Source organism: Streptomyces sp. NBC_00440, assembly GCF_036014215.1.
Classification (GTDB): Bacteria; Actinomycetota; Actinomycetes; order Streptomycetales; family Streptomycetaceae; genus Streptomyces.
This window is the reverse complement of record NZ_CP107921.1, coordinates 4,352,483-4,409,052: the sequence shown is the minus strand read 5'-3', so window position 1 is coordinate 4,409,052 and position 56,570 is coordinate 4,352,483. Positions and strand designations below refer to the sequence as shown.

The window sequence follows — 56,570 nt, the reverse complement described above, 5'->3', positions numbered from 1 at the left end:
CGCGAAGGCGGGGGCGAAGGTGGTCATCTTCGCCGCCTGCTCCTGGATCGCGGCGACGACCTTCGGGTGCTGGTAGCCGATGTTGGTGAAGACGAGACCGCTGGTGAAGTCGAGGTACCGGTTGCCCTCGTAATCCCAGAAGTACGAACCCTCGGCGCCGGCGACGGCGAGCGGGTCGATCAGGTCCTGGGCGGACCAGGAGTGGAAGACATGCGCACGGTCGGCGGCCTTGACGGCCGCACCTGCACGGGGATCGGGCTGCGGGATCTGAGGGGTCATGCATCCCAGCGTAGGGATCCGCAGGTCGGGACGGACATGGCCATCTTGTATGTACTCGGCGGGATTCGTCGGCAGAGTGTCACACTGCCCGGCGAGGTGGCCGCCGGCCGTTACGGAATGGCCGGCAGAACCGGTTCTCCTGGCCATACCGGGCCTCGCACGGGCGCACTATCCTCGCCTCCAGCGGGCCCGCGCGGTGGCGCGGCCACGGGGGAGGCGGCACAGCCATGAAGAAGCTCCAGCCGGGCGATCCACACCACACCGGCGCAGAGAGTGCCGCCGCCGGTACGGGCGACCCCGAACCGGGCCCGCCGTTGCCCGGGTACAGCTACTACACCCCCGCGCCGGCGCCCGGACCACCGGACCGCAGCCGTCGCTGGACGCTCGCGCTGATCCTGGTAGCCCTGATAGTGGCGGTGGGCGCGGGCGGATCGGTGTACGCGGTCATGAACACGGGCAGCGCATCGAAGACCCCGGCACCCCACACCACCACCGTCTCCCCGCACCCGGCCCCGGCCCATCGGGATACAACCAAACAGGGCTGACCGAGGCCGCCGGACGGGCCGGAGCAACTCCGTAGCGCGACGCATTACGCTGCAATACACTGAAGAGATGAAGACCATCACCCAACGGGAACTCGCCGCGCGTTCCAAGGCAGTGCTCGACGACGTCGAGGCAGGTGAGACGTACCACATCACTCGTAACGGCAACGAGATCGCCGAGGTGCGGCCGCTCGCCGCCCGACGCCGCTTCGTCCCGGTCGAGGAGCTCCAGCGGAAATGGCGCCATGCTCCGCAGGTCGACGCCGCTCGGATGCGTGCGGAGGCCGATGAGTTCTTCGGTACCGAGGAACGTGTCGGTGACGATGAGAATCCCTGGGAGCGCGCGTGACCCACAGGCGCCCGCGTGGGCTGCTGGACACGTGTGTGGTCATCGATCTGCCGGTGATCGATCCGGCCTTGCTGCCTGTGGAGGCGGCTGTCTCCTCGATCGTCCTCGCAGAATTGGCCCAGGGCGTGACGATGACCAAGGACCCGGTGGAGATGATGGCGCGGGCGCAGCGCCTTGCCGACGTCGAGGCAGAGTTCGCGGCCGTTCCCTTCGATCGGGAGGCGGCCCGCAGATTCGGCACGCTGGTCGCTCTCACCATCCGGGCGAAACGCGATGTCCGTCCCCGCCGGATGGACCTGATGGTCGCTGCCACAGCCGCAGCACAGGGGCTCCCGCTCTATACGCGGAACGCCGACGACTTCAAGGGGCTGGAAGAGGGCGTCGACGTCATCCCCGTGTGAACGCAGTCCGCACAGTCCGCACTCGCCGGGAAGACGGCCGCCTCGCGCGTACGGCCGTTTTATGTGGCCGACCCGTCGTTCCGTGTGGCCGATCAGTCTCCGGGTAGCCGGTCCCGTGAAGAACGAGCCCACGAACGAAGAGAGGCACGCATGTCGTCATCGCTGATCGAAACTGTGGACATCAACGCCCCGGTCGCCGTGAGCTGGGCCCTGTGGAGCGACGTCACCCGCTGGCCCGCCTTCCTGAGCCACGTACGCCTCGTCGAGCCGATCGACGAAAAGCGCTTCGCCTGGCAGCTCTCGCTGCCCGGCGCCGACAAGAACTTCGTCGCCGAGCTGACCGAGGTCGTACCGGAGGACCGGATCGCCTGGCGGACCATCGAGGGCGTCCACCATGCCGGTGTGGTCACCTTCCACCACCTCACCGACACGACGAGCCGGGTGACGCTCCAGATCGAGTACGACCCCAAGGGCTTCGTCGAGCACCTGGGCGCACTCACCAACCTCGATTCCACCCTGGCACATTACGACCTGGGCGAATTCCAGAAACTGGCCGAGAAGACGGTCGCCTCCTGAGGCGGCTAGCCTGGTCGGCAATGAACCATTTGCCGACGTCATCAGGCTCGCTCGCCCTCACCCGGTTCCCCGAGGACCCCCGCGACCAGCTGCGCGCCTGGGACGCCGCTGACGAATATCTCCTGCGCCATCTTGAGGAGAACGGGACCGCCGCCGCGGGGACCGTCCCGGGAACCACCGTCGTGGCCGGTGACCGGTGGGGCGCCCTCACCACCGCACTGGCCGGGGCGGCGGACACGGAGGGCGGGGCCGGCGAGGTCGCCCAGATCACCGACTCCTTCCTCGGGCAGGAGGCGACCCGCGCCAATCTGGAGCGGAACGGGACCGGCTCCGGCTCCGTGCGGCTGCTCTCCACGCAGGACGCGCCCCCGGAGCGCATCGATCTGCTGATCGTCCGGGTGCCGAAGAGTCTCGCGCTCCTTGAGGACCAGCTGCACCGGCTCGCGCCCGCCGTGCATGCCGGGACCGTCGTCGTCGGCACCGGCATGGTCAAGGAGATCCACACCTCGACCCTGAAGCTCTTCGAGCAGATCATCGGGCCCACGAAGACGTCCCTCGCGGTGAAGAAGGCCCGGCTGATCTTCTGCACCCCCGACCCGTCACTCACGCCGGGCCCCAGCCCCTGGCCGCGCAGTTACGAACTGCCGTCCGGCATCGGCGCCGCGTCGGGACGGACCGTCGTCAACCACGCCGGAGTCTTCTGCGCCGAACGCCTCGACATCGGCACCCGGTTCTTCCTGCCGCACCTGCCGCAGCACGAGGGCCCGCAGCGGGTGGTGGACCTGGGCTGCGGCAACGGCGTCGTCGGCACGGCCGTCGCGCTGGCGAACCCGCGGGCCGAAGTGGTCTTCACCGACGAGTCGTTCCAGGCGGTCGCATCGGCCGAGGCCACCTTCCGGAAGAACCTCGGCCCGGACGCCCCGGCCGAGTTCCGCATCGGCGACACCTTCGCGGGTGTCGAACCGGGCTCGGTCGACCTCGTGCTGAACAACCCGCCGTTCCACACCCACCAGGCGACCAGCGACCAGACGTCCCGGCGGATGTTCCGCGGCGCACGTGAGGCGCTGCGGACCGGGGGCGAACTGTGGGTCGTCGGCAACCGGCACCTCAGCTACCACGTCATGCTCCAGCGCACGTTCGGCAACTGCCGGGTCGTGACGAGCGACCCGAAGTTCGTGATCCTGCGGGCCGTGAAGCGGTAACCGACGCCCACCCGGAAGGCCACGGCCAACCGTGCCCCACAACTCCAGGGTGGGGCATGGGAATTGCTCCGGGCCGGTCCCGCCCGCCGGGACGTGCCGGGACGAATCAGTGTGCGTTCGGCTTGGCGAAGAAGTCGACCAGAGCCTTGGGCGCTTCCTCGTTGAACATCATGTCGAGCCCATACGCGGACTGGAGCGCCGATTCGGCACCGCGGGGGAACATGGTCCGCTCGTACGCGGCGACAGCCTGCTCCAGGTCGTCGTTCGCGATGATGGCGCGGGCCAGATCGGCGCCGTCGATGAGGGCGAGGTTGGCGCCCTCGCCGGCGAACGGGGACATGAGGTGGGCGGCGTCGCCCACGAGTGTGATCCCCGGGACGCGGTCCCAGGTGTGCCCGGTGGGGAGCGCGTGGATCGGCCGCGGGACGATCGTGTCGTCGCAGTGCCGGATCAGATCGGTCAGCGAGGGCGCCCAGTCCGCGTACATGCCGAGCAGTGCCTCTCGGGCGGCCGTGGGGTCCTCCGCCCGGTCGAGTCCGCTCGTGGCCGCCCAGTCCTCGGGGACCCGGACGCCCAGGCCGAGCCAGATGTGGTCACCGCCGTGTCCGCCGATGAACTTGTTGTCGGACACGGCGAAGAGCGAGCCGCGCCCGACCAGCGCCAGCGCATCCGGGTGCTTGGCCGGAGCGTCGTCGAGGTGGATCTCGACCATGGTGATGCCGGTGTAGAACGGCTTCACCGGGGTCAGTGCGGCACGGGCCTTCGACCACGCACCGTCCGCGCCGACGACCAGGTCCGCCTGCGCGGTGGTTCCGTCCGCGAACTCCAGGACGGGTCCCGATTCCGTGGGGCTGACGCCGACGACCTTGCTGCCCCAGCTGATCGCGCCGGGATCCAGTGAGTCCACGAGCATCTTCCGCAGCATCGAGCGGTCGATCTCCGGGCGTCCGCCCGAACCCGTGTCACGCTCGTCGATGAAGACCCGTGCCGACTTGTCCAGGACACGCATCGCTTCACCGCCCTCGTGGGTGTGGCGCAGGAATGTCTCGTAGAGGCCCGCCTCTTCGAGCGCGATCTGGCCGGTGTCGTGGTGGATGTCGAGCGAGCCGCCCTGCTGACGGGTCCCGGCATCCGCGTCGCGTTCGTAGACCGTGCACGGGATGCCGTGGAGCTGGAGGATACGGGCGCAGACGAGACCGCTGAGCCCGGCGCCGATGACGGCGATACGGGGTGTGGGCATGGTCAGTTCCTTCCGTCAGTGGTACGCGAAGTCGCGGCGACGAGGCCGTCGATGAGCACGTTGAGGGCCCACTCCGAGCGGGACTCCGGGGTGCCCGAGAAGAGCTGATCGGCGAGGGCGGCAATGTGCGGATACCTGTCCGGCGCCGCCGTAAGGCCCGGCGCTGCCGGCTGTTGGGCGCGGGCCGGGACTGCGGTATCCGGTGTGGCGCCCCCGTGCTCGGCCGCCACGGCGGCCGGATACTGCAGCAGGATGTCGACGCCCCACGCCGCGGCCTGCCCGGTCACGCCGCCCCGGTCCAGCTGTCGGAGCACCGCCTCGACGAGGGCCACGTAGTGCGGGCCGTCGGGGCGCGTCCGGATCGCCATCCGGGCGATCTCGGCATGCGAGAGCAGGACCCGGCCGTAGTCGAGGAGAAGCGCCACGAGACTTGCGCGCCATGGCCGGGAGTCATCGGGAAGGGCGACGGAGCCCAACTCGACGTCGAGCACCTGAGCGTGCAGGTCCTCGGTGTTCCGGACGTAGACGTACAACGACGCATGGCCGGTGTCCAAGGCCTTCGCCACGCTGCGCATGGTGACCTTGGCCAGGCCTTCCGAGCGGAAGATCGCCGCTGCGGTCGCCACGATCCCCTCACGGGTCAGGGCGGGCTTGGCGGGCCGCTCGCGGCGGCTCCTGCCGGTCTCGGGGGTTCCGATGTCCTCCATGCATTCACCGTAACACGACCATGGTCGTAACGACCATGGTCGTTACGGGGAAGCCGGAGCGCCCGCAGCGTCCTGGTCCGGCGGTATCCGGACGACCGCGGTCCCGCTCTCCAGGTCGATCATCGTCCGGTTCGGCGGCGCACCGTCGTCCTCGTCGTCCCGCATGACCAGCGACGACTGCCGCTCCTTCAGTTCGTTCTGCTTCCCCGCCGAGAGGGTCGCGTGCAGCTGCTCGAACCCGGTGGCCGATATCTGACCCTGCCGGGCCCAGTTGCGCCACGGCAGCACACCGGCCCGCCCGGCGCGCAACAGCAACTGATCGACGAAGGCCACTCCGGTCAGCAGGATGACCAGCCCGGGCAAGGTCATGAAGACGACGAATCCCATACCGGCAGTATGGCGAGACCGCGGAACGCCTGGCGTGCCCCCGTTCGAGATCATGCGGGCCTGCATCCCACTGCCGGCGTACGCCGAAGCAGCCCGGTGGCCGCTGAGGAGCAGTCCGTCCTCGCCAGGAGCTCAGGCCGAGGACAGCTGTTCCGCTATCTCCTTGACCCAAGCGGCGCTCTTCGTCGGGTCGTTGAGGGAATGTGCCCACTCGTCCGGGGTCAGCCGATGGTTGGCGGGGCCTGCTTTGAGAGCGATGAGAAGGGCTCTGGCCGAGTCCCGCATTTCGGCCGATGTGTCGCCGCTCCCGTTGATGTCCGCGCCCGCGGCGAGTCCGTACAGTTTGCGGGCCATGGCCTGGCGTTCACCGTTCTGCACCTTCTTCCAGAACTTCAGGGCCTCCTTCAGCGCGTCCTCGCGGGAGGCGGGCTCCGCCGGGGTCCCGTCGGCCGCCCAGCGTTCGGGGTGGCGGGCCCCCTCGTAGCGCTTCATCCCCGCGCGCCCTGCCTTGTAGGCGGTGACGCCGAGGACGAGACCGGCCGCACCCGCGGCGAGACCCCAGCCGACCGGGTTGCTCGCCAGTCCGGCTCCTCCCGCTGTGGCGGCGACCGCCGTCACGATGCCGCCCGCGGCCTTGGTGGACTCGCCCACGGCGGTGAGAGCCTGCTTGCCCATCTTGTTGCGCTGCTTGCCGAGCGCGTACGTGTGCACCGTGTCCATCGTGTTCCTGTCTTCGGCACGCCGGACGTCTCTGGCGGCGTCACGGGCTTCACCCATCGCCGCCCAGGCCGCGTCGATGGCCTCGGAGACACGCTCCAGCCGGTCATCGCCCTCGTGGTCCCAGTGGGCGTCCAGCGCGACGTATGCCTCGGCCGCTGCCCATTCGGCTGCCTGCCGGCTCTGGTTCAGCCGGGCCAGCGCATCGTCGTCGGTGCGGTCGGGCTTTGTGAGCGCCTTCAGGGCACGGTGTTTACGGGCCGTCATGCCGAGGCGGCCCGCCGCACGGGCGCCCTTCGCCGCGCCGAAAGCGCTGGAGCCGATACCGCTCGCCTCGGACGCTGTCATGGCGTGCGCCGCCAGCTGGGCTTTGGTCAGCTCCTTGGCGATACCGAGGGCGTAGTTTCCCGCGCCGGCGGCGCTGACGACCGCGTCCGCCGTTTTGGAGTTGGACTTCTTGTCCGCTCCGTGGAAGGCGGCCCCGCTCTTGTACTTCTGGGCGTCCTTCCTGGCTTTGGCCGCCTCCATGCCACTGAGCACGGCGCCGGCGGCCTCCGTGACGAGGTTCTCCGACGCGGCGGCGGCCCCCGATGAGCCGGCGGAGTGTTTGAGGCCGTCGTTGACCGTGGCGGAGGCCTGCTGGGAGAAGCCCGCGTTGGCGGGGACCTGGACGCCCTTGACGAAGGTGTCGATGAATTCGAGATTCTTCTTGAGCCTGTCGAGGACCGCGGCGATCCGGTCGCGGTAACTCTTCCGTCCGGTGGTCGCGTTGCCCTTCTCCGGCGCCTTCTCCGGTGCCTTCTCCTTCGCCTCGCCCCTGGCGCGCTGCACGGCCGCGGTCGCGGCCCGGTTGCCGGCGCTGGACTGGATCTGAAGGAGGGCGCGCTCCGCCGAACTCCGGGTCGGGCTCCCGGCCCGGCTCCGGTCCCGGCTCAGGTCCCGGCGCTGCGTCAGGGCAGCGACGGACTGCCGAGTTGAGGTGCGGTGGACGGGGGCGCTCATGAACGTGCCTCTCCTGTGCCGGGCCGGGGCGAGTGGAGAGTAGCCAGGCAGGGCGAACAGAAAGGGCACAGCGGGGAAATTCTTCACGGAGCGCACGAAACGGGTCGTGGTCGGTTCAATGGCGGCTCAACCGGGGGGACTCACGCGCGACGGCGGCCGACCCGTCACTACAGGTCGGCCGCCGTCCAGTGCCGCGGTGTCTCTCAGGCCCGTCAGACCTCTCGGGCCTCTCGGGCCTCTCGGGCCTCTCGGGCCTCTCGGGCCTCTCAGATGAACGAGTTGATCTCGATCGTCTCGGTCCGGCCCGGGCCCACGCCGATCGCCGAGATCGGTGCGCCGGACATCTCCTCCAGCGCCTTCACATACGCCTGCGCGTTCTTCGGCAGGTCGGAGAAGGTCTTCGCCTTGGTGATGTCCTCGGTCCAGCCGGGCAGGTACTCGTAGACCGGCTTCGCGTGGTGGAAGTCCGTCTGGCTGAACGGCAGCTCCTCGACGCGCTTGCCGTCGATCTCGTACGCCACGCACACCGGGATCTGCTCCCAGCCCGTGAGGATGTCGAGCTTGGTGAGGAAGAAGTCGGTCAGCCCGTTCACCCGCGTCGCATAGCGCGCGATGACCGCGTCGAACCAGCCGCAGCGGCGGTCGCGGCCGGTCGTGACGCCGTACTCGTGGCCGATCGAACGCAGCTTGTCGCCGTCCTCGTCGAAAAGCTCGGTCGGGAAGGGGCCCGCGCCCACCCGCGTGGTGTAGGCCTTGAGGATCCCGATGACCCGGGTGATCTTCGTCGGGCCCACGCCGGTACCGGTGCAGGCGCCGCCGGCGGTCGGGTTGGACGACGTGACGAAGGGGTACGTGCCGTGGTCGACGTCCAGGAGCGTGCCCTGTCCGCCCTCCATGAGGACGACCTTGTTCTCGTCCAGCGCCTTGTTCAGGACGAGCGCGGTGTCCGCGACGTACGGGCGGATCTGCTCGCCGTAGCCGAGCAGCTCCTCGACGATCTGGCCGGCCTCGATCGCGCGCCGGTTGTAGAGCTTGGCGAGGATCTGGTTCTTGCCGTCGAGCGCGGCCTCGACCTTCTGCTCCAGGATCGACTCGTCGTAGAGGTCCTGGATACGGATACCGACACGGTTGATCTTGTCGGCGTAGGCCGGGCCGATGCCCCGGCCGGTGGTGCCGATCTTCCGCTTGCCGAGGAACCGTTCCGTCACCTTGTCGACGGTGGTGTGATACGGCGTGATCAGATGCGCGTTACCGCTGACCAGCAGCTTGGACGTGTCCACGCCGCGGTCGTTCAGCCCGCTCAGCTCGGAGAGCAGGACCGCTGGGTCGACGACGACTCCGTTACCGATCACCGGAGTGCACTCCGGCGAGAGGATTCCGGAAGGGAGGAGGTGGAGCGCGTACTTCTGGTCGCCTACGACGACCGTGTGGCCGGCATTGTTGCCGCCCTGGTAGCGCACCACGTAATCCACGGATCCACCGAGGAGGTCGGTGGCCTTTCCCTTGCCCTCGTCACCCCACTGAGCACCGAGCAGCACAAGTGCGGGCACAGGCGTACACCCCTTCCGGGCGGGGCATGTCCAAGGTCAGGGGGCGCACGTCTGGCGTACGCCGATACCTGAACCGTCGAACCGGCTGCCCCGGAATAGACGAAGCCCCTGGCGCAATAGCGCAAGGGGCTCTTGCACAAAGATGCTACCCGAGGAAGGACCGAGGTGTCGGCTCCAGATCCCCCAGCGAGCACCGAGCATCAGCTGCTGGTGGTCATCGACCCGGTCGCCCGCCGCGCGGACGGCGAATCCGTACGGATCGCGAAGGACGTGCTGTGCGCCGGAGCGCACGCCAAGATCTGCCTGCCCGAGGGGCCGGAGGAGTTCGCGCGGGCGCTCGCGAGACGCGGCCACCGGCGCCTCGTGGTGGTCGGCGACGACCGGGCGCTGCTCAGAGCGGTGACCCTGCTGCACCGGGAGCGTGACCGGGCACGCGGCGCCCTGTCCCTGGTGCCGGTCGGTCCGGCGCCCGCGCTGGAGCTGGCGCGGTCGCTGGGTGTCCCGGTGGGCGCGGTGGCCGCGGCGCGGTCGGTGCTCGACGGCGCGGTGCGCTGGCTGGACCTGCTGGTGGACGACAGCGACGCGGTGGTGCTGGGCGATCTGCGGATCCCGGTGCCGGGCCCGCGCTCCGGGGCGCCGGGCGCGGACGGCGAAGGGCCGCAGTCGGTGTGGGGCACCTGCCGTTCGCTCGTACGGACGCTCGTCGGCCCGGTCCCCACGCCGGGGGCGCCCCGGGTGCAGCGGCTGCGGGTGGAGGCGGACGGCGTCCTGCTGGCCGATCTGGACCGGCCGGTGGCAGGGGTCCGGGTCTCGTCGCGGGGCGGCGCGGGGAAGGCAGAGGTGGCCATCGAGCTGCCGTCCGGTGACCGGCTGACGGCTGAGGCGCTGGCCGTGACGGTCTCCGGGGCGGATTTCCGGTACCGCAGGGACGGCCTGGTGGGCGGTCCGGTGCGGACCCGGACGTGGATGGTGCGGGCGGGGGTGTGGGGGCTGACGCTGCCGGCAGTCGCGGTGTAGGACGGTGCGGGGGCCGCCCGTGGTGCGTCAGCCGAAGCGCTTCTCGCGCTCCACATTCCAGCGCTCCATCAGCGCCGCCAGCTCCCCGTGCAGGAACTCGAAGAAGGCCAGCGTCTCCCCCAGCCGCTGCCCCTGCGGGGAGTCGGGCCCCAGGTTCGCGACGCCTTCGCGCAGGGCGTCCTCCCAGCGCTTGATGACCATGTCGCGGCTGGTCAGCGCCTCGTACCACTGGTCGCTGTGCACCCGGAAGCGGTCCCGGCGGGATCCCGGTTCGCGTTCGCGGGTGACCATGTTGACCTGCGCGAGGTAGCGGACGGCGCCGGAGATCGCCGCAGGGCTGACCTTGAGCTGTGCGCCCAGTTCGGCCGAGGTCAGCGCGCCGGACTCGGAGGCGAGCAGCGCGGCGAAGATACGGGCCGGCATCCGCTGCATCCCGGCGTCGGCGAGCTGCGCGGCGAACCGCTCGACGAAGCGGGAGACCGCCGCCCCGTCCACAGGCTGTGCGCCGCCCGTGCCGCTTCCGCTCTCCGGGCCGGTGTCTTTCGTCGTCATCCTTGGATCTTCTCCCCAGCGTTCCCGGTCCCTGCCACCCGTACGAGTTTATACGTTTCCTTAACTTCCTTAAGTTCACAACTTTGTGAAATCACTGTACTTTCAGAAGCATGACCAAGGCACGCACAGCCAAGGCACTCACAGCCGCCGGACTGCACAAGTCGTTCGGCCGGACACCTGCACTGGACGGCCTCGACCTCACCGTCGAGGCCGGCGAGGTCCACGGCTTCCTCGGGCCCAACGGCTCCGGCAAGTCCACGGCCATCCGGATCCTGCTCGGGCTGCTGCGCGCGGACTCGGGCGCCGCGCAGCTGCTGGGCCGCGACCCGTGGCGCGACGCGGTCGAGCTGCACCGGCGCATCGCCTATGTGCCGGGCGACGTCACCCTCTGGCGGAACCTGAGCGGCGGCGAGGTCATCGATCTGTACGGGCGGCTGCGCGGCGGCGGCCTCGACGCTGCGCGCCGGGCGGAACTGCTCGACCGGTTCGAGCTGGACCCGACGAAGAAGGGCCGTACGTACTCCAAGGGCAACCGGCAGAAGGTGGCCCTGGTCGCCGCGTTCGCGTCCGACGTGGATCTGCTGATCCTCGACGAGCCGACCTCCGGGCTCGACCCGCTGATGGAGGGGGTCTTCCAGCAGTGCGTGGCGGAGCAGCGCGACCGGGGGCGGACGGTGCTGCTCTCCAGCCACATCCTGAGCGAGGTCGAATCGCTCTGCGACCGGGTGAGCATCATCCGCGCCGGGCGCACGGTGGAGACCGGTTCGCTCGCCGAGCTGCGGCATCTGACCCGCACCAGCATCGTCGCCGAACTGGCCTCGGCACCGAGCGGCCTCGACCGGCTGCCCGGCGTGCACGGCCTCGACGTCCAGGGCACCCGGGTGAAGCTCCAGGTCGAGACGGACCGGCTGGACGCGGTGCTCGGATCGCTCGGCGCCTCCGGCGTGCGGTCGCTGACCAGCACACCGCCGACGCTGGAGGAACTCTTCCTGCGCCACTACGCGACACCGGACACGGCTCCGGACGGAACCCGCACGGCAGCGGCCGGACCGGCGCAGACCCCGGCGGTGCCCCGGTGACCGCCACCACGACCGGCCGCCCCGGCACCGGCGCCGGTCCCGCCGCCGGGCCGCCGCGTTCCGCACACCCGTGGGCGGGCACCGGCGTCCTGCTGCGGCTCGCCCTGCGCCGCGACCGGCTCATGATGCCGCTCTGGATCCTGCTGCTCGGCGGCTCGTTCGCGTCCGTCGCGCGGTCCTTCGCCGCGCTGTACGGCACGGCGGCCGGCCGCGCGGAGCTGGCCCGCTCGATGAACGGCAACAGCTCGCTGCGGGCGCTGTACGGGCCCGTGTTCAGCGACTCGGTCGGCGGGCTCACCGCCTGGCGCATGAGCGGCTTCGGTGCCGTACTCGCCGCCGTGATGAGCCTGGTCGTCGTCGTACGCCACACCCGCGAGGAGGAGGAGACCGGGCGTCAGGAGCTGCTCTCGTCGGCCGGGGTCGGCCGGCCGGCGCCGCTCACGGCCGCGCTGCTGGCAGCCGGGGCCGCCAACGCCGGGCTGGCCTGCGTGATCGCCGCCGGGCTCACCGCGTCCGGCGAGCCGGGCGGCGGTTCGGTGGCGCTCGCGCTGTCGGTGGCGGGCACCGGGATGCTCTTCGCGTGCACGGCGGCCGTCGCCGCCCAGCTCACCGAGAGCGCCCGCGCGGCGAAGGGGATCGGCGCGGCCGCGATCGGCGCCGCGTACGTCCTGAAAGCGGCGGGCGACGCGGTGTCGGGCGCCGGCTCGTCCGTGCTGACCTGGCTGTCCCCGGTCGGCTGGGCCGAGAACGTACGGCCCTACGCGGCCGAGCGCTGGTGGGTGCTGCTGCTCCTGGCGGCGGCTGTCGCCGCGCAGGCCCTCGTCGCGTACACCCTGGCCGGGCGCCGTGACCTCGGCATGAGCTTTCTGCCCGCCCGGCCGGGACCGGCGCGCGGCCGGATGGGCACGGCGGGCGCGCTCGCCGTGCGGCTCCAGCGGGGCAGCCTGTACGGGTGGATCGCCGGGTTCCTGGTCACCGGGGCGGTCTTCGGCAGCATCACGGACGGCGCGGGGGATCTGGTCGGCGACAACGCGGCCGCCCGGGAGATCTTCCAGCGGATGGGCGGCCACTCCGGCCTCACCGAGGCGTTCCTCGCGGCGATGACCGGGGTGCTCGGTACGGTCGCCGCGCTGTACGTGGTCGCATCGGTGCTGCGGCTGCACGGCGAGGAGACCGCCGGCCGCGCCGAACCCCTGCTGGCGGGCGCGGTCGGCCGGCTGCGCTGGGCGGCCGGTCATCTCACGGTCGCCTTCGCGGGATCGGCGGCTGTCGTACTGGCGGGCGGCGTCGGCCTGGCCCTGGGCTACGGCCACGAACCGGGCCCGGTCATCGGCGCCGCCCTGGCCCAGCTCCCGGCGGTCTGGGTGTTCGGCGGCCTCACGGTCCTGCTGTACGGGGCGGCCCCGAAGGCCGCACCGGCGGCCTGGGCCCTGGCCGGTCTCGCCCTGGCCCTGGGGTGGATCGGCCCGGCACTGAAACTCCCGCAGCCGGTCCTGGGCCTGTCACCCTTCGGCCATCTCGCCAAACTGCCGGGCGCAGAGATGGCCTGGACACCGGTGGTGATCCTGCTGCTGCTCACGGCGGCACTGGTGGCAGCGGGGCTGACGGCACTGCGGCGGAGGGACATGAACGGGTGAGGGGGTGAGCCCCCTGCCTCACCCGGGGGGGCTCAGCGCACGTAGTTCTGGAGCACCTCGGTGTCGAGCTCGATACCCACCGGGTCGGGCAGCATGAGCACTTCGCCGAACTTGACGGTGTGACTGTCGCGGTAGCCGCCGCCTTCCGGGTCCGGCGCACTGAACACCGTGACGGCACCGGCCTCGCGGTCGACCAGCAGATAGACCGGGATCCCGGCGCCGGCGTAGGCGACCGGCTTTCCTTTGCGGTCCCGGCGGTCGGTAACGCGGTCGTACGCCGTGATCTCGACGGTCATCAGCACGCCGTCCGGATCCGCCCACTCGCCCTGACCTGCGAAGTTTCCCCGCAGGGCGAGAGAACCGTCCGGACGCGCCCTGCCGTTGCGGTACGACTCGACCTTCAGGCCCTGATCACCGCCGTACAGACCGAGTTCGGGCCGGTGCTGCATACAGATTCCCTGCAGCCACATCCAGATCTCGTTGTGATCCCCGTCCGGCACTCCGCGGTCTCCGATCCGTCCGTCGATGAACTCGAACACGACGGCATCGGACTCAGCTGCGGCGAACGTGGCGATCTTCTCGAATTCCTCGACCGTCATCTGAGACGTGCGCTCTGCCCCATCCGTCATGGTGCCCCCCTCTGTGCGAGCACCAGTGTCGCCAGGCGGACGCCGATCCGGGCCCGAACCCGCGACGATCACCCGTCCGAGTGGTCGCTACCCCGGCCTGACCAGCCCCGTCTCGTACGCGAAGACCGCCGCCTGGGTCCGGTCCCGCAGGCCGAGTTTCACCAGGATCCGGCTCACGTGCGTCTTGATGGTGGACTCGGCGACGATCAGCCGGGAGGCGATCTCCGCGTTCGACAGGCCCTGCGCGATCAGTACGAGCACCTCGCTCTCGCGCTCCGTGAGTTCATCGACGCGGGCGAGCGCGGGCTGCCTCGGGGTGTCCGACAGCCGGGAGAACTCGACGATCAGCCGCTTGGTGATCGTGGGGGCGAGCAGTGCCTCGCCGGCCGCCACCACCCGTACTCCGTCGGCCAGTTGGCGAGCCGACGCGTCCTTCAGCAGGAAGCCCGACGCGCCCGCGCGCAGCGCCTGGTAGACGTACTCGTCCAGGTCGAAAGTGGTCAGGACCAGGACCTTCGCCGCCTCGTCCGCCGCGACGATCTCGCGGGTCGCCTCGATGCCGTTCAGCTCGGGCATCCGGATGTCCATCAGGACGACGTCCGGGCGCAGGGCCGCCACCTGGGCCACCGCCTCGACACCGTTGACCGCCTCGCCGATCACCTCGATGTCCGGCATGGCGTTGAGCAGGACCGAGAACCCCTCACGGACCATCATCTGGTCGTCGACGACCAGGACCCTGATCACCGGTGCGGCCGTCATTCGGACTCCTCCGCGGAACGCGGCACCGGGATGAACGCCGCGATCTCGTAACCGCCGTCCTCCGTGCTGTCCGTGGTGATCTCACCGTTCAGCATGGTGACCCGCTCCCGCATCCCGGTGATGCCGTGCCCGGCACCCGGAATGGGGTATCCCCTGCTCGAACTCGGTTGAGAGCTTGGGGAAGGCTTGGCCAGGCCCTGCGGCGGTCCGTTGACCACGCGCAGACCGAGCCCGCCCAGGACGTAGCTGATCTCCACCCGGGCCTGTGAACCAGGCGCATGGCGCAGGGCGTTGCTCAGCGCCTCCTGGATGATGCGGTACGCCGACAGCTCGACGCCCTGCGGGAGTTCACGCATCGCGCCGGTCACCGTCTTCTCCACGGCCAGGCCCGCCTCCCGGACATTGGTCAGCAGCCCTTCGAGTTCGGCGAGGGTGGGCTGCGGGGCGTCCGGGGCCTCGTAGTCCTCGGCCCGTACGACACCGAGCACCCGGCGCAGCTCCGTGAGGGCCGCCACCGCGTTCTCCCGGATCACCTCGAACGACCGGGTCAGCTCGGGCGGCGGATCCGTCACCCGGTACGGGGCGGCCTCGGCCTGGATGGCGACCACCGACATGTGGTGGGCGACGACGTCGTGCAGCTCACGGGCGATGGTGGTGCGCTCCTCCAGGAGCGTGCGCCGGTCGCGTTCGATGGCGGTGACCGTCTGCTGGGCGGTGACCTCACGGTGCGCCTCCCGGCGGACCTGCACCGTCGTGGTGACGAGGAGGGCGACCGCGGCGAGGAACAGCATCATCGCCATGTCGGAGCCGTACATACCGGGGCCCGCTACCGCTTCCGCGACGAACCCGTACAGCGCCGTACCCGCCCACATCCACGCGGCGGTCCGCGGCCTGGTCCTGGCCGCGACCACGGTCAGCACCACGAGGTGCGCGAGGAAGACGCTGTCGGCCCAGGGCCAGGACCCCCAGCTGCTGCCGAGCAGGCTGACGACGGGGGCGGACACCAGCGACACCCACCAGGCACCGACCGGCCTGACCAGGGTCATCACGACCGTTCCGGCCGAGATCAGACCGGTCACGAGAGCCAGGGGGCCCTCGAAGTCGACGCTGCCATGGGCGGCCACGAGCAGGGTGAGCAGCGCGAAGCCCAGCACCACCGCGTGCGGGAACCACCCCGAGCGGGCCCGTATCCGGCCGGGCAACCGCCTGGTCAGCGGTCCGTCCGTCCGCATCGGCTGGAGCGGGCGATAGGCAAAGGCATCGTGGAAGAGGTCCTGGCGCAGGCCCGCCAGAACCCCCTGGGCCAGCCGGAACTCCGGGCTTCGCGTCTCTGTATCGGTCACAGGCACCACGGTAGGCGGCGGCGCTGTCCCGGTCGTCCGTACTGATGTGGAACCTGCGGGGTCCCCCTCAGGTACTACCGGCGGAGTGGAGCCGCCCTGACGAGGGCAGTCGTAAGGCCGGCGGGTCGACCGGCCCCCACCAGGGCAGTCGTACCGCCGGCGGGGCGGACGGTCCCCACCAGGACAGTCGTCCGCCGTCGGGCGGCGGACCGGCCCTCACCAGGCCAGTTGCTCGATCTCCGCGACGACCACCGCGCAGGCGTCGGCCGCCGGGTCGATCGGCGCGTAGTGCCCGACGCCGTCGAGCAGTGTCACGCCGACCAGTTCGCCCTCCTTGGCCGCCGCGTCCGCGTACGCGTCGGCGAGCTGCGGCGGGACGGTGGCGTCGTCCCGGCCCTGGACGACCGTGGTCGCGATGCCGGTGGGGAGCAGGGCGGACGGGTCCGCCCACTGCGCGCGGACCACGGCCGCGGTGTCCACCCCCGCCGTGCCCGCCGCCGCCGTGTCGGCGGACGCCAGGAACTGTTCCACCGCGCCCTCGCACACCCCCAGTTCACAGGCGAGGCCGAAGTGCGCGAGCGGTGCCAGCGCGACCACCCCCCGGAAGGGCGGCGTGGACCGGTGCCACGGCGCCTCGGGCGGGAGCACGTGCCGGGCCGCCGCCCACAGCGCGAGGTGCCCGCCCGCCGAGTGCCCGGTGAGGACCGTCCGCCGCAGGTCGGCGCGCGGAAGGCCGGACGGTACGAGATCGGGCAGTGCGTCCAGGGCGGTGGCGACGTCGTCCAGGGTGTCGGGCCACCGGCCGGCGCTCCCCTCGTCGGCACCGCCCCGCCGGTACTCGACACTGGCGACCGCGAACCCCCGGCGGGCCAGGAAGGCGGCGAACGGAGAGATGTGCGCGCGGTCGTACCGCTGCCGCCAGGAGCCGCCGTGCAGCACGACGACGAGCGGGACCGGCCCCTCGCCGCCGTGCGGGGCGTAGAAGTCCATGGTCTGGTCGGGGTGATCGCCGTACGCAGCGGTGGCATCCGGGGCGACGGCGGGATGCGCGAGGACCGAATCGGCCTCTGCGTCGTCCGACATACGACTCCAACCTCTCTCTGTGCGGGCCGGGCTGCCCTGACCAGCGGGGACGCTATCAGGCAAGTACCTCCCCCAGAACGCGGGCGGCACGCAGCGCATCACCGAAACTGACGTAGAGCGGGGTGAATCCGAAACGCAGGATGTCCGGCGGCCTGAAGTCCCCGACGACACCGCGGGCGATCAGTTCCTTCATGACGGCCCCGGCGTTCTCGCAGCTCAGCGACACCTGGCTGCCGCGCAGTTCAGGTGCGGCCGGAGTCACCGATCCGAGGCTCACGCACTCCAGGAAGAAGTCCGTCAGGACGAGTGACTTGGCCCGGACCGCCTCGACCGACACCCCCTCCCAGACATCGAGCGCCGATTCCAGAGCGAGCATCGAGAGAATGTCGGGGGTGCCGACCCGGCCCCGCGGGGCGCCGTCGGCCGGGGTGTATCCGGGCTCCATACCGAACGGGTCCACGTGCGAGGTCCAGCCCGGCAGCGGTGAGTCGAAGGAGGCCTGGAGGTCCGGGCGCACATACAGGAAGGCGGGCGAACCCGGCCCGCCGTTCAGGTACTTGTAGGTGCAGCCGACCGCGAAGTCGACCCCGTGGGCCGCCAGCCCGACCGGCAGCGCACCGGCGCTGTGGCAGAGGTCCCAGACGACCACCGCGCCCGCCGCGTGCACGGCTGCGGTCACGGCGGGCAGGTCGTGCAGCCGTCCCGTGCGGTAGTCGACATGGTTGACCAGGACGGCGGCGGTACGGGGACCGATCGGGTCGCCCGGTGCGTAGGGGACGATCCGCCGGCCGGTCATCCGGGCCGCCGACGCGGCGATATAGCCGTCCGTCGGGAAGGTCTCGGCGTCGACCAGGATCTCGTCGCGGTCGTCCCCGGCCGTCCGGACCGCGGCCACAAGTGCCTTGAAGACGTTGACGCTTGTCGAGTCGCCGACGACCACCGTGCCGGGCGCCGCACCGACGAGCGGCGCGATCCGGTCACCGATGCGCTCCGGCGCGGTCCACCAGCCGGACTCCTCCCAGGAGCGGATGCCCAGCGCACCCCACTCGTGGGTGATGACCTCCTGCATCCGCGCCGGGACGTGCCGGGGCAGGGCACCGAGGGAGTTGCCGTCGAGGTAGACCGTGCCGGGGGCGACGGTGAACAGCTCCCGGAGCGGCGCCAGTTCGTCGGCGGCGTCCAGTTCGGCGGCCCGGCGGGCCAGGGCGGACCCGTCGGACAGGTCGGGCACGGCGGACGGGCCGGGCCGGCCGGACAGGTCGGGCTCGGACTGCACCGGTGCGGGCTTCATCAGCTGGTCCTCGGTCGTCGGGGATGTCGGGGAATACGGCCCGGCTGAGGCTTCGCCGGGGATGTCCGGGGCTTTCGGGGTCACCCCGGCGGCCGGGTCAGACATGGCTGCGTGCCGTCCACAGCTCGGGGAACACGCTCTTCGCGGCACGCTTCTCCAGCCAGGAGACCCCGGCCGAGCCGCCCGTGCCGGTCTTCGACCCCATCGCCCTGCGGGTCGCGACCAGATGGTCGTTGCGCCAGCGCCACACCAGTTCGCCGACATCGGTCAGCGCCTCGCCGAGCCGGACCAGCGGGGAGTCCTGCTCCCCCGTGTACACCGCGGTCCAGACCGCCTCGACCTCCGGCGACGGCTCGTACCTCGCCGAGAGATCGCGCTCAAGCACGGTGGCGGGCACCGGCTGCCCGTGCCGGGCGATGAACCGCAGCACCTCGTCGTACAGGCTCGGCTCCTGGAGCGCCTTCTCCAGCTCGGCGTGGACCCGCGGCGCTCCGCGGTGCGGGACCAGCATCGAAGCGGACTTCTCGCCCAGCAGGAATTCCAGCCTGCGGTACATCGCGGACTGGAAGCCCGACCCCTCGCCGAGCGCGCTGCGGTACGCGTTGAACTGCGCGGGGGTGAGTTGGGCCAGCGGCCGCCAGGAGTCGTTGAGCGACTGCAGTTCGTACGTCGAGCGCTTCAGGGCCGCGAGGGCGGCCGGCAGATCATCACCGCGCAGGGCTGCCGCCGCGGTCTCCCACTCGTGGACGATCACGGTGAACCACAGCTCCATGACCTGGGTGGTCACCAGGAAGACCATCTCGCCCGGATCGTCGGAACGCAGATGCTGGAGGTGGGTGAGGACATCCGCCTGCACGTAGTCCTCGTACGGGGTGGTCCCCGCGAAATCCAGATTCGGGGCCGAGTCGTCATTCGGGGCCGGGGCGTGATTCGGGGCTGAGTCCCGGCGCTGGGCCGGGTCGTGGTGGTTCGGGGCGGGGTCGTGCGAAGGCGTAGACATCGCTGTCTCCTCGGTGGTGCTCCAGGTAGCGGTCCGCCCCTTCCGTCGACAGGTGGGCCCCGGTCCCCGCCTTCATCATTGACGCGGAACCCGCTCCACGGCAAGACAAGCAAGGGCCGGACACGGTGCGTGTCCGGCCCTTGCTCCGCACGGCAGGGTCAGCCCAGCGTGTCCGCCGCGGCCGGCGAGGAGTCACGCAGGAACACCGTGCAGCGCTCGTACTCCTCGTCCTCACCGATCGACTGCGCGGCGCGGGCCAGGGCGTGCAGGGCCCGCAGGAAGCCACGGTTCGGCTCGTGGTCCCACGGCACGGGGCCGTGGCCCTTCCAGCCGGCCCGGCGCAGCGAGTCGAGGCCGCGGTGGTAGCCGGTACGGGCGTACGCGTACGACTCGACGACCCGCCCGTGCTCGAAGGCGTCGTCGGCCAGCTGCGCCCAGGCGAGCGAGGAGGTCGGGTACTTCGCCGCCACATCGGCGGGTGCGGTGCCGCCCGCGAGGAGCTCGCGGGGTTCGGGGTCGTCAGGAAGACGGGTCTCGGGAGGGCCCCCGAGCAGATTCTCGTGAATGGACATGGAAGCCAGTCTGCCTGGCCCCGGTGGATACAGCTGCCACGGGCAGCAGGACCGGGCAGCAGGACCGTCCGCCCGGAGACTCTTCTGCTACGGCCGCACGGCCCGGACCGCCCGCACCAGCGCGTCGGCGCCCGCCACCGCCTTGTCCCGGGGGCAGCCCACATTGAGCCGGACGAATCCCTCGGCCCGATAGACCGAGCCCGGCATGATCGCCACCTTCTCCACCTCGATCAGCTGCCGCTGGAGCGCCGCGCTGTCGATGCCCAGCGGGCGCAGATCGATCCAGGCGAGATAGCCCGCCTGCGGCGGCGCCCAGCCCAGCTCGGGGAAGGCCGTGTTCAGCCGCTCGGCGAGCACCGACAGATTCGCCGCGGTGTACGCACGCACCGCGTCCAGCCAGGCCGCCCCGTGCCGGTACGCCGCGATGTGCGCCGTCAGCGAGAGCACCGCGGGCGAGGCCAGCCCCTCGGCCGTCTCCATGCGGGTGAGGTACTCCGCCCGGTCGTCCGGGTCGCCGATCATGCCGTACGAACCGGTCAGCGCCGGGAAGTTGAACGCCTTGCTGCCGGAGGTGATGAGCGCCCAGCGGCCGCGCCCGTACCGGGTCCAGGGCAGATGCCGGTGCCCGTCGTGCACGAAGTCGGCGTGGATCTCGTCGCAGATGACCGCGGTGCCGTACCGCTCGGCGAGTGCGGCGAACCGGGTCAGCTCGTCGTGGGTCCACACCCGGCCGGTGGGATTGTGCGGCGAGCAGAGGAGCAGGACCTTGCTGTCCGGCCGGGCGAGCAGGCGCTCCAGCTCCGCGTCGTCGTCCACCGGGCAGCCGCGCAGTTCCCGGCGGAGGCCGGAGACCGCCTTGGTGAAGCCGTCATAGGTGGGGGTGTGGACCACCACACCGTCGCCCTCGCCGGTCCACATCCGCAGCAGCTGCGAGAGCTGGTTGAGCACGGAGGGCCCGTACACGATCCGGCCGGTGTCGATCCGGGTGTCGAAGCGGGTCACGTACCAGTCCCGTACCGCGTCCCGGAACTCCCCGAGCCGCCAGTCGGTGTAGCCGAACACCCCGTGGCCAATGCGCTCGTGGAGGGCCGCGAGGACCTCGGGCGGGCAGCGGAAGTCCATGTCGGAGATGGTGAAGGGCAGCAGCCCGTCCACGCCGAACCGGTCCGCGACCCCGTCCCACTGGACGCTCCAGGAGCCGCGCCGGTCGACAGCGGTGTCGAAGTCGTACTCCGCGTCGTACCCCATGTGCGGCGCCCTCTCTGATCTGACTGATCCGACGGTACGTGCGGATATGACGACGCGGGCCCGGCACCCCTGGTCGGGATACCGGGCCCGGCGTGACGGACGTGCCTGCGTGACGGACGTGCCTACGTGATGCGCGTGCCTGCGAGACGGACGTGCCTACTTGATGCGGGTGCCCGTGGAGCGCAGGTTGGCGCAGGCCTCGGTGACGCGCTTCGCCATGCCGGCCTCGGCGGCCTTGCCCCAGGTGCGCGGGTCGTAGGTCTTCTTGGAGCCGACCTCGCCGTCGACCTTCAGGACACCGTCGTAGTTGCGGAAGACGTGGTCCACCACGGGACGCGTGAAGGCGTACTGGGTGTCGGTGTCGAGGTTCATCTTCACGACGCCGTTCTCCAGCGCGGTGGCGATCTCCTCCGCGGAGGACCCGGAGCCGCCGTGGAAGACGAAGTCGAACGGCTGGCTGCCGGCGGGCTTGCCGTACTTGGCGGAGACGCCCTCCTGGAGGTCCTTGAGGAGCTCGGGGCGGAGGACGACATTGCCCGGCTTGTAGACGCCGTGCACATTGCCGAAGGAAGCAGCCAGCAGGTAGCGGCCCTTCTCACCCAGACCGAGCGCCTCGGCGGTACGCAGCGCGTCGTCGACGGTCGTGTACAGCGAGTCGTTGATCTCGTGGCTGACGCCGTCCTCCTCGCCTCCGGTCGGGGTGATCTCGACCTCAAGAATGATCTTCGCGGCGGTAGCCTGCGCCAGCAGCTCCTGGCCGATGGCCAGGTTGTCGGCGAGGGTCTCGGCGGAGCCATCCCACATGTGCGACTGGAAGAGCGGGTTGAGGCCGGCCTCGACGCGCTTGCGGGAGACCTCAAGCAGCGGACGGACATAGCCGTCGAGCTTGTCCTTGGGGCAGTGGTCGGTGTGCAGCGCGACCGTGACCGGGTACTTCTCGCCGACGATGTGCGCGAACTCGGCGAGCGCGACCGATCCGGTGACCATGTCCTTGGCGTACTGGCCGCCCAGGAACTCCGCACCGCCGGTGGAGATCTGGATGATGCCGTCGCTCTCGGCCTCGGCGAAGCCGCGCAGCGCCGCGTGCAAGGTCTGGGTCGAGGTCACGTTGATGGCCGGGTAGGCGAACTTGCCTGCCTTCGCCCGGTCGAGCATCTCGTTGTAGACCTCGGGGGTTGCGATGGGCATCTGTCCGCTCCTTGGGATGTGCGGGTGTGCGTAACTGGTCCCTGACCTGGGGGCGACGTCATCGTCGCCCCCATCTTTCCAGACTCCTGGCGCGGGTCCACCGGGCGTGGTGCCTTGACCCGGACGACGGGGTGTGGTTTCACGTGAAACCACACCCCGTGCTCAGAGCCTCACAGCCCGAGGTCGTCCTGGTTGTACACGAAGATGTACGGCACCCCCGCCTCGGCGATGACCTCGGCGGCGCCGGTGTCACGGTCCACGATCGTGGCGACGGCGACCACCTCGCCACCGGCCTCACGTACCGCCGCCACGGCGGTCATCGGAGACCCGCCCGTCGTGGAGGTGTCCTCGACGACGAGGACGCGGCGGCCCTTGATGTCCGGGCCCTCGATGCGGCGCTGCATCCCGTGCGTCTTGGCGGCCTTGCGTACGACGAACGCGTCCAGCGTCTTTCCGCGGGCAGCCGAGGCGTGCAGCATGGCGTCCGCGATCGGGTCGGCGCCCAGCGTCAGGCCGCCGACCGCGTCGAAGTCCAGCCCGGAGGTCAGATCCAGCATCACCTGACCGACCAGGGGCGCGGCCACGCCGTCCAGGGTGATCCGGCGCAGATCGATGTACCAGTCGGCTTCGATCCCCGAGGAGAGCGTCACCTTGCCGTGCACCACGGCCTTGTCCTTGATGTGCTGGAGCAGATCAGCGCGTACGTCAGTCATGCCCCCGAGCTTAATTGCGACGGCGGGCAGTGCCTCGCGGTGGCTCGGGGGCAGCCGGGCGGGGCTCAGAGGCGGCGCCAGCTCCAGGTCGTCGTGATCTCCAGCGGGTCGAGGGCCGTCACCAGGCGGGGCAGCGTGTTCAGACCGTTCGGCGGGCCGGACTGGGGCTCGACGCAGACCGCTTCCGCCTGCTCGTCGTAGATCACGACCCACTCGTCGCGGCTGTGGACCTTCAGCTCCAGCTGCTCGGGCCAGGTGAGCGTCACATCCACACCGTCCGGCATCCCGAAGCAGTCGTCCCAGGGGCCGGGGAGAGGGTCGATCCGCTTGCCCGTGGGCAGGTGGTCGTCGCCGCGCTCCTCCTGCCAGCCGGGCTGGAAGTCGACCTGCGCATCACCACCGGCGCCCAGGTTCCGGTTGAACCAGGGGTGCCAGCCCGCCTGCGCCGGGAACGAGTCGCCGTAGGTCTCCACACCGAGGGTGAGGGTCAGGGCGGACTCGGTCAGTTCGAAGGACTGGGTGACCCGGCCGGGGTACGGCCAGGGGTCGGCCAGCTCGTAGGTGAACACGGCCACAGCGGTTCCGTCGTTGCTGCCGGGGCGGGAGCGCTGCCAGGCCGTGTTGCGGCCGGTGCCGTGGATGGCGTGCGGCGGGGAGTTCAGCGGCAGCTGGTGCGGGATGCCGCCGCTGCTGAACCGGCCGTTCCCGGTACGGCCGCACCAGGGCACCATCGGGAAGCAGCCGAACTTGTCCCCCTGGCGCAGCAGTTCGGTGCCGCCGATGCGGAGGCTGCGGATACGGCACCCGTTCTCGGGGCTCACGGTCAACTCGACGTCGCCGGCGGCGAGCCGGACCTCTTCGCTACTCACACCCCGACCCTAACGACCCCGGCCGCCCGGTTCAGCGTCGGCGCCGCAGTGCCCGGCCCACTACGACCGCCGATGCCAGCGCCAGTGCCGCCGCGGGGGCCGCCCAGCGCAGGGTCGCTCCCGCCGTGCTCGACGACGGGGCCGGTACCGGGGCGTAGCGACCGCGCGGCGGGGCGTGGTCGACCTCCTCCGCGCTGCGGCCGATCATCGTGCGACGGGCGTGTGCGGCCTCCACGGGCGGGTCGCCCGCCGGGGTGAAGCCCGCTTCGGACACCGGGTCCAGCGACGGCGGCGGCACCTCCGCGTCGAACACCGATGCCCCGGCCTCGTCCCCGGAATCGCCGGTCGCGGACGGCCGCTCGTCAGGCGCGGGGGCCGTATCCGGCACCGCGTCCGCGTCCACGTCCGCATCCGGTCCCTGGTCCGCGCCCTGCGGCCCGTCCTGCGCCCCGGACTGAGCCTGAGCCTCGGCCTCGGCGCGTACGCGGTCCCCGAACCGGTCCAGCAGGCGGCGTGCGGCCGTCAGCACCGCGTCGGGGGCAAGGTGCGCCAGCCGGCCATCGGTCGCCTGAACCGTTCCCGTGCACCTCAGGGTCGTACCCGTACGGCCACCCGAATCCGCACCGCCGGCCGCATCCGCACCCTCATCGGCATCCGCATCCGCACCAGCACCAGCACCAGCACCAGCACCAGCACCAGCCAGGCTCAGCCTCAGTGAGAGCTTCACCGAGCCCGGTCCGCGGGCTTCCGTGCCCTCGCCGTCGACCTCGTAGTCACCGTCGCGCTCGGCGATGCGCACGGTGCCGCGGTAGGTGATCGTGTGCCCGTCGATCCGGACCTTGAGCCGGCCCGCGAGCGCGCCCTCCCGGCTGTCACCACTGTCCGTACGGTCGGCGTCCTGTTGGAGCCCCGGTACGCAGCGGGCCACACGGGCGGGGTCCGCCAGGACCCGTCGGACGGACTCTGCCGGAACCGGAACGAACACCTCATGCTCCATGGAAGTCGAGCCTACTCAGCCACGGCCGACTCGTCTGCCTTTCGGTCCCCGCCGGTACAGACCGGCCCCGGCCGGTGCGCCCGGCACCGCCGCCACCCCGTTCACCGCCCGTACCGCGTTCACCGCCCGTACCGCGGATGCACCAGTGTCGACGGCGGCACACCCGGGGGCCGGCCCGGCACACGTGACCAGGTGCCCGCAGCAGCCGGTCCCAGCCGCGGATCCCTGCGGGCCGCCAGGACGAAGCCCCAGTCGCTGGGTGTCTGCCCGGTGCCCTTCGCCCGGTCGGGGCCCGCGGCGAAGCCCGCACCACGGCCCGACGCCCGGTACGGGAGCGCCCGCAGACCGGCCGCCCGCACCGTCGCGTCGACCGTCCAGAAGCTGCCGGGACGCGTGCCGACCGGACCCGCGTGGACGGCCAGCCGGCCGCCTGGGGCCAGCACCCGGGACACCAGTCCGTAGAACTCCTCCGAGTAGAGCTTGGTGCTCGCGGTGATGCCGGGATCGGGCAGATCCGCGACGACCACGTCGTACTTCGGCCTCGACGACCGCAGCCAGTTGAAGGCGTCGCCCGTGATCACCCGCAGCCGCGGATCGCGGTACGCGTGCCCGTTGAGCGCGGCGAGCCCGGGATCGGTGCGGGCGAGCCGTTCGACGCCGGGGTCCAGCTCAACCAGCGTCACCGACGCCACACCCCGGTGCCGCAGCACCTCACGGGCCGCGAGGCCGTCGCCGCCGCCCAGGATCAGTACGTTCCGGTGCGGGCCGCGCATCGCGGGGTCGACCAGCGCCCGGTGGTACTGCCGCTCGTCCGCGCCGTCGACCCGGAGCCGGCCGTCCAGAAAGAGGTCCAGGGTGCCGTGCGCGGACCGGGTCAGGACGATCTCCTGGACGCGGGTCTGCTCGGCGACCCGCACCTGCGCCCCGTACACCGCCCGCCGCGCCGCCAGTTCGAAGTCGCCCACCAGCGCCGTCGCCGTGGCCAGCACGGCGAGCACCAGCACGTTCACCAGGATCAGCCACCCGCGGGCGCGCCTCGTCAGATCGTGCCTGAAGAGCCACAGCACCAGTGCCCCGCCTGCCACGGCGTTGACCGTGCCGGTGAGCAGCGCCCCGGTGAGCTGGCCGAGCAGGGGCAGGAGCAGGAACGGGAAGGCGAGACCGCCGACCAGCGCGCCCACGTAGTCCGCCGCGAACAGGTCGGCCACGGCGCCGCCCGCGTCCTGTCGCGACACCCGCTGGATCAGCGTCATCAGCAACGGGATCTCGGCGCCCATCAGCACACCGATCGCCAGTGAGAACCCGACCAGGGCATACCGCGAACCGCCGCCGCCCGCCCAGGCGAACGACGCGTACAGCACGAGCGCCGAACCGCCGCCGGTCAGCGCGAGTGCCGCCTCGACCAGCCCGAAGCCCACGGCGGCGCGGACCCGCAGCCGTTTGGCGAGGAGCGAGCCGATCCCCATCGCGAAGACCATGACGGACAGCACGACGGACGCCTGGGTGACGGAGTCCCCGATCAAGTACGAGGCGAGCGCCACCAGTTCGAGCTCGTACACCAGTCCGCAGGCGGCGCAGACGAAGACCGTGGCGAGCACCAGCAGCCTGCCGGTCCTCGGGCGTACGGAGAGCCGCGCGTCCTGGGCTTCGGGGGGCGCGGACTGGTCGATCACGCGACGAACGCTACGTTACGCACCGCACGCAACCTGTAACCCACGAGGGGGCGATCAGGCTTCGACGGGGATACGCACCCCAACGCGTGTACGGGTCACCACGAGTTGCCCCTCCTGTGGGTACGCATGCCAGGTGCGCCAGTGCACCTGGCCCTCGTGCCGCTGCGCGAGCATCGCGGTGAAGGCGTGCGGCGAGCCGGGGAACGTACCGGCGATGCCGTTCGGATGGTCGGCGACCAGCGCGAGCAACTCCTGTGCGCGCCCAGCGAAAGAACAGGCCGAGAGCGTCTCGACGCAGGCCGCGAACTCGTACCCCCAGTCGCCGACGCGCTCCGCGATGCCGAGCGGTAAAGGGGTGCTGCTGCCCGGAATGCAGGCGACGGTCTCGGAACAATGGCCGCCCTCCTCCTCCAGAAGCACCTGATGGGAGGCGCCGAGGAGCCTCATCTGGAGCTTGGCGCCGCCGAGTTCGAGATCGAGGACCGCGAGCGCGGGCAGCGGTTCGCGGCCCAGCGCCCAGGCCAGATCGGCGGCACGGGTGTCGGTGTAGGCGGTACTGAGGGTCGTGAGCATGGGTGGGCTCCGCAACACACAATCGGCAGATGGACGGGGTTCTCCCCGGAGCAGGTGTCAGGGAAAGAGACGCCGGCATGGGCCACGGTCAGGTCTCAGGTCCGAGGACTGCTTCTTCTCACATGGAGGGAATCACGAAGTACGCGACGCTCACAGTGTTTTTACCCAACTTGACGGGGTTTCCATCCCCTCGGGGGCTCCGCTGTTCATACGTTCAACAAACCGGTGGTGAGGGGGATACGGGTGAGCGGCGAGGTGAGTCGCGGGGCGAGCTGTACGGCCTGCCGCCGAGCGGCTGGGCGACCGCTCCGGCCGGGTGGAGGCACGGGGGCACAGCGGCGGAGCGAGAAAGCTCAAGCAGAGGGCATTCACGCAGCGGGCTCTCAAACAGCGGGCGCCCGCCGGGGATTGACTCGACGGGCGCCCGTGGACGCCGGCCTCAGAACGGAGTTGAAGGGCCCGCGTCCGGAGACTGCCGCGGAACAGGACGCGGAATAGGCCGCGGAATAGGCCGCGGAACAGGCCGCGGAGTTACCCGGCGTCAGCTGGAGCCGCAGCCGCCACCGCCGCCGCCGCACGACGAACCGCCCCCGCACGACGACCCGCCGCCGCAGGACGAGTGGCCGCCCCCGCCGCAGGAGTGGTGCCCACCGGAATGCCCGCCCGAGTGGTGACCGCTCGAACCGCTGTCCCCGGCCCACCAGCTGCCGCCCGCCGTACCGCCCGCGGTACCGCCCACGGCGGACGACCGGCCTCGGCCGCCACGGCGCCCGCCGCGCTTCCGGTCTGCGGACACCAGCGCGACCAGCACGATCACCACCACCGCCACGATGAAAAAGCCCACGGCCCTCACCTCTCATCCGTCCGGCGGAGCGGGGTCCCCCGTCGGTCCCCGCCCGGCTGCCGGACTTCTCGTGTGACAGGCCAATCCCCGGTACGCGCGGCCTCAAGCAGGAGTTGAGGAAGTCCAGAGGTTCGGCGCAGGATGGCCGCCATGACCACTACGCGAAGCTCCACGGGCCAGGTCGGCGGACGGCCGCTGCTCAACCGAAGGCTGGACGGACTCGGCACGACGATCTTCGCGGAGATGTCGGCGCTGGCCACGGCCACCGGCTCGATCAACCTGGGGCAGGGTTTCCCGGACACCGACGGCCCGGAGGAGGTCCGCGAGGCGGCGGTCCGGGCGCTGCGCGACGGCCGGGGCAATCAGTACCCACAGGGCCCGGGCATCCCGGAACTCCGCTCGGCGATCGCCGACCACCAGCGCCGCTTCTACGGCATCGGCTTCGACCCCGACACGGAGGTGCTGGTCACCGCGGGCGCCACGGAGGCCATCGCCGCATCGATGCTCGCCCTGCTGGAGCCGGGCGACGAGGTCATCGCGTTCGAGCCGTTCTACGACTCGTACGCCGCCTGTATCGCCATGGCGGGCGCCGTCCGCGTACCGCTGACCCTCCGCGCCCCGGACTTCCGCCCCGACCTCGACGCGCTGCGCGACGCCATCACGCCCCGCACCCGGCTGCTGCTGCTCAACTCGCCGCACAACCCCACCGGGATGGTCCTCACCGCCGATGAGCGGGGCGCCATCGCCGCACTCGCCATCGAACACGACCTGCTCGTGGTCACCGACGAGGTGTACGAGCACCTTGTCTACGAAGGGACGCACAGCCCCATCGCGGCGCTGCCCGGGATGCGCGAGCGCACGGTGTCCATCTCGTCGGCGGGCAAGACGTACGCGTTCACGGGCTGGAAGGTCGGCTGGGTCACCGGCTCCCCGGCCCTCGTCGCGGCGGTCCGCACGGCGAAGCAGTTTCTGACCTATGTGAGCGCCGGGCCGTTCCAGTACGCCGTCGCCGAGGCCCTGCGGCTCCCGGACAGCTACTTCACCACCCTGCGGACCGATCTGCTGCGCAAGCGCGACCTGCTCGACGCGGGCCTGCGCGCCGCCGGATTCACCGTGTACGAGCCGCAGGGCACGTACTTCATCACCACCGACATCGCCCCGTTCGGCGAGAAGGACGCGCTCGCCTTCTGCCGGGCGCTGCCGGAGCGCTGCGGTGTGGTGGCGGTGCCGAGTTCGGTGTTCTACGACGACCCGGAGGCGGGGCGCAGCCAGGTGCGCTTCACGTTCTGCAAGCGGGACGAGGTGCTCCGGGACGCGAGCGAACGGCTGCGCCGGCTGAGCGGCTGATCCGGCTGGGCGGCTGACCCGGTCGGCCGACCCCGGTCGCGCGGGCGCCCGGTGGCGCGGAGAGTCGGAAGGACCGACCGACTCAGCGCGCACCCCGGAGGTGCCCCCTGTCCGCCGACTCGGAAGCGTCCGACGGGGAAGCCACCGACGCCGGGCCCACCGAAGCCAGCCCCGCAGCTCCCACCGCGGCCGTCTCCGAAGCTGTCTCCGCGGCTCTCTCCGCACCGGCCGAGAAGCCCCTCCCCGGGGGCGCCGCTCTGCTGCGCCGGGCCGCCCCGGCCGTCGCGCTCTTCCTCGCCGTGCGGCTCGCCGGGGTCGCGGTGCTGGCGCTCTGGGCCGCGTACGAGGGGCGGGACCCGGTGGCGCTGCTCGGGGACTCCTGGGACTCCCGCTGGTACAGCTCGATCGCCGCGCACGGCTACGGCCGCACGGTCCTCGGGCCGAACGGGCGGGTCTTCAGCGACCTGGCCTTCTTCCCGCTGTACCCCGGGCTCGTGGCGGCCGTCTCCGCCGTGCTGCGGATCACCGGCGGCGGCGCCGGGCTGCTGGTCTCCTGGGCCTCGGCCGTGGTGGCTGCCTGCGGGATCCACGCGGTGGGCGAGCGGCTGTACGGGCGCCGGGTGGCGGCTCTGCTGGTGCTGCTGTGGGCGGTGCTGCCGCACTCCGTCGTGCTGTCCATGGCGTACACCGAGCCACTGCTCACGGCGTTCGCCGCCTGGTCGCTCTACGCGCTGCTGACCCGGCGGTGGCTGTGGGCCGCGGCGCTGGCTGTCGGCGCGGGGCTCACCCGGCCCAACGGGTACGCGGTCGCGGCGGCGGTGTGCGCTGCCGCGCTGTACGAGATGGTCCGGGGGCGCGGCTGCGGGAGGGTCCGCGCCGCGGCGGTGATCGCACCGCTCGGCTGGGCCGGGTACGTCCTGTGGGCCGGGGCGCGCACCGGCCATCTGCTCGGCGGGTACTTCACCGTGCAGGACGGCTGGGGATCGCGGTTCGACTTCGGCGCCGGATGGGGGCCGCTCCTGGGGCAGATCGCGCTGGGGACGCGGCCGCCGGCGGTCCTGGTCAGCGTGGTGCTCGTGGGGGCCGCCCTGGTGCTCTTCGTACGGCTCCTGCGGGACCGCTCCAGGCCGCCCCTGCCGGTGCTCGTGTACACGGGCGCGCTGCTGCTGGTGGTCCTGGGCGCCGGCGGGTTCTTCGAGTGCAGACCGCGCTTTCTGCTGCCCGCCTTCCCGCTGCTGCTGCCGGTCGCACGGTCGATGGCGAAAGCCCGGCCCGGAACCGTGATCGTGGTGATCTCGATCCTGGCCGGGCTTTCGCTCGGCTACGGCGCCTATCTCCTGACGGACGCGGACGTACCGCTCTGAGCACCGTCGCAGGCACCGTCGCAGGCGCAGGCCTTGCCGGCGCTCCGCTCAGGCGTTGTCGCCGGGCTCGTCGTCGCCCTTGCCGGACTCCAGGTCCTGCTCAAGACCGAGCTGGTCGACGAGCCACTTGTCGAACTCGATCGAGGCGCGGACCCAGCTGACCGTGGACGACACGAAGTGCTCCAGGGCCACGCCGGTGCCGATGAGCATCTGCGCCTCACCGATGAGCCGGACGCTGCCGTCGTCGTGGGTGTGCGTGTAGACCTTGGGCCACAGCGTGCGGCGGTTCCAGTCGTCGATCAGCTCCAGGAGCTGGACCTTCTCCTCGATGCCGTGCGGGCGGTCGTAGAACGTCCGCACCGAGAAGACCTGCTGGTCGTCCTCACCGCGGAACATGAAGTACGTACGGAATTCCTCCCACGGCGCGGCGAGGTCGCCCTCGTCGTCCAGGACGTACTTCAGCTCCATCTGCTCAAGGAGCTGCTTGACCAGATCCTGGTCGGGAACGACGGGGCCCGCCGGTCCTGAATCCTGCGGATCGGGCTGGCCCCCGAAGTTCGGAATGGAGGACGGGTCGATGGTCATCTTTGAATTGCCCTTCGTACGAGTTCCGCCATCCTCTCCCATAGCGGGCGGGGCGTGGCAAGCCCCGCCGGGTCTTATCCGCCAGGGGCGGACAGGTTTGCCCGATCTTGGGTGTCCGGCCGCGCCGTACGGCCGGTGGTGGCGGTTCGTGTCCGCGAACGGGAACGGGTAACAGGAACGGGTAACAGGAACGGGTAACAGGAACGGGTAACAGGAACGGGTAACAGGAACGGGCCCGTCACCCCCGGGGGACCCCGGAGGGGTGACGGGCCCGTCACCCAGCCGTTCGCCCTACTCCGCACGCCCCACGATCAGCCCGTCGCCGACCCGGTCGACCCGGACCGTGTCGCCGTCGGTGACCTCGCCCGCGAGGATCTCCTTCGCGAGCCGGTCGCCGATCGCCGTCTGGATCAGCCGGCGCAGCGGCCGGGCGCCGTACGCCGGGTCGTTGCCCTCTTCGGCCAGCCAGGCCAGCGCGCCGGGGGTGACGTCCAGGGTCAGCCGCCGGTCGGCGAGGCGCGCGGCCAGGCGGTCGATCTGGAGGCCCGCGATGTGCGCCAGCTCGTCCCCCGACAGCGCCGAGAAGACCACCAGGTCGTCGAGGCGGTTGAGGAACTCGGGCTTGAAGGAGGCCCGTACGACGTCGAGGACCTGCTTCTTCTTCTCCTCGGGCTTGGTCAGCGGGTCGACCAGATACTGGCTGCCCAGGTTCGAGGTCAGGATCAGGATGGTGTTGCGGAAGTCCACCGTGCGGCCCTGACCGTCGGTGAGGCGTCCGTCGTCCAGGACCTGGAGCAGCACGTCGAAGACCTCGGGGTGAGCCTTCTCCACCTCGTCGAGCAGCACCACGCTGTACGGGCGCCGGCGCACCGCCTCGGTGAGCTGGCCGCCCTCCTCGTACCCCACATAGCCGGGTGGCGCGCCGACCAGACGGGCCACCGAGTGCTTCTCGCCGTACTCGCTCATGTCGATGCGGACCATGGCCCGCTCGTCGTCGAAGAGGAAGTCGGCGAGCGCCTTGGCCAGCTCGGTCTTGCCGACGCCGGTCGGGCCCAGGAAGAGGAACGAGCCGGTGGGCCGGTCGGGGTCGGCGATGCCTGCGCGGGTGCGGCGTACGGCGTCGGAGACGGCAGCGACGGCTTCGGTCTGGCCGATCAGGCGCCGGCCCAGCTCGTCCTCCATGCGCAGCAGCTTCTGCGTCTCGCCCTCCAGAAGACGGCCCGCCGGGATACCGGTCCAGGAGCCGACCACATCGGCGATGTCGTCGGAGCCGACCTCCTCCTTGACCATGGTGCTCTTCGTGTCGGCGGTCTTGGCGGCCTCCTCCTCGGCCGCGGTGGCCTCCTCCAGCTCCTGCTCCAGGCCGGGGATCTCCCCGTAGAGCAGCTTGGACGCGGTGTCGAAGTCACCGTCGCGCTGGGCACGCTCGGCCTGGCCGCGGAGCCCGTCGATGCGCTCCTTCAGCTCACCGACGCGGTTGAGGCCCTCCTTCTCCTTCTCCCAGCGTGCGGTGAGTCCGCGCAGCTCCTCCTCGCGGTCGGCGAGGTCGCGGCGCAGCTTCTCCAGGCGCTGCTTGGACGCGGCGTCGGACTCGTTCTTGAGGGCCAGCTCCTCCATCCGCAGCCGGTCGACGGAGCGCTGGAGCTCGTCGATCTCGACGGGGGACGAGTCGATCTCCATCCGCAGCCGGGACGCGGCCTCGTCCACCAGGTCGATGGCCTTGTCGGGCAGGAAGCGGGACGTGATGTAGCGGTCGGAGAGGGTCGCGGCGGCGACCAGGGCCGCGTCCGCGATCTGGACCTTGTGATGGGCCTCGTACCGGCCCTTGAGCCCGCGCAGGATCGCGATGGTGTCCTCGACCGACGGCTCGGCGACCAGCACCTGCTGGAAGCGCCGCTCCAGGGCGGCGTCCTTCTCGATGCGCTCCCGGTACTCGTCCAGGGTCGTCGCGCCGACCATGCGCAGCTCGCCGCGGGCCAGCATCGGCTTGAGCATGTTGCCCGCGTCCATCGCGGAGTCGCCGCCCGCGCCCGCGCCGACGACGGTGTGCAGCTCGTCGATGAAGGTGATGACCTGGCCGTCGCTCTCCTTGATCTCGGCCAGGACGGACTTCAGCCGCTCCTCGAACTCGCCGCGGTACTTGGCACCGGCGACCATCGCACCCAGGTCGAGCGAGATCAGCCGCTTGTTCCGGAGGCTCTCCGGCACATCGCCCTTGATGATCCGCTGGGCGAGGCCCTCCACGACGGCCGTCTTGCCGACGCCGGGCTCGCCGATGAGCACCGGGTTGTTCTTGGTGCGCCGGGACAGCACCTGCACCACCCGGCGGATCTCGTGGTCCCGCCCGATGACCGGGTCGAGCTTGCCGTCACGCGCTGCGGCCGTGAAGTCCGTACCGAACTTCTCCAGCGCCTTGTACTGACCCTCGGGGTCGGGTGTGGTCACCCGGCGCCCTCCCCTGCTCGTCTCGAACGCTTCCAGCAGTTCCTTTGCACCGGCGCCCTGCTGCGTCAGCAGCTCGCCGGCGTGGCCGCCCTTGGCGGCGATCCCGATGAGCAGATGCTCGGTCGAGATGTACTCGTCCCCCAGTTCCTTGGCCCGCTTCGAGGCATCTGCGATGACGGCGAGCACCTCGCGGTCCGGCTGCGGGGGTGCGACCGTCGACCCGGTCACGCTGGGCAGCCCGCCGAGCAGCCGCTCGGCCCCGGACCTGATGACCGCCTGGTCCGCCTCGACAGCCGCCAGCAGGTCGACGACGTTCTCGTTGTCCTGCCCCTCCAGCAGGGCGAGCAGCAGATGTACGGGGGTCAGGTCCGGGTTGCCGTCGGACACGGCGCGGCTGTTCGCCGCGGTGATCGCGTCCCGGCTCTTGTTGGTCAGCTCGGCGTCCACGTGTGCGCTCTCCTCCTCGCGGGGCGGGTCCGTCCCTGCAGTGACTCGGTGCGATGCCTGTGTGGTCCGTGTGGCGTGTGTGGCGTGTGTGGCCTGCGTGCCGCGACCCGGCGCAGCGACTCAGCCTGCCTAGACTCAGGCACCGTACATAAAGTTGAGTCTAAGCCACTCAACATACATTTGACAGGGCCGCCACCCCCTGACCGACAGGATCTCTGCCACACCGGGGGCGGCCGGGGTCCGGGGGCCGGATAGGTTCGCGCCCATGGCCATTGACCCACGGAACCCCGATCCGCCCTACCTCAGCTTCTGGCGCGAATTCCATCGCTGCACCTTGACGACCCCGCGCCCGGACGGTTCACCGCATCTGGTGCCGGTCGGCGTGACGTGGGAACCGGAGGCCGGGATCGCCAGGGTCATCGCCAACAAGAAGTCACGGAAGGTCGCCAACATCCTGGCCGCGGGGCCCGAGGGCGCGCGGGTCGCGGTCTGCCAGGTGGCGCCGGGTCGCTGGGCGACGCTGGAGGGGCGCGCGAGGATCCGTACGGAGCCGGACGCAGTCGCCGACGCGGTACGGCGCTACGCGGAGCGCTACGGGCGCACGCCGACCGAGAACCCGGACCGGGTCCTGATCGAGATCACCGTCGAGCGGGCGATGGGCCGCGCCTGACCGGCGGCGGAACCTCACGCGCGCAGCACAGCGGCGCCACCGTGTTCAGGTCACGGTGGCGCCGCTGTGTGGGGGAAGCACCTGAGCGATCTGTTACGCCGGGGGAATCGCGTCAGGCACTGCGGGGGATAGCTGTGGTCGGCTCGACGTCGAACAACTGGTGGTCACGCCGGTCGAGGTTCACGAACACCATGCCGTAGCGAACGGCACAGCGAACAGGCTGTGGGGCGCCCCGGGGCTTGCGCAGGCACCGGTAGGCGCGGACGTCACCATCGTCACCGTCGTCCTCGCGTACGACGAGGATCGGCTCACCGAACAGGGTGACCATCAACGAATCACCACGGTGCGGAATCGCCGTGACGAGGTCGATGAAATGCCACCCGGAGCGGTAAGCGACAGCCATCTCGCGCTGGAAGACTCTGTCGTCCGGTGGGACGGTCATGCGCTTACCGATGCCGAAGTGCTGCCCCAGCCGAGGTCGAGCGGGGCGGCCACATGCATGCTGCCCCAGCCGAGATCCCCCGGCGTGGCAGCAGCCTGCGCGCTCCCCCACCCAAGATCTGCAGCACTTACTGCACCAAAAAGCACAGTTGCGGAGAAGACTGCCGCAAGCACCGAGCGAAGCATCTTTTTCTTCATAGTGGGCTTCGTCCTCACTTGATGTGTTCCTCTCCCCCGCGTTCCTAGACGATGGCTCATCCAGGCACGTCAACGCCACAGGGACGATGCATCATGTTCCTGCACATTCATGTTCCTGGGGGGTGGAGAATTGACCACAAGCTACGCAAACATGACACATCCTCACGCCATTACCGAACTTTGCGACGAGGGTGCGCGGCTTTACGCCAGCGCGCTGAGCCTCGGCAAGATCCCGCGCAGTGAGGTGGGCCCCGCCCCGTGTCTACTGGAGTTCGCGCTGCTCCACCCCGACCCCGACGACGCGGGCTGGCTCCGCCCGGTACCGCCGTCGGCCGCGCTCACACAGCGCCTCCACCCGATCGAGCGGGAGATCCAGGACCGTAGACGACGGTCGGTGGAACTGACCGACACTTTCGAGCCGTTCATGACCATCAGCGCGCAGAACCCGCCCCCCACTCACGCCATCACCGTGCTGGAGGGGTTCGGAAGGATCAACGCGGCGCTCGATCTGGCCACCGCGGCGTGCCAGACGGAAGTGCTGACGATCCAGCCGGGGGGCGCCCGCAGCGAGCACGAACTCACTCAGGCCCTGGAGCGCGGCAGGCCCCTGCTCGACCGCGGCGTCAGTATGCGCACGCTGTATCAGCACACGGTCAGGCACAGCCGCGGCACGCTGGCGTACGTGGACCTCGTCGCCGACGGGAAGGTGGAGATCCGCACGCTCGAAGAGCTCATAGAGCGCTTGATGATCTTCGACCACACCGTGGCGTTCATCCCGGCCACCGACGACCGCCAGATCGCACTGGAGCTGCGCCACCCGGGAATGGTCGAGTACCTCGTCAAGGTCTTCGAGCAGTTCTGGAGACGTGGCGTGCCTCTGCAGGAGCAGATCCCGTACCACTCCAACCCCGAGGGGATATCGGGTGTCCGGCTGTCCATCGCCCAGTTGCTCGTCGAGGGGCACGTCGACGAGGCCATCGCCCGCCGGCTCGGTATGAACGTCCGCACCTGTCGCGCGCACATAGCGAAACTCAGCTCGACACTCGGCAGCAACAGCAGGGCCCAACTCGGCTACCTGATCGCGCAGTCCGGCATCCTGGAGCAGGGAAGCTGACCTCCGGCGCAGCGCGAACGGACCGTTCCGCGTCTGGCCACGCCGCCCCGGTGCATCCGTCACAAGCAATGATTTTGGTGTGCCAACGGCGGAACGACCACCCTCAACTTGCTGCTCTGCAGCTTGATGAGGGGGGGGTGCGCGGCCTCTGTCGCCGGGCTACCGTCGAGATCCGGAAGGTTGCCCGCAGTCCTCACCGAGCACCCGGAACTCAGAGACGGAGCAGAAGTGACGGCGCCACAGCACACACATGGCGTGGAGGAGCTGTGCGAGCCCGGCAACCGGATATACGCGGAAGCCCTGAAGCAGCGATGCATCAGGCGCGAGGCCGCAGGTGCGGCCCCGTGCCTCATCGACCTGGGACTCCTGCACCCGGATCCGGACGACATGGAGCGCCTCCTGCCCACGCCTCCCTCGCTGGCTCTCCACGCGCTGCTCCGCGATATCGAGTCGGAGATCCACACGCGCCGTTCGCGCGAGGTGAGGATCGCGGAGACCCTGGAGCGGTTCATCGCACTCGACACCCCGCGTCCACCGGAGGACTCGCCCGGAATCGTGGTGCTGGAAGGCTTCCCGCGCATCAACACCGCGATCGACCGTGCCACCAACGAATGCCGCACGGAAATGATGTGTGTCCAGCCAGGACCGCGCAGCGAGTACGCCCTGAGCACCGCTCTGCCCAGGGATCTCGCGCTGCGCGAACGCGGAGCCCACATGCGCACCCTCTACCAACGGTCCTCGCTGCACAGCCCGGGACTGCGTGACTACCTGAAGCAGATGGGCGATTCCATAGAGATCCGCAGCCTGGACGACATCCCCGAGCGCCTGATCATCGTCGATCGCTCGGTCGCGTTCATCCCCGCCAGCGCGGACCGCACCACCGCCCTGGAACTGCGCCACCCCGCACTGGTCGAATACCTCGCCACCGTCTTCGAACGGTTCTGGCGCCAGGGGATCCCCCTGCACGAACCTGCCCCACCCGTACCGGCCGAGGCAGGGATCTCCGAGCGCCAGTACGCCGTCGCCCGGCTCCTCAGCGAAGGACACCCCGACGAAGCCGTCGCCAAACGGCTCGGGATCAGCGTCCGCACCTGCCGCACCCACATCGCACACCTCTCCACCGTGCTCGGCACCACGAACCGGGTGCAACTGGGCGTCCGCATCGCACAGTCCGGGATGCTCGACAGCCACAACCGCCGTGAACACGCCTGAGGGCCGCCACCCCTCCGGGTAGCGGCCCTCGGACCTCACTCACACGAACTGCCCTACTCCGGCGACCGCTTCGGCTTCGGTCGCCAGACCACCAGTGCGCTGGTCTGCTGCATGTCCTGGTACGGGACCAGGTCGCGCCGGTACGAGGCGTGGACCTGTGCCTCGCGCTGCTGCATGGCCACCGCCGCGCCGTCCACCGCCGCCGAGAGTTCGGCGACCCTGGACTGGAGCGCGGCGACCTGGTGCTCCAGCTCGATGATGCGCTTGATGCCCGCGAGGTTGATGCCCTCGTCCTGGGACAGCTGCTGCACCGTACGGAGCAGTTCGATGTCCTGGGCCGAGTACCGCCGGCCCCGGCCGGCCGTCCGGCCCGGTGAGACCAGGCCGAGACGGTCGTACTGGCGCAGGGTCTGCGGGTGCAGGCCGGAGAGCTGAGCGGCGACCGAGATGACGTACACGGGGGTCTCGTCGGTCAGTTCGTAACCCATGGCAGGGTCACGTCGTCCTCGGCGGCCATTCATCTCAAGCTCCCTTCACGGCCTGGAAAAGCTCCGCGCGCGGGTCCTGCCCCGCGGTCGCTTCGCGGTACGTCTCCAGCGACTCACGTGCCTTGTCGCTGAGATCCGCCGGTACGGCGACCTCGACGGTGACCAGCAGGTCCCCCCGGGTGCCGTCCTTGCGTACGGCACCCTTGCCCCGGGCCCGCATCGTACGGCCGTTGGGCGTACCCGCGGGCAGTTTCAGCGTGACCGGGGGGCCGCCGAGCGTCGGTACCTTGACCTCGCCGCCGAGTGCCGCCTCCGTGAAGGTGACGGGCACGGTGAGCGTGAGGTTGTCGCCCCTGCGGCCGAAGACCGGGTGGGCGTCGACATGGACGATCACATAGAGGTCACCGGCCGGGCCGCCCTGCTCGCCCGGGGTGCCCTTGCCGCGCAGCCTGATCCGCTGGCCGTCGGAGACGCCCGCCGGGATCCTTACCTGCATGGTCCGGGAGGACTTCGCCCGCCCGGAACCCTTGCAGACCTCGCAGGGGTTCTCGGCGATGAGCCCACGGCCCTTGCAGTCCACGCAGGGGTCGGTCAGTGAGAAGCCGCCGCCGCTGCCGCGCGACACCTGGCCGGTGCCGACGCAGGTCGGGCAGACCCGGGGGGTGCCGTTCTTGTCGCCGGTACCCGAACAGGCCTTGCACGGCGCCTGGCTGGACATCCGCAGCGGGACCGTGGCCCCGTCGACCGCCTCGGTGAAGCTGAGCGTCACCTCGGACTCGATGTCCTGGCCGCGGCGCGGCTGGGTGCGGGTGGTACCGGGACCGCCCCGGTTGAACAGCCCGCCGAACACGTCCCCGAGTCCGCCGCCGAAACCGCCCGCGCCGCCCGGCTGCCCCGCTCCCCCGCCCGGGGTGCCTCCGAAGAGGTCCCCCAGGTCGAAGTTGAAGGAGCCGCCGCCGGCGCCGGGCCCTGGCCGGTAGCCGCCGTTGCCGAAGAGAGCACGCGCTTCGTCGTACTCCTTGCGCTTCTTGGGGTCGCCGAGGACGTCGTTCGCCTCGGAGACCTCCTTGAACCGCTCTTCGGCTTTGGCGTCACTCTTGTTGGCGTCCGGGTGCAGCTCGCGGGCGAGCTTCCGGTACGCCTTCTTGATCTCGGCCTCGGTGGCGTCCTTCGGGACGCCGAGAACCTTGTAGTAGTCCTTCTCGACGAAGTCCTTGGTGCTCATCCCCGACGTCCCTCCTTCCGGTCGCTACTGATACTGATGCCAGCCCCTACTGATGTCAGCCTTCACTGATGTCAGCCCTCGTCCGGGCCACCGCTGTCCTCGTCCGGCGCGTCGTCCTTGGACTGCGCGCCCGGCTGGGGCTCGGCCACCGCGACCCGTGCGGGACGGATGGTGCGCTCGCCGAACCGGTACCCCGGCTGCAGGATCGCCACGCACGTGTCCTCGGTGATGTCCGGCGCGTACGAGTGCATCAGGGCCTCGTGGATCGTCGGGTCGAAGGGCTCGCCCTCCTTGCCGAACTGCTGGAGGCCCATCTTCGCCGCGACCGTCTCCAGCGACTCGGCCACCGACTTGAAGCCGCCGACCAGCTCGCCGTGCTCCCGGGCGCGACCGATGTCGTCGAGGGTCGGGAGGAGTTCGGACAGGAGGTTCGCGATGGCGACCTCCTTGACCTGGACCCGGTCCCGCTCCACCCGGCGGCGGTAGTTCTGGTACTCCGCCTGGAGCCGCTGGAGGTCCCCGGTGCGCTCACTGAGCGCGGTACGGACCTGGTCCAGCTGGGCGGTGAGAGCTGTTTCCTGACTGTTCTGACCGCTGCTCTGTGCGTCCCCTGCCGGGGCCGCCGGCTCCGACTCCTTCCCGGAGTCGGGCCCGGCGGCCTTCGACGCGGCGTCTTCGGAGGTCGCGCCGGAGGGGACGTCGGGCTCCTCCTCGAAGCCCGGAGTCTCCTCCGTCATGCGGCGCCTCCCTGACGGCCGTCCTTCTCGTCGTCCACGATCTCGGCGTCGACCACGTCGTCAGGAGCATCGGTGGCCTGCTCCGTACCCTCGGCACCCGGCGCACCGCCTGCGGCAGCGGCGCCCTCGGCGTTCGCGTACATCGCCTGGCCGAGCTTCTGCGAGACCGCGGCGACCTTCTCGGTGGCCGTACGGATCTCGGCGGTGTCCTCACCCTTGAGCTTCTCCTTCAGCTCGGTGAGGGCCTCCTCGACCTCGGTCTTGACGTCGCCCGGGACCTTGTCCTCGTTGTCCTTGAGGAACTTCTCGGTCTGGTAGACGAGCTGCTCGCCCTGGTTGCGCGACTCGGCGGCCTCGCGGCGCTTGTGGTCCTCGTCCGCGTACTGCTCGGCCTCTTCGCGCATCCGGTTGACCTCGTCCTTCGGCAGCGAGGAGCCACCGGTGACGGTCATCTTCTGCTCCTTGCCGGTGCCGAGGTCCTTGGCAGCGACGTGCATGATGCCGTTGGCGTCGATGTCGAAGGCGACCTCGATCTGCGGCACACCGCGCGGGGCCGGCGGCAGACCGGTCAGCTCGAACATCCCGAGCTTCTTGTTGTACGCCGCGATCTCGCGCTCGCCCTGGTAGACCTGGATCTGCACGGACGGCTGGTTGTCCTCGGCCGTCGTGAAGATCTCGGAACGCTTGGTCGGGATCGTGGTGTTGCGCTCGATGAGCTTCGTCATGATCCCTCCCTTGGTCTCGATACCGAGGGACAGCGGCGTCACGTCGAGGAGCAGGACGTCCTTGACCTCGCCCTTGAGGACACCGGCCTGGAGCGAGGCGCCGATCGCGACGACCTCGTCCGGGTTCACACCCTTGTTGGCGTCCTGGCCACCGGTGAGCTCCTTGACGAGCTCCGCGACGGCCGGCATACGGGTCGAGCCACCGACGAGAACGACGTGGTCGATCTCGGAGAGCTGGATGCCCGCGTCCTTGATGACGTTGTGGAAGGGGCTCTTGCAGCGGTCCAGCAGATCGGCGGTGAGCTGCTGGAACTGCGAGCGCGTGAGCTTCTCGTCCAGGTGCAGCGGGCCCTCGGCCGACGCCGTGATGTACGGCAGGTTGATCGTGGTCTCGGTCGAGGACGACAGCTCGATCTTCGCCTTCTCCGCGGCCTCGCGGAGACGCTGGAGAGCCATCTTGTCCTTGGCCAGGTCCACGCCGTGACCGTTGGCGAACTGCTTCACCAGGTAGTCGACGACGCGCTGGTCCCAGTCGTCACCACCGAGGTGGTTGTCACCGTTGGTGGCCTTGACCTCGACCACGCCGTCACCGATCTCCAGGAGCGACACGTCGAAGGTGCCGCCGCCGAGGTCGAAGACGAGGATGGTCTGGTCGTCCTTGTCGAGCCCGTACGCCAGAGCGGCGGCCGTCGGCTCGTTGACGATGCGCAGGACGTTCAGGCCCGCGATCTCGCCGGCCTCCTTCGTCGCCTGGCGCTCGGAGTCGTTGAAGTACGCCGGGACAGTGATCACCGCGTCGGTGACCTTCTCCCCCAGGTACGACTCGGCGTCACGCTTCAGCTTCTGCAGGATGAAGGCGCTCATCTGCTGCGGGTTGAAGCTCTTGCCGTCCAGGTCGATCTTCCAGTCGGTGCCCATGTGGCGCTTGACCGACCGGATGGTCCTGTCGACGTTCGTGACTGCCTGGCGCTTGGCGACCTCGCCGACGAGCACCTCGCCGTTCTTGGCGAAGGCGACGACGGACGGCGTGGTCCTGGCGCCTTCGGCGTTGGTGATGACGGTGGGCTCGCCGCCTTCGAGAACGCTGACGACGGAGTTAGTCGTGCCCAGGTCGATGCCGACCGCACGTGCCATGGTGAATCCTCCAGCTGACTACTTGAGTGGAACTGGCTCAAGAGTGCACGACAGATCCCGCGGAGTCAACCGACCTGAGCCGAGGGCGCTCAACTTTTATCCCGGTCTTATGCGCAACGCAGGAAAAGCCCTGGTGGGAGTGGGTGCGGCCGGGTCCGGCCGGGGCTCACAGGGGCCCAGCGCGGGAAGCGTGGCGCCGCAGAATGCCACGGCAGATGCCACGAATGAGCCTATCGCCCCGAATAGGTCATCGCCCGGCGCGATTCCGCTTCCGCGGGAACCGCCGGCCCTTCGCCCGAACCCCGGTGACTTTGATCGTGATCCGTTACCGCCGGTGCGCTGCGGCGTTGAACGACACGTCAGACCGTGAAATCGCTGCGGCTGACCCTGAATGTTCCTGTTCCAATGTTCCAAGGAGAACGCAATGTCGCGTATCGCGAAGGCCGCTGCCGTACTCGCGGGCACCGGCGCCGTCCTGGCCGGCTCCGCCGGTCTGGCCGCCGCCGACGCCGGAGCCCACGGTGCCGCTGTCGGCTCCCCGGGTGTCATCTCCGGCAACCAGGTCCAGGTCCCGGTGCACATCCCGGTGAACCTCTGCGGCAACACCGTCAACGTCATCGGTCTGCTGAACCCGGCGTTCGGCAACACCTGCGTCAACGCCGACCGCGGCCACGACCACGGTGGCTACGGCCACGACGGCTACGGCAACTGAGAGACCGGCCCACCGGTCCGACCCAGCTGAAACGGCGAGAGGCAGCGCCTCCCGCGACCTGCGGCCATCCCCTCCGAGGGGATGGCCGCAGCCGTGTCCGCAGGGCCCGCGTGTCCGCAGGGTCCCGGCTGTACCGCTGTCTCAGGCGTACCGGTAGAGCGACGCATGGCTCAGCAGCGACGACGGCTTGACGCCCCACGGCTCCATCGGCTCGTCCAGGCTGAAGATCCGGCCGCTCTGCGGATCGTTCGGGGAGAGCTTCCTGGCGGGGACGAACCCGGCGTGCGGATGCGCCTTCTGCCAGCGGTCCCACACCAGGTCGCAGAAGGAGTGGTGCAGCCAGAAGACCGGGTCGTTGGGCGAGGTCGCGGTGTTCATCGCGCCGCCCACCCAGCGGTGCACCAGGTTGTGGTTGCGCCAGGGCGGGCCGTTGCCGACCGACCAGCCCTCGAAGGTGTTGCGGAACCCGTTCGGCACGGTGGAGTCCCACGGGGCCGCGTCGTACAGCGGCTCCCTCATCGCGCGGGCCAGATCGGCCCGGCTCGGCAGCGAAACGGGGCGGGCGGGGCGGCCGAAGTTGCGGGTCAGGAACCGGTTGTCGGTCACGCCGACAGTGACCTCCCAATTCCCTTCGCGGTACGCGAAGGGCCCGGTCATCACCTGCTCGTCCGACCTCCTGCCGTCGCCGCCGAGGAAGTCGTCTCCCCAGAGCCCGGCAGCCGGGGTGTTGTCGACCGTCCAGTCCCAGTAGGGCACGGTGACACTGGGGTCGACCGCCTGGAGGGCGCGCTCGAATTCCAGCACGAAGCGCCGGTGCCAGGGGAAGAAGGTGGGCGCCATGTGGGCGACCCGCTTCCCCCGCGAACCGTCCGGCACGTAGTACTCGCCGTGCGTGCGGACGAAGTCGTCGTACTGGCCGGAGCGCTTGACCTCCAGGACGGCGGAGACGAACCGCCTCTTCTCGGTGGCCGTGAGGTCCTTCTGGTTCTTGCGGGTGTACACGAGTCAGGAACCTCCCCGGTCAGAGCTGGTGCATGAGTGTCAACGACAGCTGGGCCGCGCCCAGTTCATCGACCGCGGCGCGCGCCGCCGCGAGGGGCGTCGGGTACGACTCGTAGTGGTCGACCATGCTGAGATAGCTGCCGTCGGCCCGCCGCATGAGGTGCAGCGGCCTGCCGTCGACGGTCACCTCGGTGTAGCCGCCCTCCGCGCGGCCCCGGATGCGCCGGCCCCGGTACATCTCGTCGAACACGTTCCGCAGCTCCTGCGGCGGCCCCGGTGACAGGACGTTCTTCCCGTCGTCGCCCTCCTGGCCCTTGGCGGCCGTCCGCACGATCGGGGCCAGCGCCACCGCCGTACCGCCGACCGCGCCCGCCGCGAACAGGGCGCGCAGCGCACCGCGGCGGGACAGCAGCTCCGGCTGCTTCGTGGGTCCCTGACGACCTGTCGGGTCGGCCGGTCCTGCCTGACCCGACTGCCCTCGCGATCCCGCCCGCTCCCTCCCCGCCGTGCCGCGCGTGGACGTTCTCATCCTGGCTCCTTCCGGTTCACCCCGCTGGTCAGTGCGGTCCGCCGCGCACGCTGCACACGGGGCCGCGCCTTCGGTGACAACGACGGCACGAGGAAACAGTTATTCAGACAAGTCACAACATCGGCGCGCCGACCAGCAGCTGCGGCTCACTCCGCTGCTCCCGGCCCGGCGGCCGTTCGGCCGTACGAGGGGAATGTCCCGCGCCGGGGCGGGAACTTGTCCGACCGGCCCGGCGGGGACGGCCGTCGCCGCCGTGGATGCGCCACGATGACGGCCGGACCAGGGCTGTTCGGCCCGGCGGGAAGGACATCGACGGATGAGGGTCCCGGCACGGCCGGCCGTGCGGCACACGGTTCACCCGGCGGAGGCGGATCTCGCCGACCCGTTGTTCTGGCAACTGCCGTGCGCCGTAAGGCTGGACGCCTTCGCCGCGCTCCGTAAGCTCGGCCGCCCCGTGTACTTCACCGAGCGTCCCGCCACCTGGCGCAGGCCCGAGCAGGGGTTCTACGCACTGGTCAGCCACGCCGACGTGGTGCGGGCCAGCCGGCTGCCCGAGGTGTTCGCCAGCGCCCCCGGTGTCACCACGCCGGAGCCCGCCCGCTGGGTCAGGTTCCTGTTCGGCGATTCCATGGTCAACCTGGACGCCCCGCATCACACCCAGCTCCGCCGGGTGGTCTCCCGGGCCTTCACACCGCGGCTGCTCGCCGCGGCCGATGAGGACATCCGCCGGGTCGCCGGGCGGATCGTGGACGACATGATCGCGCAGCGGCCCGGTGAGTTCGTGGCGTCGGTGGCTTCGCGGATGCCGTTCGAGGTCATCTGCAACCTCATGGGCATCCCGGAGCGCTACCGCGCCGACATCGCGGGCCGTGTCGACCACGCGTCGGAGAACGCGGGCGTGCGGCGCGGCATCGGCGCCCGGCTGCGCGACCCCGGGCGCGGGCTGCGGGCGCTGGCCCGGATGCATCTGATGATGGCGGCACTCGGCCGCGAGCGGCGGCGCCGGCCCACCGGTGACCTGATCTCCGCGCTGGTGCGCGCCGATGTCGACGGGCAGGGGCTCGGCGCCCGCAGCCTGGGCTCGTTCTTCTCGCTGCTGATGGTGGCCGGGGTGGAGACCACCCGGAACGCGATCACCCACGCGCTGACGCTGCTGACCGAGAACCCGGAGCAGCGTGCCCTGCTCACGTCGGACTTCGAGCGGTACGCCGACGGGGCGGTCGACGAGGTCGTACGGCACTCGACGCCGATCATCCAGTTCCGCAGGACGGTACGGACCGAGTACACGCTGGGCGGGCACCTCTTCCGGCCGGGCGACAAGGTGGTCCTCTACTACGCGTCGGCCAACCGCGACGAGGCGGTCTTCACCGACCCGGACGCCTTCGACATCACCCGCAGCCCGAACCCGCATCTGGGGTACGGCGGCGGCGGTCCGCACTTCTGCCTGGGCTCGCACCTGGCGCGGCAGGAGATCAAGGCGCTCTTCCGGGAGCTGCTGAGCCGCCCGCAGGCGCTCCGTGCGGTGGGCCTGCCCGAGCTGGCCGGCTCGAACTTCGACAACAGGGTGCGGGCGCTGCGGTTCGCCTTCGACCCGCCCGTGCAGTGACAGCGGGCGGGCCGGAGGCCACCGCGTGACAGGGCGGGGCGGGGCTACTTCCGCAACTTGGTGACCGGCAGCATGCAGTGTGCGGAGGTGGCGAGCATGCCCTCGTCGCCGACGAAGGCGCTGAGGACCTCCTCGGAGACGGGCCTGCCCGGCACCGCCTCCGGCCACGGCTTGCTCGCGAACATGAAGTGCACCTCGCCGCGGTCGGCCACGGCCTGGAGCCACTCCGGCGGGACCGGGCACTGAGCGCTCAGATACGGCATGTTGATGGCGGCCTGGCCGCCCTCGACGAGCAGCTTGACCGGGAAGCCGGGCCGGGAGCCGTCGGCCAGCGAGCTGCCCAGCGGGATGCCGAGCTCGCCGAAGAGCGTGCGTACGGCGGCCTCACCCGCCTCGGCACCGTCCTTGCCGTCACCGAGTGAATAGGCCAGCAGATAGGGCGTGTTGTTCGTTTCGGGGTCGCCGGACCAGGCGAGCACGGAGAGGGTGCCCAAGTGGTCGCGCTGGACACTGCTTGTGGCGGTGTGGGATGCGGTCATGGCTCGGCACCCTAGTGGCGGGCCGGGACGCCCACGGTGGCCGTTCACCCGGATGGCGGAACCGCGGGCCGCAAACCACCGGTCAGGGCGTACGCGTGTGTCACCGACCCCCGAGCCACGGCGTGGCGTCGCGTCCTTCACCTGGATGGAGCTGACTGAGGGTCACGGAACGCACCGATGGCCCAGCGCAGCGCGCCCGTGCGGCCCGTCGGGTGGACGGTTTGACCAATAGCTCACGATTCCGCGGATTCAGATTCCGTCACCTTCACCAGTGCACGAGTTCGAAGTTCACGAGTACACGAGTTCACCGGTACACGAGTTCACGAGGAGAAGCCCATGCCGCATTCACGCCGTCGGTTGAGGGGCGCATGCATCGCTGGTGTGGCCACCGGTCTTCTCCTGACCGGTGCGGGCGGCGCGCACGGAGCACTGAAGCCGCCGCCCCCTCCCGCCCCGTCCCCCTCCGGATCCGCTCCTGTGGCGCCGAAGGATGCGGCACCCGCGGCGAAGGACTCCGTACCCACTGCGCCGAAGGGCCCCCTGCCCGCCGTGCCGAAGGACTCCGTGCCCGCGGTGGGCGCCTACCTGGACTACGGGCCGGAGGGCATCGCCCGGATGGCGGACCTCTCGCACTGGCTGGGCGGTGCGGAGCTGCGGGTGGGGCACACCTACCTGCCGGGCGACGTCTGGTCGAACATCGAGGGGCAGCCCGACTTCCTCAGCCCCTGGGCGAAGTGGCGGCGCGCCAAGCCCGACCGGATGTTCGTGCTCAACGTGCCCATGCAGGAGCACAACGAGGACAATCTGTCGGACGACGAGGTCCGGGACCTCATCGGCCAGGGCGCCCGGGGCGACTTCGACGACCACTACCGCAAGCTGGCCACCCGGCTGGTGCGGCTGGGGGTCCCCGACACGGTGATCGTGCTGGGCTGGGAGATGAACGGCACCACCTACACCCAGCGCTGCGGCCCCGACCCGCAGGGCTGGAAGACGTACTGGAAGCGGATCGTCACCGCGATGCGCTCCGTCCCCGGCCAGAAGTTCAAGTTCGACTTCACGCCCAACCGCGGCCCGGACGACATCCCCTGGACGCAGTGCTACCCGGGCGACCGCACGGTGGACATCGTGGGGATGGACTCGTACGACCAGCCACCGGGCGACACCTTCGAGGATCAGGTGAAGGGTCCGTACGGGCTCCAGGCGCAGGTCGACTTCGCGACCGCGCACAAGAAGCAGATCTCCTACCCCGAGTGGGGTCTCTACAGGAACGGCGACGACACCGACTACATGCGCGGGATGCTGGCCTGGTTCGACGCGCACAGACCGCTCTACCAGACCATCACGGACTACTGCCCGCACGGTGTGTGGCAGTGCGACGAGAACCCCGACGCGTCGAAGATCTTCCGGACCGCGGTGTCCCAGGAGACCGAGCAGGAGCCGGGCACCGAACCGAGCACCGAACCGAGCACGGAGCCGAAGCCGACCGAGCCGGAGCCGACGGAGCCGGAGCCGATGGGTGGGAAGCGGTGGTGCGTCCGGATCGACCTGGGCAAGTGGGCCAACCCCTGGTTCAAGCCCCGGAAGATCTGCTGGACCCTGCCGAAGGACTGACGGCGAAGGGTTGACGGGACGGCCGGCAGGACGGCGGGCGGCAGGACGGCGGGCGATCACCGCCCGCTGTCGGGTGACCCGCCCGCCCGCCGCCCGCCGATCCGGATGCGCCACTCGCGCGCCACGGGCCCGAGGGAACGCACCGCGTCGGCCGCCCGGTCCCGGCCCGCCAGCTGGGCCGCGTACAGGTTCAGCGCCGGGGCGAGCGCTGCCGGTGCGAGCAGCAGCCGCTGGTTGGTCACCACGGCCGGGCGCCAGTGGCTCTTGTACGGCTCGGTGCCGCGCAGCAGGCTGATGACGGTCCGGCCGCTGTCCGCCGCGTGCCGGGCGTCGCGGCGCAGCAGCATCGTCGCCACGTCGACCTTCTTCGTACGGAGCTCGGGGTCGGCGCCGTACAGATAGCCGCCGCTGAGCTGTGCGGACTGGAGCGTGACATTGGCGGCGACCACCGCGCCGTCCAGCCGGTACTCGGTGAGCGCCGCGTCGCCGTCCCTGACCATGCGCTGGGTGGCGCGTGTCAGGTGTTCGGCGAACCGGGGCCTGAGGTGCTCGGGTGTGACCCCGCGCCCGCGCCACTGGAGCTCGTGCAGCCGCAGCAACTCCCGGATGGTGCAGGGCACTTCGTGCTCGGCGACGGCGCGCTCCTCGATCCGCAGCGCGTCGAGCTTGCGCAGCTTGGCCCGGACCCGCTGGGCCCGTGCGGAGGCCAGCCGCTTCACCAGCTGGTCGATGGGTTCGGCGGGCAGTTCGAGGCAGACCGAGTCACTGAGCCTGCGCCGGGCCCCCGTCCAGCGGGCGTACAGCTGCTCGGCAGCGGCTCCCGGCCGCACCTCGCGCAGGTCGATCACCGCGTACCGGGCGGCCCGGCGCAGCCCCTCGGCGAGCGCGGTGAGCGTACGGGGCGGCTGCGAGCCGTCGATGAGGACATCCGAGAAGTCGGAGATGCCGCCGCCCAGCGGGACCAGCAGCGGCAGCGGCCGGTGGACGAGCATCAGCGGGGCGGCTCCCACCAGCCGTCCGCCACGCCGGACGAGCACCACCCGCAGCCGGCCCGGTGTGCCGTACGAGAGCCACCAGGAGTGCAGCCAGGGGTGGCTCTGGAACGGGGTGGCGGTGGCGCAGCCGCGGTGCAGCGCCATCCACTGGGTCTCCAGCGCCGCGAACTGCCGCTCGTCGCGGCACAGCGTCACGGACAGGCCGGTACCGGCACCGGTTCCGGTCGCGGTCCCAGTTCCGGTTCCAGCCCCGGTCCCGGCCCCGGTGGCCACCGCCATCAGACGTGTTCCTTCTGCTGGGCGGGCTCGGCGAGCGCGTCGGACCCGGTGGCCTGGGCGGGCGCCGGGACCGCGGTGCCGGTGTTGCCCTGCTTGCGGCGCGGGCGGACCAGCAGCGCGAGGGCGCCGACGAGGCCGCCCGCGCAGCCGCCGACGGCGATACCGACCGGCAACGAGGGCGAGACGGCGGCCGACGGCGGGACGGCCTTGGAGAACAGGACGAGGCGGACGCCGGTGCTGTCCGAGGCGCCGTTGGCGCCGGCGGTGAGCGCTCCGGCCACCGCGTTGGCGATGTGGGCGGCCGTGCCGGGGCGCGTCGCGCTGCCGGTGATGCCGATCATCGGGGACTCGGGTGAGGTCTCCGTCCTGACGTGCCGCCCCAGCGTCCGTGCCGGGACGCCCGCGGCCGGCTGCGCCGCGGCGAGGGTCGACGCACTGGTGGAGATACGGCCGTACGCCTGGGCGAAGCCGAGGGCGGTGGCCGGGTCTGAGCCCTTGGCGGGCGCGGCGACGACATAGCTGGTGGCGGCGTAGTCGGGCGCCGCGAGCGCTCCGTACGACGCACTGCCGACCACACCGACGAGTGCGCACAGCGGCAGCGGCCACCAGCGCGGCAGCGCGGCAGCGCGGCGGCGGACGGCCCGTCCGATGGTGCGGGGGATGGCGCGGTGCTCTTCGCTGGGCGAATCAGGCATGGGGCTCACTTCTCCGTCGGGATCTGCGTCGGGGGTCTGCGTCGGGGGTCTGCGTCGGCACGGGGTTACGGAACGGACCTGGGCTTACGGAACGGGCGTCACGAACGGAGGGCGTACGCGCGGAACGGCCGGGGCGGCCTCGGCGGCGCGGGCGTACACCCCGAGCAGGCTGCCGGCGCTGCGCGCGATGTCGTAGTGGCCGACCACCGCAGGCGGCTCCAGCCTCCGTACACCCAGCTCCAGTTGGTGACGGAGCGCCGCCTCGAACGCCCCGGCGCCGCCCGGCACCCGTACCGCGCCCGGCACCGGCTCCGCCGGCAGGTCGTCGAGCGCGGGGCAGGCGGCGTGCAGCACCGGAAGACCGGCGGCCAGTGCCTCGACCACCGCGAGCCCGAAGGACTCCTCCTCGGACGCGGAGACGAAGACGTCCACCGCGTCCAGGACAGCGGGGACGGTCGGCCCGGTGTGCGGCCCGTCGGGCAGCGCGTCGCACTCGCCGAGGAAGTGGACGCGGTCACCGGCCCCCAGCCGCCCGGCGAGCGCCCGCAGCGGCTCCCGCTCGGGCCCGTCCCCGGCCAGCACCAGCCGGACCCCGGGCAGTGCGGCGACCGCCCGTACCAGCAGGTCGAACCGCTTGCCCGGCACCAGCCTGCCGACACCGCCCACCACGAAGTCGCCGGCCGGGATGTCGAGCAGGGCCCGGGTGGCGGCCCGTACCTGCGGGTCGTGCCGGAACCGCGCCCCGTCGATGCCGTTCGGTACGACATGGATGCGCCGCGCCGGGATGCCCCAGCGGCGCAGCCGGTCGGCGACGGTCGACGACACCGCGACGGTCGCGGACCCCAGCCGCTCGGTGCGCAGATACAGCGCGCGGGTGGACGGGGTGAGCGGGCGGCCCTCGATGTACCGCTCGCCCAGCGAGTGTTCGGTGGCGATCGTGGTGCGGACCCCGGCCAGCCGGGCCGCGATCCTGCCGTACACACAGGCGCGGTACAGATGGGTGTGGACCAGGTCGTACCGGCCGCGCCGGATCAGCCGGGTCAGCCGGGGGAGCGCGGTGAGGTCGCGGTTGCCGCCCATCCCCAGATGGGTGACGGAGACCCCGTCGGCGCGCAGCCCGTCGGCGACCGGACCGGGGTTGGTGAGGGTGACCACGTCGCACTCGACGGGCAACCGGCGCAGCAGCAGCCGCAGTTGCTGCTCGGCGCCGCCGACACCGAGCCCGGTGATGATGTGCAGGACCCTCACCGGCTGCCTCCGGGCGCCGGCTGCCGCAGTTGGCGCAATTGACGCAGCTGGTGCAGCTGGTGCAGCGCCCGTTTGGTGTCCAGCCGCAGGCCCCGGTCGGCGTGGCTGATGTGGGTGCGGGCCAGCGCGTGGTCGCCGGCGAGCGGCCCGGGGGCGATGGCACAGCCGTAGGAGTATCCGGCGTCGCGCACGGCGTCGACGGTCCGCCGGTCGAGGGTGCCGTACGGGTAGCAGAAGCCCTCCGGTGCGACCCCGGTGATCCGGCGGAGCAGCTCGCGGCTCCCCCGGGTCTCCTGGCGCAGCTCGTCGTCGGCCAGCTCGGTGAGGTCCTGGTGGTACAGGCCGTGCGAGCCGATCTCCATGCCGGCCGCGGCGGCGGCCCGGATGCCGTCCTCGGTGAGGAGCGGCTTGCGCGGGCCGAGCGCGTCCCAGGCGTTCTCGCCGCCCGGCCTGCCGGGCAGCACGAACAGGGTGGCCGTGCACCCGTGGAGCTTCAGCAGCGGCAGCGCGTGGTCGGTGAAGTCGCGGTAGCCGTCGTCGAAGGTGAGCCCGACAAGACCGCGCCCGCGCCCCTCGGCGCGGGCCCGCAGCAGGGCCCCGACGCCGACGCCGGTCAGCCCGCGCCGTCTGAGCCGGCGCAGCTGGTGGCCGAGGCGCTCGGGCGAGACGGTGATGCCGTACGGGTCGTCGGCCGGGTCGGCCACCGAGTGGTACATCAGGATCCACGGCTGGATACGGGACCGGGGCGCGGGCGGAGCGGCGTCACGTGACGCCGTATCAGCGGACATGGCGGAACCTTCGCTTGGTGAGATCGAGCAGGCCGACGATTTCGGGGGCGCGCAGCGCCAGTGCCGCCGCCGCGAACACACCGGGCACCAGCAGGCAGCCGGCCGCCAGGCTCGCCACCGCGCCGGGGATCAGCGGTGCGGCGAACAGGCCCACCGCGCAGGCGGCGACGGCTGCGGCGGACAGCCTGGCGAGCGTCAGGGCGACCCCGCGTACATGGATGGAGACGACCCGCGAGCCGAGCCCGCGGAGCAGCAGCACAGCGGTGACGGTGATCCCCAGGGCGTTGGACGCGGTGATGCCGTAGACCCCCCACGGGCCGACGGCGAGCGCGCCGGCGACCCCGTTGACGAGGAGTCCTGCGGCCATCGCGGCGGCCGGGAACCAGGTGGGGCGCACCGTCGAGAAGAACGGTCTGCCCAGCGCGCCCACCAGACACTGCCCGAGCAGCCCGAGGGCGTAGACCCGCATGATGGAAGCGGTGGTCGCGGTGTCGGCTGCGCTGAACGCACCGCGCTGGAAGAGGACTTCGATGATCTGCGGCGCGTAGGCGACGACGACCGCCGTACCGGCCAGCACGACGACCCCGGCCAGCGCCAGATCGCGTTCGACCCGGCGCCGCGCCTGGTCGCCCTCGCCGTCGGCGACGGCCTTGGCGACCACCGGGAAGGTGACCGTGCAGATCATCAGCGACAGCATCATCGGCACCTGCGCGACCTTCTGCGCGTAGTTCAGGTGCGAGATGGACCCGGCGGGCAGCGAAGCGGCCAGGAACCGCTCGACGAGGACCTGGGACTGACGGCAGACGGTGAAGATGAGGACGGGCGCCAGCACCCCGAGACCGAGCAGAGCGGGCCGCGCGGCGGGGACCACGCCGGTGAGCGGAGCCTTGCCGTTGAGCAGGGTCTGGCCAGTGAGTACGGTTTCGCCGCCGGACGGCCGTACGGCCAGGTGCCTGACGAAGGCGGGCAGTTGGGCCAGCACCATCAGGACGCTGCCCGCGGCGACCCCGGCCGCGGCGGCGCGCACCCCCCACAGGGAGTGCAGCACCAGCATGGTGACGATGATGCCGACGTTGTACGCGACATAGATCGTGGCGGGCGGCAGATAGCTGCGGTGCGCCCGCAGCGCCGCGCTGAGATAGCCGGTGACCCCGAACGAGAGCACGGTGAGCGCGGTCAACCGCGTGCACTGGACGGCGACTTGCGGCTCGGCGAGGCCGGGTGCGAGCAGCTCCACGATCACCGGGGCGCCCAGCACGAGGAGCCCGGTGGTGCAGCCGAGCAGGACGAGCAGCCGCGGCAGGGTGGCCGAGACCAGACTCCGTACGGGGTCCGGGTGCTCCCCCGCGGCGCGGCGGGCCAGCGCGTGACTGAAGGCCGGTACGAGCACCAGCGCCATCGCGTCCTCGATGAGCAGCGTGGACGCCATCTCCGGCACGGTCCAGGAGATCAGGAAGGCGTCGCTGTCGCTGCCCGCGCCGAAGAGGTGCGCGATGCTCTGGTCCCGGACCAGACCGAGCACCGACCCGGCGACGGTCAGCGCCGCGGTGATCGCGGCGGCCCTGGCCAGTACCTTCCCGAGCCGTGGCGGCCCCTGCTGCGGCACGGGCGGCGTGTGGACCGCGACGGGCGGCAGCGGCACTCCGGTACGGGCCGCGGCGCGCGGGCCGGTGCCGGTGGCCGTCTCGTTCATCCGGTTCATACGGCGCCCGGCCGTACGGAGGCGGGCGTCCGGGCGGCGCCGGGGGACGCCGGGCCCGGAGTGACGGCGCCGGGAAGCGCCGGGCCCCGAGTGACGGCGCCGGGCTCCGGTCCCGTCAGCGCCCACCAGGCGATGAGGCCGAAGACGATGCCGGTGAGCGCGGTGGCGGGGCCGCCGATGTCCGCATACAGGAAGTCGACCGTCTGCCAGAGCATCAGACCCACCGCCATGAGCCCGCAGTCGGCGGCCGCTCCGCTCCGTCTGCGCGCGGAGAAGAGGCGGCGTGCCCCGCCCGCCAGGAGAGCGGCCCAGCTGCCGGCCAGCGCGGTGATCCCGACGAGGCCCTGTTCGCTGAGGACCAGCAGATACATGTTGTGCGGCGAGAGCAGCGGCTGGCGCTGGAAGGCGTGGCCCGCGCCCGCCGTGTCGGAGCCCGACGAGAGCCCCAGCGAGGCGTGTCCGTCGCGGTAGGCGGGGAATCCCTTCAGGCCGACACCCGTCGCGGGATCGTCGCGCCACATGCCGACCGCCGCCGCCCACATCGTGTACCGGTCGGTGACCGACTGGTCGGGGGCCGCGGTGACCTGGGTGATCGAGCCCAGCCGCTCGGTGATGAGCTGCGAGCCGACCCCGAATCCGCCGACGAGCACCACGGCGACCGCGACCGCGGCGGTCAGTGCGCGCACCGCCGTACGCAACCCGGCGAGCAGCACGACGGCGAGCACCGCGACCGCCGTGGCGATCCACGAGCCGCGGCTGAAGGAGAACGCGAGGGGCAGCACCAGCGCCACCGCGGCGGCGGTCGCGGCCGGGCGCACCCAGCGGGGCGCGCCGGGCGGCGGTCGCAGCGCGAGCCCGGTGGCCACGACCATCCCGAACGCCACGATGGTGGCCATCCCCATGACGTCGGTGGGGCCGAAGGTGCCGACGGCCCGGATGTCGGAGCCCATGTAGGAGGCGCCGCTGCGGGTCGCGTACTGCCAGACGCCGAACCCGCCCTGGACCAGGGCGAGTACGACGAAGAGTCCGGCCACGAACCGGAAGTCGCGGGCGTCCCTGAGCAGCAGTACGACGGCCGCCGGCACCAGCACGAACACCTGGAGGTAGCGCACGAAGCCGGGGAGCGCGGCCACCGGGTCGGCGGCGGTCACGGTGGCGACGGCCAGCCCCACCACCGGAACGCCCAGCACGACAGCGGCGGCCGGGCTCAGCGGACGCGACCCCGGTCCCGTCCCGCGCAGCAGCCGTACCGCGCAGAACAGCACCAGGAACGCCGAAGCCATGTCGGACACGGAGATGTTGGTGGAGGTGCTCGACCCGTTCCCGTACTCGAAGGGGACGGCCAGCAGCACGACGGGCGCGGCCACGGGCAGCACCGGCCACCAGCGGGCGAGCCGCCCGGAGAGCGGCGGGGCGGGCGGTCCGGTACGGGGCCGGGGCAGCACGGGGGCCGGGGTGAGGACCGTCACGGTCAGCTGCCCCCCAGCCGGAAGAGCGAGCCGGCGGTCCTGGCCAGGATGCAGATGTCCTGCCAGAGCGACCAGCTGTCGATGTAGTGGTTGTCGAAGCGGGCCCGGTCCTCGATGGAGGTGTCCCCGCGCAATCCGCTGACCTGGGCGAGCCCGGTGATCCCGACGGGCATCCGGTGTCTGGAGCGGTAGCCGGGGTGGCTGCCGGAGAACTGGGTGACGAAGTAGGGGCGTTCGGGTCGCGGCCCGACCAGGCTCATGTCCCCGCGCAGGACGTTCCACAGCTGCGGCAGCTCATCGAGCGAGGTCCGGCGCAGCAGGTTGCCGACCCCGCTCATCCGGTGGTCCCTGGCGACGCTCCACCGGGTCGCCGACTCGTGGTCGTCGGCCGGGCGCAGCGTACGGAACTTGAGCAGCGTGAACACGCGTCCGTCCATGCCGATCCGTTCCTGCCGGAAGACGACACCCGGCCCGTCGGCGACCCGTACGGCCAGCGCGCACAGCGCCATCACGGGCGCGGCGGCGAGCAGCGCGAGGCAGGCGAGGGAGGCGTCGAGGGCGCGCTTGCCCCAGCGGCCCGTACGGTGTCCGGGCACGGCCAGCGGCCGGACGGCGAACCCCCACAGATGGTCGGCCGAGACCCTGCGGTACCCGGGCCCCGACGTCTCGACGAGCCACAGCCGCACGCCGTATCCGCCGAGCAGCCGGACCAGCGCCTGGTCGTCGGCCGCTGCCCTGCCGGGGCCGACGAACAGCGCGTGGCGAACCGTGGTCTGGATGACGGCCCGGCCGATCTCCTCATGGGTCGCAAGCACGGGCAGTGCGGAACTCCCGTCCCCGGCAGCGGGTCCGTCCTCGGCAGGGGTGCCGGGGCCGCTCTCCACCAGGCCCACCGGCCGCATCCCGTACGCCGGGTGCGCGTACAGCGCGGCACTGATCTGCTGGGCGGCGGCGCCACCGCCGACGATCAGCGCCGACTGGCTGCGCCGTGCGCCGACGGTACGCACCAGCTGGTGGACCGCGCCGCGGACCGCGCAGCCGGTGAGCGTCTGCGCGGTGACCGCGGTGGCGAGCACCGTCCAGTCGAGGACGTGCCAGGGCCCGACGGCCGCGAGGCACGCGGCCGCCGTGCACCACAGGACCAGCGCATGGCCGAGCAGCGCGGGCAGTTCGAGCAGCGCCGATGGGGAGAGCCTGCGCCGGTAGAGGCCGCCGCGGAGGTGCAGGGCCAGATGCAGCGCGAG

55 protein-coding genes (2 of these 55 running past the window's edge) are annotated in these 56,570 nt (G+C 71.1%); 16 read left to right on the top strand and 39 right to left on the bottom strand.

All coding sequences use genetic code 11. The features are described 5' to 3' along the window. On the bottom strand, positions 1–279 hold the 5' end (the start) of the coding sequence (locus tag OHB13_RS19965) for an aspartate aminotransferase family protein (RefSeq protein WP_266854910.1). Its footprint begins 1,089 nt before the window's first position; 279 of the gene's 1,368 nt are visible here — the first part of the coding sequence; it begins with the start codon at positions 277–279; its stop codon lies off the left edge, out of view. Positions 280–506: 227 nt separating this feature from the next. On the opposite strand from OHB13_RS19965, the gene OHB13_RS19960 reads away from it, so the two are divergent. From OHB13_RS19960 to OHB13_RS19940, 5 genes are all read left to right on the top strand, one after another. After that, a complete protein-coding gene (locus OHB13_RS19960) occupies positions 507–824 on the top strand; it encodes a hypothetical protein (protein WP_266854911.1) in 318 nt (105 codons plus the stop codon). 67 nt (positions 825–891) lie between these two features. Continuing rightward, positions 892–1,170 (top strand): type II toxin-antitoxin system Phd/YefM family antitoxin, encoded by a 279-nt coding sequence (locus OHB13_RS19955; protein ID WP_328378006.1) that lies wholly within the window; start codon positions 892–894, stop codon positions 1,168–1,170. After that, on the top strand, positions 1,167–1,571 hold the full coding sequence (locus OHB13_RS19950) for a type II toxin-antitoxin system VapC family toxin (RefSeq protein WP_328378005.1): 405 nt from the start codon (positions 1,167–1,169) through the stop codon (positions 1,569–1,571). The genes OHB13_RS19955 and OHB13_RS19950 overlap by 4 nt, the downstream gene beginning before the upstream one ends. Before the next feature lie 150 nt (positions 1,572–1,721). Then, entirely contained in the window at positions 1,722–2,147 is a 426-nt protein-coding gene (locus OHB13_RS19945; RefSeq protein ID WP_266854915.1) for an SRPBCC family protein, read from the top strand. A 20-nt stretch (positions 2,148–2,167) separates the two neighbouring features. Then, positions 2,168–3,349, top strand: coding sequence for a methyltransferase (locus OHB13_RS19940; protein ID WP_328378004.1), 1,182 nt, complete (start codon positions 2,168–2,170; stop codon positions 3,347–3,349). Between the two features lie 106 nt (positions 3,350–3,455). Here the strand turns inward: OHB13_RS19940 and OHB13_RS19935 are convergent, their stop codons facing one another. The 5 genes from OHB13_RS19935 to OHB13_RS19915 form a co-directional block, all read right to left on the bottom strand. Then, positions 3,456–4,589: an FAD-dependent oxidoreductase gene (locus OHB13_RS19935; RefSeq protein WP_328378003.1), complete on the bottom strand. Its 1,134-nt coding sequence runs from the start codon at positions 4,587–4,589 to the stop codon at positions 3,456–3,458. Between the two features lie 2 nt (positions 4,590–4,591). Then, positions 4,592–5,296 carry a TetR/AcrR family transcriptional regulator gene (locus tag OHB13_RS19930; protein ID WP_328378002.1) on the bottom strand — a complete coding sequence of 235 codons (705 nt, stop codon included), beginning with the start codon at positions 5,294–5,296 and terminating at the stop codon, positions 4,592–4,594. A gap of 42 nt (positions 5,297–5,338) precedes the next feature. Beyond that, a complete protein-coding gene (locus OHB13_RS19925) occupies positions 5,339–5,683 on the bottom strand; it encodes a DUF6191 domain-containing protein (protein WP_266854923.1) in 345 nt (114 codons plus the stop codon). Positions 5,684–5,815: 132 nt separating this feature from the next. Continuing rightward, the gene (locus OHB13_RS19920; protein ID WP_328378001.1) at positions 5,816–7,402 is read right to left on the bottom strand and encodes a hypothetical protein; all 1,587 of its coding nucleotides are present in this window, start codon (positions 7,400–7,402) and stop codon (positions 5,816–5,818) included. A gap of 266 nt (positions 7,403–7,668) precedes the next feature. After that, positions 7,669–8,952, bottom strand: a complete 1,284-nt coding sequence (locus tag OHB13_RS19915; protein WP_266854927.1) for an adenylosuccinate synthase — start codon at positions 8,950–8,952, stop codon at positions 7,669–7,671. Between the two features lie 165 nt (positions 8,953–9,117). On the opposite strand from OHB13_RS19915, the gene OHB13_RS19910 reads away from it, so the two are divergent. Continuing rightward, on the top strand, positions 9,118–9,969 hold the full coding sequence (locus OHB13_RS19910) for a diacylglycerol kinase (RefSeq protein ID WP_266854929.1): 852 nt from the start codon (positions 9,118–9,120) through the stop codon (positions 9,967–9,969). Between the two features lie 27 nt (positions 9,970–9,996). Here OHB13_RS19910 and OHB13_RS19905 read toward each other — a convergent pair whose 3' ends face one another. After that, a complete protein-coding gene (locus tag OHB13_RS19905; protein WP_328378000.1) occupies positions 9,997–10,521 on the bottom strand; it encodes a GbsR/MarR family transcriptional regulator in 525 nt (174 codons plus the stop codon). A 110-nt stretch (positions 10,522–10,631) separates the two neighbouring features. On the opposite strand from OHB13_RS19905, the gene OHB13_RS19900 reads away from it, so the two are divergent. Together OHB13_RS19900 and OHB13_RS19895 are read left to right on the top strand one after the other, a co-directional pair. Continuing rightward, a complete protein-coding gene (locus OHB13_RS19900; RefSeq protein WP_328377999.1) occupies positions 10,632–11,600 on the top strand; it encodes an ABC transporter ATP-binding protein in 969 nt (322 codons plus the stop codon). After that, positions 11,597–13,237, top strand: a complete 1,641-nt coding sequence (locus OHB13_RS19895; RefSeq protein ID WP_443062960.1) for an ABC transporter permease — start codon at positions 11,597–11,599, stop codon at positions 13,235–13,237. The genes OHB13_RS19900 and OHB13_RS19895 overlap by 4 nt, the downstream gene beginning before the upstream one ends. A 32-nt stretch (positions 13,238–13,269) precedes the next feature. Here the strand turns inward: OHB13_RS19895 and OHB13_RS19890 are convergent, their stop codons facing one another. The 15 genes from OHB13_RS19890 to OHB13_RS19820 all read right to left on the bottom strand — a co-directional run bounded on the left by OHB13_RS19890 (position 13,270) and on the right by OHB13_RS19820 (position 28,019). Further along, the gene (locus tag OHB13_RS19890; RefSeq protein ID WP_328377998.1) at positions 13,270–13,866 is read right to left on the bottom strand and encodes a Uma2 family endonuclease; all 597 of its coding nucleotides are present in this window, start codon (positions 13,864–13,866) and stop codon (positions 13,270–13,272) included. Between the two features lie 87 nt (positions 13,867–13,953). Continuing rightward, a complete protein-coding gene (locus OHB13_RS19885) occupies positions 13,954–14,625 on the bottom strand; it encodes a response regulator (RefSeq protein ID WP_266854935.1) in 672 nt (223 codons plus the stop codon). Then, entirely contained in the window at positions 14,622–15,968 is a 1,347-nt protein-coding gene (locus OHB13_RS19880) for a sensor histidine kinase (RefSeq protein WP_328377997.1), read from the bottom strand. Before OHB13_RS19880 ends, OHB13_RS19885 begins: the two co-directional genes overlap by 4 nt. Positions 15,969–16,184: 216 nt before the next feature. Continuing rightward, positions 16,185–17,051: an alpha/beta hydrolase gene (locus tag OHB13_RS19875; RefSeq protein ID WP_328377996.1), complete on the bottom strand. Its 867-nt coding sequence runs from the start codon at positions 17,049–17,051 to the stop codon at positions 16,185–16,187. A 55-nt stretch (positions 17,052–17,106) separates the two neighbouring features. After that, positions 17,107–18,342 (bottom strand): kynureninase, encoded by a 1,236-nt coding sequence (locus OHB13_RS19870; RefSeq protein ID WP_443062959.1) that lies wholly within the window; start codon positions 18,340–18,342, stop codon positions 17,107–17,109. A 97-nt stretch (positions 18,343–18,439) separates the two neighbouring features. Further along, the gene (locus OHB13_RS19865) at positions 18,440–19,342 is read right to left on the bottom strand and encodes a tryptophan 2,3-dioxygenase family protein (protein ID WP_328377995.1); all 903 of its coding nucleotides are present in this window, start codon (positions 19,340–19,342) and stop codon (positions 18,440–18,442) included. A 158-nt stretch (positions 19,343–19,500) separates the two neighbouring features. Beyond that, entirely contained in the window at positions 19,501–19,914 is a 414-nt protein-coding gene (locus OHB13_RS19860; RefSeq protein WP_266854942.1) for a DUF3151 domain-containing protein, read from the bottom strand. Positions 19,915–20,001: 87 nt separating this feature from the next. Continuing rightward, the gene (locus tag OHB13_RS19855; protein WP_328377994.1) at positions 20,002–21,162 is read right to left on the bottom strand and encodes a MalY/PatB family protein; all 1,161 of its coding nucleotides are present in this window, start codon (positions 21,160–21,162) and stop codon (positions 20,002–20,004) included. A gap of 156 nt (positions 21,163–21,318) precedes the next feature. Then, positions 21,319–22,350 (bottom strand): class II fructose-bisphosphate aldolase, encoded by a 1,032-nt coding sequence (gene fbaA / locus OHB13_RS19850; protein ID WP_328377993.1) that lies wholly within the window; start codon positions 22,348–22,350, stop codon positions 21,319–21,321. A gap of 170 nt (positions 22,351–22,520) precedes the next feature. Beyond that, positions 22,521–23,063, bottom strand: a complete 543-nt coding sequence (pyrE, locus tag OHB13_RS19845) for an orotate phosphoribosyltransferase (protein WP_328377992.1) — start codon at positions 23,061–23,063, stop codon at positions 22,521–22,523. 65 nt (positions 23,064–23,128) lie between these two features. Then, the gene (locus OHB13_RS19840; protein WP_328377991.1) at positions 23,129–23,932 is read right to left on the bottom strand and encodes an aldose epimerase family protein; all 804 of its coding nucleotides are present in this window, start codon (positions 23,930–23,932) and stop codon (positions 23,129–23,131) included. 31 nt (positions 23,933–23,963) lie between these two features. Further along, entirely contained in the window at positions 23,964–24,929 is a 966-nt protein-coding gene (locus OHB13_RS19835) for a carbon monoxide dehydrogenase (RefSeq protein ID WP_328377990.1), read from the bottom strand. A 119-nt stretch (positions 24,930–25,048) separates the two neighbouring features. After that, on the bottom strand, positions 25,049–26,602 hold the full coding sequence (locus OHB13_RS19830) for a polyamine aminopropyltransferase (RefSeq protein ID WP_328377989.1): 1,554 nt from the start codon (positions 26,600–26,602) through the stop codon (positions 25,049–25,051). Between the two features lie 54 nt (positions 26,603–26,656). Then, positions 26,657–27,175 (bottom strand): DUF2617 family protein, encoded by a 519-nt coding sequence (locus OHB13_RS19825; protein ID WP_266854956.1) that lies wholly within the window; start codon positions 27,173–27,175, stop codon positions 26,657–26,659. A gap of 541 nt (positions 27,176–27,716) precedes the next feature. Next, the gene (locus OHB13_RS19820) at positions 27,717–28,019 is read right to left on the bottom strand and encodes a hypothetical protein (RefSeq protein ID WP_328377988.1); all 303 of its coding nucleotides are present in this window, start codon (positions 28,017–28,019) and stop codon (positions 27,717–27,719) included. Between the two features lie 141 nt (positions 28,020–28,160). Here OHB13_RS19820 and OHB13_RS19815 point away from each other — a divergent pair, with 141 nt between their 5' ends. Both OHB13_RS19815 and OHB13_RS19810 read left to right on the top strand, forming a co-directional pair. Beyond that, positions 28,161–29,366 (top strand): pyridoxal phosphate-dependent aminotransferase, encoded by a 1,206-nt coding sequence (locus OHB13_RS19815; RefSeq protein ID WP_443062958.1) that lies wholly within the window; start codon positions 28,161–28,163, stop codon positions 29,364–29,366. Positions 29,367–29,665: 299 nt separating this feature from the next. After that, a complete protein-coding gene (locus OHB13_RS19810) occupies positions 29,666–30,730 on the top strand; it encodes a hypothetical protein (protein WP_328377986.1) in 1,065 nt (354 codons plus the stop codon). A gap of 48 nt (positions 30,731–30,778) precedes the next feature. Here OHB13_RS19810 and OHB13_RS19805 read toward each other — a convergent pair whose 3' ends face one another. Further along, positions 30,779–31,315 (bottom strand): YbjN domain-containing protein, encoded by a 537-nt coding sequence (locus tag OHB13_RS19805; protein ID WP_266854961.1) that lies wholly within the window; start codon positions 31,313–31,315, stop codon positions 30,779–30,781. Between the two features lie 291 nt (positions 31,316–31,606). Continuing rightward, the gene (clpB, locus tag OHB13_RS19800; RefSeq protein WP_266854962.1) at positions 31,607–34,207 is read right to left on the bottom strand and encodes an ATP-dependent chaperone ClpB; all 2,601 of its coding nucleotides are present in this window, start codon (positions 34,205–34,207) and stop codon (positions 31,607–31,609) included. 265 nt (positions 34,208–34,472) lie between these two features. On the opposite strand from clpB, the gene OHB13_RS19795 reads away from it, so the two are divergent. Continuing rightward, entirely contained in the window at positions 34,473–34,877 is a 405-nt protein-coding gene (locus OHB13_RS19795) for a pyridoxamine 5'-phosphate oxidase family protein (RefSeq protein ID WP_328377985.1), read from the top strand. 112 nt (positions 34,878–34,989) lie between these two features. Here the strand turns inward: OHB13_RS19795 and OHB13_RS19790 are convergent, their stop codons facing one another. Next, positions 34,990–35,319 carry a (2Fe-2S)-binding protein gene (locus OHB13_RS19790; RefSeq protein ID WP_266854966.1) on the bottom strand — a complete coding sequence of 110 codons (330 nt, stop codon included), beginning with the start codon at positions 35,317–35,319 and terminating at the stop codon, positions 34,990–34,992. Positions 35,320–35,667: 348 nt separating this feature from the next. Between OHB13_RS19790 and OHB13_RS19785 the strand changes: the two genes are divergently transcribed. Both OHB13_RS19785 and OHB13_RS19780 read left to right on the top strand, forming a co-directional pair. Further along, positions 35,668–36,630, top strand: a complete 963-nt coding sequence (locus OHB13_RS19785; protein ID WP_401604767.1) for a helix-turn-helix transcriptional regulator — start codon at positions 35,668–35,670, stop codon at positions 36,628–36,630. A 228-nt stretch (positions 36,631–36,858) separates the two neighbouring features. After that, entirely contained in the window at positions 36,859–37,842 is a 984-nt protein-coding gene (locus tag OHB13_RS19780; RefSeq protein WP_328377983.1) for a helix-turn-helix transcriptional regulator, read from the top strand. Between the two features lie 53 nt (positions 37,843–37,895). On the opposite strand, the gene OHB13_RS19775 is transcribed toward OHB13_RS19780, so the two are convergent. The 4 genes from OHB13_RS19775 to dnaK all read right to left on the bottom strand — a co-directional run bounded on the left by OHB13_RS19775 (position 37,896) and on the right by dnaK (position 42,151). Beyond that, entirely contained in the window at positions 37,896–38,363 is a 468-nt protein-coding gene (locus OHB13_RS19775) for a heat shock protein transcriptional repressor HspR (RefSeq protein ID WP_266854971.1), read from the bottom strand. A 1-nt stretch (position 38,364) separates the two neighbouring features. Beyond that, a complete protein-coding gene (gene dnaJ / locus OHB13_RS19770; RefSeq protein WP_266854973.1) occupies positions 38,365–39,555 on the bottom strand; it encodes a molecular chaperone DnaJ in 1,191 nt (396 codons plus the stop codon). 71 nt (positions 39,556–39,626) lie between these two features. Next, positions 39,627–40,292, bottom strand: a complete 666-nt coding sequence (gene grpE / locus OHB13_RS19765) for a nucleotide exchange factor GrpE (protein ID WP_328377982.1) — start codon at positions 40,290–40,292, stop codon at positions 39,627–39,629. Then, positions 40,289–42,151, bottom strand: coding sequence for a molecular chaperone DnaK (gene dnaK, locus OHB13_RS19760; protein ID WP_266854977.1), 1,863 nt, complete (start codon positions 42,149–42,151; stop codon positions 40,289–40,291). Before dnaK ends, grpE begins: the two co-directional genes overlap by 4 nt. Positions 42,152–42,575: 424 nt before the next feature. Between dnaK and OHB13_RS19755 the strand changes: the two genes are divergently transcribed. Continuing rightward, complete coding sequence (locus OHB13_RS19755) at positions 42,576–42,863, top strand: chaplin (RefSeq protein WP_328377981.1); 288 nt, start codon at positions 42,576–42,578, stop codon at positions 42,861–42,863. 141 nt (positions 42,864–43,004) lie between these two features. Here the strand turns inward: OHB13_RS19755 and OHB13_RS19750 are convergent, their stop codons facing one another. Then, complete coding sequence (locus tag OHB13_RS19750; protein WP_266854981.1) at positions 43,005–43,865, bottom strand: tyrosinase family protein; 861 nt, start codon at positions 43,863–43,865, stop codon at positions 43,005–43,007. Positions 43,866–43,884: 19 nt separating this feature from the next. Further along, a complete protein-coding gene (locus tag OHB13_RS19745; RefSeq protein ID WP_266854983.1) occupies positions 43,885–44,394 on the bottom strand; it encodes a tyrosinase family oxidase copper chaperone in 510 nt (169 codons plus the stop codon). A gap of 316 nt (positions 44,395–44,710) precedes the next feature. Between OHB13_RS19745 and OHB13_RS19740 the strand changes: the two genes are divergently transcribed. After that, positions 44,711–46,000: a cytochrome P450 gene (locus tag OHB13_RS19740; protein WP_328377980.1), complete on the top strand. Its 1,290-nt coding sequence runs from the start codon at positions 44,711–44,713 to the stop codon at positions 45,998–46,000. A 44-nt stretch (positions 46,001–46,044) separates the two neighbouring features. On the opposite strand, the gene OHB13_RS19735 is transcribed toward OHB13_RS19740, so the two are convergent. Beyond that, on the bottom strand, positions 46,045–46,539 hold the full coding sequence (locus OHB13_RS19735) for a DUF5949 family protein (protein WP_266854987.1): 495 nt from the start codon (positions 46,537–46,539) through the stop codon (positions 46,045–46,047). Positions 46,540–46,875: 336 nt separating this feature from the next. On the opposite strand from OHB13_RS19735, the gene OHB13_RS19730 reads away from it, so the two are divergent. Next, a complete protein-coding gene (locus tag OHB13_RS19730; RefSeq protein WP_328377979.1) occupies positions 46,876–48,150 on the top strand; it encodes a glycoside hydrolase family 26 protein in 1,275 nt (424 codons plus the stop codon). Positions 48,151–48,206: 56 nt separating this feature from the next. On the opposite strand, the gene OHB13_RS19725 is transcribed toward OHB13_RS19730, so the two are convergent. From OHB13_RS19725 to OHB13_RS19695, 7 genes are all read right to left on the bottom strand, one after another. Next, positions 48,207–49,424 (bottom strand): GNAT family N-acetyltransferase, encoded by a 1,218-nt coding sequence (locus OHB13_RS19725; RefSeq protein ID WP_328377978.1) that lies wholly within the window; start codon positions 49,422–49,424, stop codon positions 48,207–48,209. Next, positions 49,424–50,119 (bottom strand): lipopolysaccharide biosynthesis protein, encoded by a 696-nt coding sequence (locus OHB13_RS19720; RefSeq protein WP_328377977.1) that lies wholly within the window; start codon positions 50,117–50,119, stop codon positions 49,424–49,426. The genes OHB13_RS19725 and OHB13_RS19720 overlap by 1 nt, the downstream gene beginning before the upstream one ends. An 84-nt stretch (positions 50,120–50,203) precedes the next feature. Next, positions 50,204–51,367, bottom strand: a complete 1,164-nt coding sequence (locus OHB13_RS19715; protein ID WP_328377976.1) for a glycosyltransferase — start codon at positions 51,365–51,367, stop codon at positions 50,204–50,206. After that, positions 51,364–52,155: a polysaccharide deacetylase family protein gene (locus OHB13_RS19710; RefSeq protein ID WP_328377975.1), complete on the bottom strand. Its 792-nt coding sequence runs from the start codon at positions 52,153–52,155 to the stop codon at positions 51,364–51,366. Before OHB13_RS19710 ends, OHB13_RS19715 begins: the two co-directional genes overlap by 4 nt. Next, on the bottom strand, positions 52,145–53,848 hold the full coding sequence (gene murJ / locus OHB13_RS19705) for a murein biosynthesis integral membrane protein MurJ (protein WP_328377974.1): 1,704 nt from the start codon (positions 53,846–53,848) through the stop codon (positions 52,145–52,147). The genes OHB13_RS19710 and murJ overlap by 11 nt, the downstream gene beginning before the upstream one ends. 5 nt (positions 53,849–53,853) lie before the next feature. Beyond that, positions 53,854–55,332 carry an O-antigen ligase family protein gene (locus tag OHB13_RS19700; protein WP_406072456.1) on the bottom strand — a complete coding sequence of 493 codons (1,479 nt, stop codon included), beginning with the start codon at positions 55,330–55,332 and terminating at the stop codon, positions 53,854–53,856. Beyond that, a protein-coding gene (locus OHB13_RS19695) for an exopolysaccharide biosynthesis polyprenyl glycosylphosphotransferase (protein ID WP_328377973.1) crosses the window boundary here: on the bottom strand, positions 55,329–56,570 show its 3' portion. It continues 252 nt past the right edge of the window; 1,242 of the gene's 1,494 nt are visible here — the last part of the coding sequence; its start codon lies off the right edge, out of view; the stop codon is at positions 55,329–55,331. Before OHB13_RS19695 ends, OHB13_RS19700 begins: the two co-directional genes overlap by 4 nt.

Coding starts and splice junctions, on each gene's coding strand:
- OHB13_RS19960 (WP_266854911.1), top strand. CDS start 507: ATGAAGAAGCTCCAGCCGGGCGATCCACACCACACCGGCGCAGAGAGT.
- OHB13_RS19955 (WP_328378006.1), top strand. CDS start 892: ATGAAGACCATCACCCAACGGGAACTCGCCGCGCGTTCCAAGGCAGTG.
- OHB13_RS19945 (WP_266854915.1), top strand. CDS start 1,722: ATGTCGTCATCGCTGATCGAAACTGTGGACATCAACGCCCCGGTCGCC.
- OHB13_RS19940 (WP_328378004.1), top strand. CDS start 2,168: ATGAACCATTTGCCGACGTCATCAGGCTCGCTCGCCCTCACCCGGTTC.
- OHB13_RS19935 (WP_328378003.1), bottom strand. CDS start 4,589: ATGCCCACACCCCGTATCGCCGTCATCGGCGCCGGGCTCAGCGGTCTC.
- OHB13_RS19930 (WP_328378002.1), bottom strand. CDS start 5,296: ATGGAGGACATCGGAACCCCCGAGACCGGCAGGAGCCGCCGCGAGCGG.
- OHB13_RS19925 (WP_266854923.1), bottom strand. CDS start 5,683: ATGGGATTCGTCGTCTTCATGACCTTGCCCGGGCTGGTCATCCTGCTG.
- OHB13_RS19920 (WP_328378001.1), bottom strand. CDS start 7,402: ATGAGCGCCCCCGTCCACCGCACCTCAACTCGGCAGTCCGTCGCTGCC.
- OHB13_RS19905 (WP_328378000.1), bottom strand. CDS start 10,521: ATGACGACGAAAGACACCGGCCCGGAGAGCGGAAGCGGCACGGGCGGC.
- OHB13_RS19900 (WP_328377999.1), top strand. CDS start 10,632: ATGACCAAGGCACGCACAGCCAAGGCACTCACAGCCGCCGGACTGCAC.
- OHB13_RS19890 (WP_328377998.1), bottom strand. CDS start 13,866: ATGACGGATGGGGCAGAGCGCACGTCTCAGATGACGGTCGAGGAATTC.
- OHB13_RS19885 (WP_266854935.1), bottom strand. CDS start 14,625: ATGACGGCCGCACCGGTGATCAGGGTCCTGGTCGTCGACGACCAGATG.
- OHB13_RS19875 (WP_328377996.1), bottom strand. CDS start 17,051: ATGTCGGACGACGCAGAGGCCGATTCGGTCCTCGCGCATCCCGCCGTC.
- OHB13_RS19870 (WP_443062959.1), bottom strand. CDS start 18,342: ATGAAGCCCGCACCGGTGCAGTCCGAGCCCGACCTGTCCGGCCGGCCC.
- OHB13_RS19865 (WP_328377995.1), bottom strand. CDS start 19,342: ATGTCTACGCCTTCGCACGACCCCGCCCCGAACCACCACGACCCGGCC.
- OHB13_RS19860 (WP_266854942.1), bottom strand. CDS start 19,914: ATGTCCATTCACGAGAATCTGCTCGGGGGCCCTCCCGAGACCCGTCTT.
- OHB13_RS19855 (WP_328377994.1), bottom strand. CDS start 21,162: ATGGGGTACGACGCGGAGTACGACTTCGACACCGCTGTCGACCGGCGC.
- fbaA (WP_328377993.1), bottom strand. CDS start 22,350: ATGCCCATCGCAACCCCCGAGGTCTACAACGAGATGCTCGACCGGGCG.
- pyrE (WP_328377992.1), bottom strand. CDS start 23,063: ATGACTGACGTACGCGCTGATCTGCTCCAGCACATCAAGGACAAGGCC.
- OHB13_RS19835 (WP_328377990.1), bottom strand. CDS start 24,929: ATGGAGCATGAGGTGTTCGTTCCGGTTCCGGCAGAGTCCGTCCGACGG.
- OHB13_RS19825 (WP_266854956.1), bottom strand. CDS start 27,175: ATGCTCACGACCCTCAGTACCGCCTACACCGACACCCGTGCCGCCGAT.
- OHB13_RS19815 (WP_443062958.1), top strand. CDS start 28,161: ATGGCCGCCATGACCACTACGCGAAGCTCCACGGGCCAGGTCGGCGGA.
- OHB13_RS19805 (WP_266854961.1), bottom strand. CDS start 31,315: ATGACCATCGACCCGTCCTCCATTCCGAACTTCGGGGGCCAGCCCGAT.
- OHB13_RS19795 (WP_328377985.1), top strand. CDS start 34,473: ATGGCCATTGACCCACGGAACCCCGATCCGCCCTACCTCAGCTTCTGG.
- OHB13_RS19790 (WP_266854966.1), bottom strand. CDS start 35,319: ATGACCGTCCCACCGGACGACAGAGTCTTCCAGCGCGAGATGGCTGTC.
- OHB13_RS19785 (WP_401604767.1), top strand. CDS start 35,668: ATGACACATCCTCACGCCATTACCGAACTTTGCGACGAGGGTGCGCGG.
- OHB13_RS19775 (WP_266854971.1), bottom strand. CDS start 38,363: ATGAATGGCCGCCGAGGACGACGTGACCCTGCCATGGGTTACGAACTG.
- dnaJ (WP_266854973.1), bottom strand. CDS start 39,555: ATGAGCACCAAGGACTTCGTCGAGAAGGACTACTACAAGGTTCTCGGC.
- grpE (WP_328377982.1), bottom strand. CDS start 40,292: ATGACGGAGGAGACTCCGGGCTTCGAGGAGGAGCCCGACGTCCCCTCC.
- dnaK (WP_266854977.1), bottom strand. CDS start 42,151: ATGGCACGTGCGGTCGGCATCGACCTGGGCACGACTAACTCCGTCGTC.
- OHB13_RS19755 (WP_328377981.1), top strand. CDS start 42,576: ATGTCGCGTATCGCGAAGGCCGCTGCCGTACTCGCGGGCACCGGCGCC.
- OHB13_RS19745 (WP_266854983.1), bottom strand. CDS start 44,394: ATGAGAACGTCCACGCGCGGCACGGCGGGGAGGGAGCGGGCGGGATCG.
- OHB13_RS19740 (WP_328377980.1), top strand. CDS start 44,711: ATGAGGGTCCCGGCACGGCCGGCCGTGCGGCACACGGTTCACCCGGCG.
- OHB13_RS19735 (WP_266854987.1), bottom strand. CDS start 46,539: ATGACCGCATCCCACACCGCCACAAGCAGTGTCCAGCGCGACCACTTG.
- OHB13_RS19730 (WP_328377979.1), top strand. CDS start 46,876: ATGCCGCATTCACGCCGTCGGTTGAGGGGCGCATGCATCGCTGGTGTG.
- OHB13_RS19725 (WP_328377978.1), bottom strand. CDS start 49,424: ATGGCGGTGGCCACCGGGGCCGGGACCGGGGCTGGAACCGGAACTGGG.
- OHB13_RS19720 (WP_328377977.1), bottom strand. CDS start 50,119: ATGCCTGATTCGCCCAGCGAAGAGCACCGCGCCATCCCCCGCACCATC.
- OHB13_RS19710 (WP_328377975.1), bottom strand. CDS start 52,155: ATGTCCGCTGATACGGCGTCACGTGACGCCGCTCCGCCCGCGCCCCGG.
- murJ (WP_328377974.1), bottom strand. CDS start 53,848: ATGAACGAGACGGCCACCGGCACCGGCCCGCGCGCCGCGGCCCGTACC.